Genomic DNA, 48,805 nt, shown 5'->3' with positions numbered 1-48,805 from the left:
GGCAGGGGCTGGCTCGGCGGCGGGCGCTGGCTGAGCGGGCGCCGTTGTGGCCGGTGCAGGCGCCGGTTCGGCCGGCGCGGCAGCGGCGACCTCGATGATGCGGCCGTCGAGCGCCGGCGTATAGGGGCGGTGCGCCGCGAGGTAGTCGGCAACGACCTGTTCGAGGCCCGGACCGTAGTCATAGGCGTTCTTGGCGTCGGTAGCGAAGATCTTGTAGCCGTCGCCGCCCTGGCGGACGTAGTTGTTGGTCGCGGCAATATACTCCTTGGCCGGATCGATCGGCGCCCAGGCGCCGTTCTCCATGACCTCGACCGACTTGACGCGGCTGCCAGCGGGCGCGGTTTTGTCGAAGGAATATTTCAGGCCGGCGACCTGCGGGAAGCGGCCGGCGCCGTCTTCGATCTGGCCGAGCCCGCTTTCAAGTGCCGCCGTTATGTCCTTGCCGGGAAGCTGGAAGGTGGCGAGCGTGTTCTGGAAGGGCAGGACCGTGAGCACTTCGCCCATAGTCACCACGCCCTGGTCGATCGAGGCCCGCAGGCCGCCGCCATTCTGGAAGACGATCTGCACGCCCTGGTCCTTGACGCGGTCGAGGATGGCGTCGGCGACGAGATTGCCCATCTCGCATTCGCGGGCGCGGCAGTTGTCGCGGCTGCCGTCGATCGCCTTGGTTGTCTCCGAGACTTCCTTGTTCTTCAGTTCCTCGATCGGCGCGGCGAGTTCGGCGATGCGCTTGAGCGTCGCCGCGTCAGGGGTGATCGACTTGTCGAGCCAGATCGGATCTCCCTTGGCTTCCTTGACGACGCCGGCATCGTCGAAGGTCACCTGCAGCTCGCCCAGCACCTTGGAATAAGAAGCAGCCTGGACGACGGGCACCTTGTAGCCCTGCGGGTTGTCGACCCAGGTCGGGTAGGGGCCTGCCGCCTTGTCCTCGGGCCGGTTCGACAGCAGCGTGTGTGAATGGCCGCCCACCACAACGTCGACACCCGGGATCTTGGCGATCATCTCCATCTCGCGGGGATAGCCGATGTGGGTGAGCGCAATGATCTTGTCGACGCCCTCGTCCGTCAGCTTCTTCACCTCTGCCGCGATGTTGGCGACGTCGTCCTCGATCTGGATGTTCGGGCCGGGCGAGGCGATCTCCGGCGTGTCGGTCGTCACCGCGCCGATGACGCCGATCTTCTGGCCGCCGACATCCAGCACCACGGAAGGCTTGATCTTGCCGTTTGCCTTCGACTGGTTGTTCGGCTTGATGTTGACGCCGAGGATCGGGAACTTTGCGTTGTCGATGAAGGGCACCAGCGCGTCCTCGCCATCGTCGAACTCGTGGTTGCCGAGCGCCATGGCGTCGAAGCCCATCTGGTTGAGGAACTCCTCCTCGGCCTTGCCCTTGTAGGTCGTGTAGAAAAGCGATCCCTGGAAATTGTCGCCGGCCGACAGCAGGACCACGTTCTGGTCCTTGAGTTTGTCGCGTTCCTGGGCGATCGCCGTGATCAGCCGCGCCGCGCCGCCGAGACACTCGCCTTTCGTCTCCTCCTCGGCAGAGCAGGTCGATTCGTATTTGTTGTTCGATTCGATGCGGCTGTGCCAGTCGTTGATGTGGAGGATGTTGAGTGTGTAGTCGGCAAAGGAGGCACTTGCGGACATCGCAAGCGTCGATGCCGACAACGCGGCGAGGGCGGCGAGTTTTTTCATTTTTGTCTCCCGATACGGCTGGTCGCATGCTTTTAGCGCCCCGCCTTGACCGTTTTCTGACACGGCCGACGCCGGGTATGTTTCCACCGGCGTCGGGCGGATGCAAGCGGAATCAGGGACCTGCGAGACATGGAGGTCGCCTGTTGCAGGATTGTCCCGCGCGCTGCGATTCGCAGCGGCTGAAAGCCTACTTCGCGTAGTCGCGCTCATCGGAAATCACCTTGCCGTCATTGGGCAAGGCGCCTGGCGCCACGATGACGACGCTGCCGCCGAGGCGTGTCGTCTCACGCAGGGCGGCGGTGATCGCGCCGGCGTCGAGCGCCTGTCCCGAATTAGGCTCCACATGCAGGGTCATCGCGTCCATCTCGCCGTCGCGCGTCACCACCAGCCGGGCGCGGGCGATGCCGGGCTGCCGGCGCGCCACCTCGGCGATTTGCGCGGGATCGACGAACATGCCTTTGACCTTGGTGCGCTGGTCGGCTCGGCCCATCCAGCCGCGGATGCGGGTGTTGGTCCGACCGCAGGGCGAGGGGCCGGCAAGGACGGCGGACAGGTCGCCGGTGCCGAGCCGCAGCAGCGGATAGGCCGAGTTGAAACTGGTCACTACGACTTCACCGACCTCGCCCTCAGGCACGGGATCGCCGGTGCCCGGTCGCACGATCTCGACGATGATGTGCTCGTTGACGACCATACCGGGATTGGACGTGCCGTCCGGGCCGGTGGTTTCGTAGGCGATGACGCCGAACTCGGCGGTGGCGTAGCATTGCATGACGGCGACGTCGCGCGACAGATATTGGCTGCGCAAGGAGGGAAAGAGCGCTCCGGCGGTCACCAGAGCCTTGCGGAACGAGGAGAGGTCGCGTCCCATCTCAACTGCCCTGTCGAGCAAAACCTTCAAAAAGTCCGGCGTGCCGCAATAGACCGAAGGCTTCAGCCCGGCCGCCGCCTCGACCTGCAGGTCGGTGCTGCCGACGCCCGCAGGGAAGACGGAACAGCCCAGCGCGCGGGCGCCGGCGTCGAGCAGGAAACCGCCCGGCGTCATGTGATGATTGAAGGTGTTGTGGACGATGTCGCCAGAGCGGATGTCGGCCGCGAAGAAGGCGCGCGCCGTGGCCCGCGCTGCTTCCGGGCGGTCGTCCTCCGGCACCCAGATCGGGCCGGGGGACTGGAAGACGCGCCGGCCGGTGAGCGCGGCCGGGTCGACGAGACCGCCGAAGGGCGGATTCTCGGCCTGGCTTGCCATAATCTCGGATTTGCGCAGGACCGGCAGTTTCGCCAGCGCGGCGCGGTCTGTGATGCTTGTGGGATTGATGCCGCCAAGCCTTGCGGCGAAGGAGGGGACGGCTTGCGCGGCCTTGGCAAGGAAGGCGGGGAGGGCGGAAAACAATGCCTCCTCGCGCTGTTCTGGGGAGCGGGTCTCGAGCGCGTCGAAAAATTCCGTCATCGGCCGTTCCTCCGGATCGGGCTTGTTATCGCAGCACCCTGATCCAGCGCGCAAGGTTGACCAGCGCGATCAGCGCGCCGGCGAGATAGGTGAAGGCGGCGGCGCGCAGTACGCCTTTCACCGCCGGCATGTCCTTCTCATCCACATAGCGGCCCTCCTTCAGGATCGGCAGCGCCTTGGAAAAGCTGGCGTCGATCTCGACGGGCAACGTCACCAGCGTGAAGACAATGCGGACGGCGAGCAGCCCGATGCCGATGCCGGCAATCGCCAGGAAGGCAACCGGCGTGCGGGCCAGCGCGCCGAGAAACGGCGAGGCGATGAAGAAGACGGCGGCGAGGCGGTCCGTGGTCATGGCGAGTTTCGCCAATTTCTGGCGCAGGCCGAGCCAGCGGTCGCCATGCGCGCGCTGGATGGCGTGGCCGACCTCATGTGCGGCGATGGCGACGGCCGCAAGCGAGCGGCCGTCATGATGGGTTTGCAACAGGCGGACGCTCCGGTTTTCGGGATCGTAGTGGTCGCCCCGATCGGTGGTCTCGACCTTGACGTCCTTCAGGCCGAAGCGGTCGAGCAGGTGACGGGCGAGTTCGCCGCCGGTGCCTTGCAGGTCGGGACGGTCCTTGCTGTGCCGATCTATGGTGAAACGCACCCAGATCTGCGGCAGCACGATGATGGCGACCAGCGCGACGAGGAGGAAAACCATCGCCGCGCTTCGCGCACTGGCGTCAGGCGGTGCCGGCGCCGCGACGCGTCAGGACGAACTGCTGGCCGGCCGAACTCGTGCAGTTGAGCTGGTTCGGCGCAACGAGGGCGCAATTGACATTGGTGGTGGTCTTGCGGATGAGCGAAACCACGGTGATCTCGACCGTATTGCCGTTCACCTTGTAGCTGCCGTCGGCGAGCTTGTTGCCGGTGTCGAGTGCGTTGGTGGTGAAGACGCCGCCGGACAGCCTCGACACGGCCACGCCGTCGCTGCTCAGCCATTCGCCCTCGACGGCCGATGCGGCTGCGGTCGGCCCGGAAGGGCCGCCGCTGACACAGCCGGAAATGCCGGCGGCCAGGATTGCGATGGCACCCGCTTGGATGAGCCTGCGCGTTTCGATCATCGTTTCGAATCCTCTCCTTGGGTCAGTCGCAAAGCAATCGCCCGATTTCCGGGCGATTGCAAGTTCGACACAAGTCATGTGGGAGTGCTGTCAGCGCACCAGGATGTTGCGGAACTGCCAGGGGTCCTTCTCGTCCAAATCCTCGGGAAACAGGCCGGGACGGTCCGCGAGTGGCGTCCAGTCGGTGTAATAACCCTCGACCGGCCCGAGATATTGCGACTGCACGTCGAGGCAGCGCCGGTAGTCCATCTCGTCGGTCTCGACGATGCCGGCGTTCGGATTTTCCAGCGCCCAGACCATGCCGGCGAGCACCGCCGAGGTGACCTGCAGGCCGGTGGCATTCTGGTAGGGCGCCAGCTTGCGCGCCTCGGCCAGCGACAGATGCGAGCCGTACCAGTAGGCGTTCTTCTTGTGGCCGAAGAGCAGGACGCCGAGCTCGTCGGTGCCGTCGACCAGCTCGGTCTCATCAAGCACATGCTGGACGGGCTGTGGCTTGCCAGCCGCGCCGAACATCTCGTCCAGCGACAGCATCGCGTCGTTGCAGGGATGGTAGGCGTAGTGGCAGGTCGGGCGGAACGTCACGTCGCCATGCTTGTCGCGCACGGTGAAATAGTCGGAGATCGAGATCGCCTCGTTGTGGGTGACGAGGAAGCCGTATTGCGGACCGAGCGTCGGGCACCAGGTGCGGATGCGGGTGTTGGCGCCTGGCTGTTCCAGAAAGATTGCCGCCTTCGACCCTTTCTTGTGTTTCTTGGCGTTCTTCGGCATCCAATTTTCATGGGTGCCCCAGCCGAGTTCCGCGGGCTGCAAACCCTCCGAGATGAAGCCTTCGACGGACCAGGTGTTCCAGAAGGTGTTAAACGGCTTCGGGTTCTTCGTGCGCTGGGTGTCGCGTTCGGCGATGTGGACGCCCTTGACGCCCGCCTTCTTCATCAGTTTCGCCCAGCCTTCGCGGTCGTTCGGGCCGGGTTCGTCGAAATCGAGGCCGAGGTCCTTCGCCAAGTTGACCAGCGCCTGCTTGACGAACCACGAGACCATGCCGGGATTGGCGCCGCAGCAGGAGACGGCGGTGGCGCCGCCCGGATTCTTGCGGACTTCCTCGCGCACGGTTTCGCGCAGCGCGTAGTTGGTGCGGGAGGCGTTGCTCGCCTCCTTGTCGAAATAGAAGCCGAGCCACGGCTCGACGACCGTGTCGATGTAGAGCACGCCGAGCTTTCGGCAGAGCTTCATCAGGTCCAGGGAGCCGGTATCGACCGACAGGTTGACGCAAAAACCCTGGCCACCGCCTTCGGTGAGCAGCGGCGTCAGCAATTCCTTGTAATTCTTCCTGGTGACAGCATCCTGGATGAATTTGATGCCGCGCTCGTCGAGCAGCTTTTTGTCCGTGTCGCGCGGGTCGATCACGGTCATGCGCGTGTGATCGAATTTGAAATGGCGCTCGATGAGAGGAAGCGTGCCGCGCCCGATCGAACCAAAGCCGATCATCACGACGGGGCCGGTGATCTCACCGTAAACAGGCCATTTTTCTTTCACCATTTTATGCTGGTCCCTCCATTGAACCTTGGGGTTGCCGGCCGGTTTTCGGGCGGTCCTTCCGGATGACCATAGAACACTGTCACAATAAAGCCGAATCCTGCAAATTGGACGGTTCAGCCGCCATTTCTTCCAGAATCCGGACAAGGCGGCCGCGATCGGCAGTCAGGCCCTTGTAATCGAGCTGCGCCTCGTCGAGCGCGGTGATCTGCTCGGCGAAGGACTTTGCCAGCGCGGCCCGGTCCGGGTGGCCGCGAAGCACTGACAGTGGATCGAGGTGGATGCGAATGGTGAAGAGGATGTCGCCGGATGCAGGCAGCTTGCGCAAGGTTTGGCGCTCGACGCGGATGAAGGCGCGGGCGGCGGCTTCGAGATCGGGGAATTTCGACGGGCGGTTGGTGGCGCGGTCGATGCGGGCGACATTCGACAGCGGGTGGTACAGGTCGGCGTTCGCCTGGATCGACCAGTTGAACCGCTGGACGCCCTGGCCCTGAAGATTGTCGAACATCCGGTAGATCAATTCCGCCATGCGCGAGCCCGGGCCGAAGGCCGGCACCGGCATATGGATTTCGTGCAATGGATGGCGGAATTTCTCGAGCAGCGACCATGAGGACGGGAAGCACAGCGATCCGGCCGCCAGGCGCCAGCCGTCTTCGCCGCGGCGCATCAGGATCAGGTCTTCCTGGATAAGCAGGGAGGCGGCACGCAACGGCGCGTCCGATCGATCCCGCGCGGCTGCAAGGTTCGCATCGAAGAGCGCTTTCTGCTCCGGCGTGGCGAACAGGCGAGAGGCGTGAGCGGTGAGATGCTCGGCAAGCCGGTCAAGCACCTCGACTTGCGCGGCGTGTGTATCGGCTTCCTCGACGAAGACTTTTTCCGGGATCGTTGCGTAGAGCCACTGCTTTTCGGCAACGTAGGCTTCGTAACGGTCGTCGACCTCGATCCAGTCGGCAAGGTCGAGCGGCTTGAGGCCGATCGTGAAGAGTTTGGATGAGCCGTCGTAGGGCGTGTGGGTGGGGAGCAAGTCTACCACTCAGTCGGTCGTTGGCGGCTGGTGTGCCAGATACGAATTATGTCGATGACGTCACCCGAAATTCGATAGGGAATGAGGTAGGGCAGGCCCGGAATCGACCACTCCCGCGAAGCGCCCCCCGAAGCAGGCCGTCCAATACCGGGACGCTCGCTAATCAATGTGATCGCCCTGTCAATTTTAGATTTAACTCCAAATGCCGCCCTTGGATTGTCCAATGCAATATAGGCTTCCACCTCGATAAGGTCGCGAATAGCGGCTTTTGTCAGCCGAATTTTCATTGGCGTTTCTTGGTGAAGATGTCTGGCTCGGGAGGTGGCAGCGGATTATCGGTGCCCCACGATTCCAGCCATTTCCGCGTTGCTTCCCACGAAACAAATTCGCCCGTCTCGTCGGCTTCCTTGATGGCCTCCTCGATCGCTGCCAGATAGGCGCGGCGCTCCGCCAGATGCGCCTCTACGGCCTCCTTGACGATAAAGGCGCTGGAGCGTTGTGTCGCCTTGGCGTATTCCTCGAGTTCCCTGCGGGTCTCGGGGGGAAGGCGTACGGAAAAGGTCTCGCTCGCGGCCATGGTGTGATCCTCGAACACGGGTGAACACAGGCAAACACATCGTAGATGGTGCAGCCCCTTCCGTCAAATTTTTGCGTCCAGGCCTGTCGCCGGCGCGGCCGAAATCCGCGCCTCGATCAATCCGCGCAGCGAATTGCCGACGTAGATTCTTCGTGCCGCCCAGAGATCGTGCAATGTCAGGGCGGCCTCTCGCGCCTTGCCAGACTCTAGCAACTCGCCGCGCAGGACGCCGGGCAGCAGCCCACACGCCAGTGCCGGGGTGAGCAACATTTCCTCGCCCATGTCGAGAAAGATGCTGGTGATGGTGCCTTCGCAGATTTCGCCGCGCTCATTGAGGAGCAGCATTTCGTCGGCCTGCTCGCGCGGACATTCCGCGCGGGCGGCTTCGTAGAGCGCCCGGCGTGTTGTCTTATGGCGCAGCAGCGGGTCGGACGAATCGAGCCGCGTGCCGGCGATGCGTAGCGTCCAAACCGTGTCTTCCGGGAGCGGTTCGAAAGGCTGTGTGATGTCGATCGCCGTACCGTCAGCGGCGAGCGCCAGCCGCACACGCAGCGGAACACGCTCACCCTCGCAATCGTGCAGCGCCTCGCCAATCTTTTGCGGATTGGCCAGGAAACCGAGGGCGGCGGCGGATGCATAAAGCCGCGCCAGGTGCCGTTCCAGCCGGATGAAGCCGGCGCCGGGCTCCCAGCGCAGCGTCTCGATCAGCTCGAAGCCGGGACCGTTCCCGTCGCGAATCGCGCCTTCAGCAGACATTCCTGATACTCCGACTCGGCAGTCGAATCGAAAACGATGCCGCCGCCGACATTGTAGACGGCCTCGCCGTCCGGAAAGAGCGAGATCGTGCGGATCGCCACGGAAAAGCGCATCGGTCCGCCGGGCGCGATCCAGCCGATTGCGCCGCAATAGACATCGCGCGGCGTGCCTTCCAGGTCGTGAAGAATCTCCATCGCCCGGATTTTGGGCGCGCCGGTGATCGAACCGCATGGGAAGAGCGCCGCAAACACATCGCGAATGGACAGATCGGGCAAGAGCTTCGCCCGAACCCGGCTAACCATTGTGTGCAGGGTCGGATAGGTCTCGACCTTGAAGAGTTCGGGGACATCCAGCGTGCCGACCTCGCTGACCAGCGACACGTCGTTGCGCAAGAGGTCGACGATCATGCGGTTTTCCGCCTGATTCTTCGGGTCGTTGCGCAGTTCTTCCCTGAGCCGTTTGTCCTCAGCCTTCGTCGTCCCGCGCGGGGCGGTGCCCTTCATCGGGTGGGTTTCGATCCAGCCGTCCTGGCCTATCTCGAAAAACAGTTCCGGCGAGCGCGACAGCACCACCGGGCCGCCGAGATCGACCAGCGCGCCGTATTTCACCGGCTGGCGCGCGGTCAGCGCCTCGAAAGCGGCAAGCGGCTCGCCGGTCCAGTGGGCGCGGATCGGGAAGGTGAGGTTGCCCTGATAGCAATCGCCGGCGCGCAGATGATTGTGCAGTTTCGCGAAGCGCTTTTCGTAGTCTGCGAACGTCCATGTGGCGCGGGCGTCGAAGATCGGGCCGTTGCTCGGTGCGCCATTCGTTTGCGCCGGCGGTATGTCGGACGGTCCGTCGAAGACGCCCAGGCAGACCAGCGGCGCGCGGCGGCCGTCCGGCAAAATGGGAACAAGCTTCGGCTCCAGCAGATAGCCGGCTTCATAGGAAAAATAGCCGGCCAGCCATTTTCCCTTGCGCCGCGCCGTCTCGGCCGCTTCGAGCGCGTTGTAGAAAGCGTCGGGCGTATCTGCCGAGATGATCGCGCGGGGGCGCTCGAACAGCACGGAACGGCCGGCCGGATCGTCGTGGAACAGGACGAAGGGGTCAGATGGCTTGGCCATTCAATCGGTCAATCGGAAATGAAGGTTTTCTTGGCGTTGGACGCCCGCGGGCTTCGTCCGCGACCGCATGTCGTTGCCGCATCGAAGGAAACTAGTCGCCACTCCGAGCCTTGCCTATTGCCAACTCGGAGGATGGAGGCTGCCTACCGAAATCCGAAATCCGACATCCGGCGCTGTCGTGGCGGCAGCGCCGTGTTTCAATCCAGCGCTTCCAGTTCGTCGATCAAGCCGGAAATCACCGAAAGCCCCTTGCCCCAGAAGGCCGGGTCCGAAGCGTCGAGGCCGAAGGGCGCCAGCAGTTCGGAATGATGTTTCGTGCCGCCGGCGCGCAGCATGTCGAAATATTTGTCCTGAAAGCCTTTTTCGGCGTTCTGGTAGACCGCGAACAGCGAGTTCACCAGGCAATCGCCGAAGGCGTAGGCGTAGACGTAGAAGGGCGAGTGGATGAAGTGCGGGATGTAGGTCCAGAAGCTCTCGTAGCCTTCGCGCAGTACGATTGCGTCGCCGAGGCTTTCCTTCTGCACCTCCAGCCAGAACTGCCCAAGCCGGTCGGCGGTCAGCTCGCCGTTGCGGCGCTCCGCATGCACCTTGCGCTCGAATTCGTAGAAGGCGATCTGGCGCACGACGGTGTTGATCATGTCCTCGACCTTCTGGGCGAGCATCGCCTTGCGTTCGCGCCGGTCGGTTGTCCGGTCGAGCAGCGAGCGGAAGGTCAGCATCTCGCCGAACACCGAGGCTGTCTCGGCCAGCGTAAGCGGTGTCGACGACATCAATGGCCCTTGCGCGCCCGCCAGTACCTGATGCACGCCGTGGCCGAGTTCGTGGGCGAGCGTCATCACGTCGCGCGGCTTGCCCATGTAGTTCAGCATCACATAGGGGTGCGCCGAAGGCACGGTCGGATGCGCAAAGGCACCGGGCGCCTTGCCGGGGCGCACCGGCGCATCGATCCATTTGCGGTCGAAGAAGGTGCGGGCGATGTCGGCCATGTCCGGCGAAAAGCGGTGATAGGCCGTCAGGACCGTGTTCTTGGCTTCGTCCCATCCGATCGTCGCCTGCGGGGTTTCGGGCAAGGGCGCGTTGCGGTCCCAGTGGTTCATCTTCTTCATGCCGAGCCACCGCGCCTTCATCCGATAGTATCGATGCGACAGGTCGGGGTAGGCTTTCTGGACGGCGGCGGAAAGCGCGTTGACGACATCCGGCTCTACGCGATTGGCGAGATGGCGGGAATCCGCGATGTCCTGAAAACCGCGCCAGCGATCGGAGATTTCCTTGTCCTTGGCCAGCGTGTTGGTGATCAGCGTGAAGACGCGCAGGTTTTCCTTGAAGGTTTTCGCCAGCGCCTCGGCCGCCTTCTGGCGGACTTTCGGATTTGGGTCCTGCAGCTTGTTCAGCGCTGGCTCCAGCGTCAGTTCCTCGCCGTCGACCTTGAAGCGCAGCGCCGTCATGGTCTCGTCGAACAGCCGGTTCCAGGCGCCTCGGCCGGTCACCGATTTTTCGTGGAACAATTGTTCGATGCGGTCTTCGAGCTGGTACGGCTTGTCCTTCCTGAGATCGAGCACCCAGGGCCTGTAGTGGCCAAAGATCGGGTCGGTATCGAGGGCCGAGGCGATCAGTTCATCATCGACCAGATTGAGTTCGAGTGCGAAGAACAGCAGATGCGCGCTGGCGTCCGTCATCTTCTCCTGCACGTCGCCATAAAACTTGGCGCGCTGCGGATCGGCGGTGTTGCCGGCGTAGACGAGGCCGGCATAGGAGGCGATGCGCCCCATCAGCTCTTCTAGCGCCTCGTATTCCTTGAGCGCCTGCCCGACCCGGCCGAACGCGCCCGCCGCAGCCTCGGACGACAGCGTTCCCTTCCAGCGCTTCTCGAAGGCAACCGCCTGTTCGGCGGCGAGCGCCAGGTCGCGCTTCAGTTCGGGAGCCTCCATGCCCGGATAGAGGTCGGCGAGGTCCCATTCCGGCAGGTCGCCGAGCGTTGCCGTGCCAAGCGCCGCGACAGCGGCATGGACTTTCCGTTCCGAGACAAAACGCATTGCAATCCCTTTCCGATCATTCAGGAACGGCCGCGGTTCGTAAGAAGTGTTCAGCCGGAACTTTAAACGCTTATTTAGGTCCGGCTGCCACTATCATCCAGACGGCATTCATGGCCAGATCGGTTTTGCGCTGATGTCGAAGGGTCCATGACGGCACGTATCCTCCTCGTTGACGACGATCCGGTGCAGCGGCGCCTGCTGGAGGCGGCCGTCACGCGGTTCGGCTATGTGGCGACGATCGCGACCGATGGCGAGGCGGCGCTTGCCGTGCTGGACGGCCCTGACGGCAAGGGTGTTTCCGTCGTCATCCTCGATCTCAACATGCCGGGCCTAGACGGCCTCGGCGTGCTCAAGGCGATGGCCGAGCGTGGCCTGGAACTGCCGGTGATCGTGCAGACCGCGCAAGGCGGCATCGAGACGGTGGTCAGCGCCATGCGCCATGGCGCTTTCGATTTCGTCGTCAAGCCGGCCTCGCCCGAGCGGCTGAAGGTTGCGCTCGCCAACGCGCTGAAGGTCGAGACACGCGGCGATGAGGTGAAACGCGCTGCGCGGCGCACCACCGGCACTATGAGTTTTGCCGACATCGTCACCCGCAGCCCGGCCATGGACAAGGCACTGCGGCTCGCCCGCAAGGCGGCCGGGTCGAACATCCCGATCCTGATCGAAGGCGAGTCCGGTGTCGGCAAGGAGATGGTGGCGCGCGCCATCCAGGGCACCAGCGACCGCGCCGGCAAGCCGTTCGTCACCGTGAACTGCGGCGCGATCCCGGAAAATCTTGTCGAATCGATTCTGTTCGGCCACGAGAAGGGTTCGTTCACAGGCGCGACCGAAAAACACGCCGGCAAATTCGTCGAGGCGAATGGCGGCACGCTGTTCCTCGACGAGATCGGTGACCTGCCGCTCGACGTGCAGGTCAAGCTTTTGCGCGCCGTGCAGGAAGGCGAGGTCGATCCGGTCGGCGGACGTGCGACGGTCAAGGTCGACATCCGTCTTGTCTCGGCCACCCATCGAGACCTGCTGCAGCAGGTAAAGGACGGCGGCTTCCGTGAGGACCTGTTCTACCGTCTCAACGTCTATCCGATCGTCGTGCCGCCACTGCGCAACCGGCGCGAGGACATCGAACCGCTGGCGCGGCATTTCCTGTCGCGGTTTTCCGCAAGTGAGACCAAGGGCCGGGTGCGGGCGATCTCGTCGCGTGCGCTTGCCATGCTGGAGGCGTATGACTGGCCCGGCAACATCCGCCAACTCGAGAATGCGATCTTCCGGGCGACGGTGCTTTGCGACGGCGACACGCTGAGCGAAGAGGAATTTCCCCAGATCAGGGCGCAGGTCGAGGGCACCGTCGATCTCGACCAGGGCAGCGGTCCGGACACCGATTCACCCGCCTATCTGGAGCCGGATCTGTTCTCCGACACGGCCGCTGCCGGGCGACCGCCCGCCGAAACGGCCCCGGTTGCCGGCGCCTTGCGGGCACTGGACGAAAGTGGCGAAATCCGGCCGCTTGCCGACGTCGAATACGACATGATTGTGATGGCGATCGATCATTACAGCGGACAGATGAGCGAGGTGGCGCGAAGGCTGGGCATCGGCCGCTCGACGCTCTACCGCAAGCTCAAGGAATACGGAATCGACCCGGAAACCGGGCGTTCCGAGCGTCCTGTCCCATAAAAGTCCAGTCTTCCGGCTAGGCGGCGGCGACAGCATCACGTAAGCTTCGCGTTGTAATCTTGTCGTTAACCACGTTATCGCTGGCGTGGATTTGGACAGGATATCGCCACGCTCTTACCGCATTTCGGCTTCAATAAGCTGGGATTAACCATTAGGATCGATAGTCGGGTGTCGAGAATCTTCGACTCTCGGGATTCAAATCCGGGGACAAACGGCAGTCTGCAAGGCCTTTTGATTTGATCAGCATCGAACGACACCAATCCCGGCGAGCCTACACGAACACCCGCTGGAAAAGCTGGCTTGTTGGTCTGATTGTCGCGCTGTGCGCGATGGCTTCAGGTCTTTCGGCGGCGAGCGCCGAAACCCGCACGCTGAAGCTCTATTTCATCCACACCAAGGAAAAGGCCGAGGTCACGTTCAAGCGCAACGGGCGCTACGATCAGGCCGGTCTCAAGAAGATCAACATGATCCTGCGCGACTGGCGCCGCAACGAACCGACCAAGATCGACCCGCGCCTGCTGGACCTGGTGTGGTCGGTGTATCAGTCCGTCGGCGCGCGCGACTACATCAACGTCGTGTCGGCCTATCGGTCGCCGGCGACCAATTCGATGCTGCGCAGCCGCAGCCGCGGCGTCGCCAAGAAAAGCCAGCATATGCTCGGCAAGGCCATGGATTTCTACATTCCGGGCGTTAGCCTCAAGAAACTCCGCGAGACCGGCATGAAGATGCAGGTCGGTGGCGTCGGCTACTATCCGCGCTCGGGCTCGCCGTTCGTCCATATGGATGTCGGCAGCGTGCGCCATTGGCCGCGCATGAGCCGCCGCGAACTCGTGGCGCTGTTCCCGAACGGCAAGACGCTGCACCTGCCGAGCGACGGCAAGCCGTTGCCCGGGTTTGAACAGGCTGTTGCCTCCTATGAGGCGCGCAAGAAGACCGGCGCGACCGCTCTGGCCCTGGCTTCCACCGGCAGCAGCAAGCCGTCGAAAGGCCTTCTGGCGATGCTGTTCAGCCGTGGCGCGGACGAGGACGAGGAAGGCGCCCCGGTCGAGGAAACGCCTGCTCCGGTCGTCGAGGAGAAGACGCCCGTAGTGGTCGCCAAGGCTGCGCCGGTAGCGGTCGCCAAGGCCGCGCCACCCGCGCCCGCCGCCAAGCCTGAAACGCTGCCGGGCATACAGATCGTATCGCCGGAGGAGGCCAATCGTACCGAACTGCCGGTTGCGGCTGCGCCGGAAACGGCGACCGAGCCCGAGGCTCCGGTTGCAGAGACGCCGGAAATGATCATCGCCGCCCTGCCTGCGCGTTCGGTGCCGTTGCCGATGCTCGCACCGCGTCCGAAGGCTGATATCGGGGTCACCGAGGTGGCCGCCGCCACAACAGTCTCGGAGGCAGCGGCCGCCGGCTACCCGCCAGCCGATATGCCGTTCGGCATGGCTGAGCAGATTCCCGCGGACGCAACTGCCGACCCGGCCGCTACGGGCGCAGTTGCCGAGCCTCCCGCACAGGTGGCGCTAGGCATTCCGCTGCCGACGCCGCGGCCAGCCCACGCGGCTGCGAAGCTGGCTGACGCCGCCGATCCCCAAACGCCGGACGATGTGCTGCTTGCGCTGGTTTCCGCCGAGCGCGATCCAACAACGGCAAGCGACGCTGCCGCAGTCCCGATGCCTGCCGGCCGTCCGGCCGACGAGGACGAATTGCAGATGACAGCGATTCCGTCCGAGCGTCCCGCTTTGCCAGGCGTATCGGCCGACGACCAGGCGGCCGTCGCGGCAGTCATCAAGGCCAACGACGCGCGTGTCGCGGCTCTGGCTTCGGTCACCGCCGGATCGTCGCAGCCGGCCGTAAGGGCTAACGTCGACCCCGGCACTGTGGCATCGCTCGGTGTGAAGACCACCCGCAAGGCGGCGCGCGCCACCGCTGGCGACGCCAAACCCGACCGCAAGAGCCAGGTGAAGGCGGCGGAGCCGACGGCTGCCCGCTGGGCGCTGAACAGCGACCAGATGGCGGAAGCCGCCGTTGCCAATACCACGGCGCCGTCATTCGCCTACAACGCAGTGGTGACCGCGCCGCGCGAGGTCTACACGATGGGCTTCCGCAAGGATGGCGAGGGGATACCCGATCCGAATCGCTTCACCGGCAAGTCGGTGGAATTCCTGTCGGTGGCGCGTTTCGAGTAATCGATCGGACCGGACGTGAAGGCTGAGATGAAAAAAGCGCCGGACCGCCGGCGCTTTTTTCGTTTCTGGAGAGGAGCAGATAATGAGGGGTTGGGAAGCTTGATCGTCGCAGCGCTATGGCCGCGATGATTTTCATCCCTTGCGGAGCGCGGAAGCCTCGTGGGCCAGTCCCTCGATCGCCGCCCAGTCCTTCGACTTGACCAGATCGTCGGGAGCCACCCAGGAGCCGCCGACGCAGACGACGTTGGGCAGCGAAAGATAATCCTTCACGTTCTTCTGCGAAACGCCACCGGTCGGGCAGAAGCGGATGCCGGCGAAGGGCGAGGCCAGCGACTTCAGGAAAGCCACGCCGCCGGCCTGCTCCGCCGGGAAGAATTTTAGGAAGTCTATGCCGGCTTCGCGGGCGGTCATCATCTCGCCAGGGGTGATCGCGCCGGGCAGCAGCGGCACCTCGCTGCCGGAAGCGGCCGTCAGTAAGTCGCGTGTGATGCCGGGGCTGACGATGAAACGCGAGCCGGCCTTGGCCGCCTCGTCGAACTGCGCGGCGTCGAGGATGGTGCCGGCGCCGACCACCGCTTCCGGCACCTCGGCAGAGGCACGGCGGATGCTTTCCAGCGCGCTCGGCGTGCGCAGCGTGATCTCGATCACCTTTAGCCCGCCGCGCGCCAGCGCCCTTGCCAGCGGCACGGCATCGGCCGCGTCGTCGATCTTGATGACGGGGATGACGGGCTGGCCGTCAAGCAGGGACAATAGCTTTTCGGTCTTGCTTGGCATCGGTGCGGTCCGGGGAGAGTTGGATTTTCAACCGATTTAGCAGAGCAGGTGGGGCAAGTCCACGAAGCGGCCAGGGATTTGGCGGCCGTGCGGGCGACCAATCCGCGCAGTCGGGCCGGATGCAATGCAGATGTGTCTGCCGCATTTGCAGTACAGGGCAACACTGGACACCGATCCCGCCCCGCCTTGAAAATGCGCCGGTGAACCGATACGGCCTGCGGCCATGACTTCATCCTCGCCAGAAAAGGCTTTTCGCGTCGCGGCGCTCTACCGGTTCTGCCGGCTGGATCGATTCGAGGACCTGCGGGCGCCGCTTGCCGCCTTCTGTTGCGGCAAGGGCATCAAGGGCACCCTCCTGCTGGCGCATGAGGGGATCAACGGCACGGTCGCCGGTCGTCCCGAGGCCATCGCCGCGCTGATGAAATGGCTGGAGGCTGTTCCCGAATTTGCGGGCCTCGACATCAAATACAGCTTTGCAAGCGACATGCCGTTCCACCGCATGAAGGTGCGGCTGAAACGCGAGATCGTCACCATGGGTGTCGAGGACATCGATCCGACCGCCAGCGCCGGAACCTATGTCGAGCCCACCGACTGGAACGCGCTGATCACCGATCCCGACACGGTCGTCATCGATACACGCAACGACTACGAGGTTCGGCTCGGCACTTTTCAGGGCGCGGTCGATCCGCAAACAAGGAGCTTTCGCGATTTTCCCGGCTGGGCGCAGGCGAATCGCGAGGAACTCGCGGGCCGCAAGGTCGCGATGTTCTGCACCGGCGGCATCCGCTGCGAGAAGGCGACGGCCTATGTGAAGTCGCTGGGTGTCGCGGACGTGTTCCATCTCAAGGGCGGTATCCTGAAATATCTGGAAGAGGTGCCAAGCGAGCAGAGCTGCTGGCAGGGCGAATGCTTCGTGTTCGACGAGCGCGTTTCGGTGACGCACGGGCTGGCGGAAGGCGAGGCCGAGCTTTGCCGCGCCTGCCGCGCGCCGCTGACGCCGGCTGACCGGTTTTCGCCGAAATACCGGCCCGGCATCTCCTGCGAACGCTGCCACGATCAGCGCAGCGACGACGACCGCGCCCGCTACGCCGAGCGCCAGCGGCAGGTGGAGCGCGCCGAGGCGTTGGGGTTGCCGCTGCCGATCGGCAGTTGAGCGCGGCGTTCGCCGACGCCGCGCCGGTCATTGCATTGTCTTGGTGGTCTGCCTAATTCTGATGGACCTGTGACCGTCCCGCGTGCCGGGACCAGCAAGCGGAGGACACGATGTTCGATCCCAAGAAACTGCTCGACGATCTGCTCGGCTCCAATGTGCCCGGCACGGGCGGCACGGTCCGCGATGGCGCCGGCAAGGCGGTGCAGATGGCCAAGGACAATCCGCTGGCGGCTGGTGCCCTGGTCGCCGTGCTGCTCGGCACGAGCACCGGCCGTTCTGTCACCGGTTCGGCCGCGAAGCTCGGTGGTCTGGCGGCGATCGGCGGGCTTGCCTATCATGCCTACAAGAACTGGCAGGCCGGCAAGGAGCCTGCCGAAACGGCCGAGGCCCAGCCGCAGATGCTGCCCCCGCCCTCGGACACTGGCTTCCATCCCGATAATGCGCCGCAGGGCGACAGCGAATTTGCGCTGACTCTGATCCGCGCCATGATCGCCGCCGCAAAGGCCGACGGTCATATCGACGACGAGGAGCGCAAGAAGATTTCCGACAAGCTTGGCCTGGCCGGCATAGGTGGCGACGCGGAAAAATTCCTGATGGCCGAGTTGGAAGCGCCGCTGGACCTCGATGCGCTTGCCGCGGCGGCGAAGACGGAGGAGCAGAAGGTCGAACTCTATGCCGCCTCGCGATTGGCAATCGAGCCGGATTCGCGTGCCGAACGCGGCTATCTCGACCTGCTCGCCGGCCGCCTCGGCCTTCCCGACGCACTGATCGACCATGTCGAGGCGACGGTGACGGCCGCCAAGGCCTCGGTACCGGCGGAGCCCGCCTCGGCACCGGCCGCGCCCGAAACGACCGCCACGGCAAACCCCAACGTCAATCCGCGCTGGTAACCGATACTATCCGGGCTCGCGCCGGCGGGCCCGGCCGAAGAGTCGGTTCATCCCCGCCGATCGCCCGGGACCACCCGTTCGAGCGCCCGCAGGATCGTGCCGTCGCGATCGGCCTTGAGATCGGCTTCGAGGAATCTCAGACGCCCGGCGATCAGAAGGTTCGCCAGGCCGTGCACCAGCGACCATGCGGTCAGGATGTCGGCGCGGCCCTCGACGTGATCGAGGGCGTTGTCGCCGCGCAGGTCGGCAACATCCTTGACCAGCACCATGAACGACTCGAAAGACGGCCTTGAAAACTCCTCGGATGAAAAATCCGGCCGGCGGGAGCCGAACATCAGCCCGAACAGCGCCGGATTGTCGAGCGCGAATTCGATATAGCCCTGGCCCGACGCGATGAACTGCGAGCGTGCGTCGCCCGGCGACTTGGCCTGGCGCTGTTTCATCGTGTCGCGGAAGCGGGTGGCAGCCACAGCCGCCAGCGCCGTCAGCAGGTCGCTGGTGTCGCGGAAATGATGGGCCGGCGCGGCATGCGACACGCCGGCGCGCTTGGCGACGCCGCGCAGCGTGAACCCCTCAATGCCTTTCTCGATCAGTTCCTGCTCGGCCGCAAGCAGCAGCGCCTCGCGCAGGCCGCCGTGGTGATAACCCGATCTAACCCGCTGCCCGGTCTCTTCAGTCATGAACCCAGATCCTTTGCCGCCTGTGCTTAGCACCACGGATTTCCGGGCTCAATCTTGACGGCGTAAAAATGAAGTTGACATCGTAAAGATCGTCTGCGATCGTCATCTTGTCGCTGTCAAGATAGGGCTGTCACGATGACCCCCGATGCCGTGTTCCAGATTGCCAACACGACGGCGCTGGTTGGATGGGCGGTGCTGCTCGGCAGTCCGCTGTTTCCGATCATCGCCGACCGCATCGCGGCATATGCAATTCCGCTGCTCCTGTCGGTCGTCTATGCCGGCCTGATCCTTGCCTTCTGGGCGCGAGGCGAGGGCGGGTTCGACAGCCTCGACAATGTCGCCCGCCTCTTCCAGACACGCGAACTGCTGCTCGCGGGCTGGATACACTATCTGGCCTTCGACCTGTTCGTCGGCGCTTGGATCGTACGCAAGGGCCGCGGCGAGTCCGTGCCGTTCCTGCTGGTCGTCCCTTGTCTGGCTCTGACATTCCTGTTCGGGCCGGCCGGTTTCCTGACTTTCGCCGCCATCCGCGCGGCGCGGGCCGGCCGCGCTGCAATCGCCTGAACCTGCCGCAACCGAGGAGCAAAATCCGATGTCCGCGATCCAGACGTTGCAATGGCCCATTCCCGAGGCCGGAATTTCCCGCTTCCTGAAAATACTGCACCTGTCCGAGCCAAGCTTCTTCGGCGCGGCGATCTTGATGCTCGTTGCCATCGCGCCGACGGCCTTCGCGTCGCTGACGGATCAGCGCAGTTTCCTCGGCATCGACGTCTGGACGAAGCCGCTGAAGTTCGAGGCGGCGCTGGCCGTCTATTTGCTGACGTTGGCCTTCTTCGCGCGCTTCCTGCCAGCCGGTACAGGCGAACGACGCTGGTACCGCGTCTACAGTTCCGTCGTGGTCGTGGCGATCGTCGCCGAAATGGTCTGGATCGGCGGGGCGGCGGTTCTCGGCACGGCGTCGCATTTCAACCGGGGGCCGATCGGCGGCATCCTCTATTCGGTCATGGGGCTTGGCGCCGTGATCCTGACCACGCCGCCTGCGGTCTATGCCTGGCTGATTGCCCGCGATCCGGCGAGCGGTCTTTCGCCCGTCGTCCGAGAGGCGTTGATCACCGGCCTTGCCTTGACCCTGCCGCTCACGCTGCTCACCGCCGGCACGATGGCCAGCATGGAGGGGCACGCTGTAGGCGGTTCCGGTCTCGACACGGGCGGTTTTCCGCTGATGGGCTGGGTTCGCGACGGCGGCGATCTTCGGGTCGCGCATTTCTTCGCCACCCATTCGCTGCACTTCATCCCACTGTTCGGACTGCTGTCGCTGGTGCTGTTCGGCCCGTCAAACCGCTGGCCTGTGAGGCTGTTTGCCGCTCTGTTCGTCGGTTTCGTGACGTGGACCTTTGTCGAAGCCCTGAGCGGTCGGCCCTTCCTGCCAGGCATCGGCTGAAGCTTAAAAAGCCGTGCAAATTGCGTTAACCTTTGGTTAACCCTTTAGGCGCATGATTCTCATCAGTCGGATCCGCTTTCCTCCTCCCAAGTGCGGTTCAGATCAGGGCGGTCGCCAATGACCGCCCTTTTTGTCGGACGGCTTGCCTCGCGCAACACGATCTGCAATGCGTCCGCCGACACGGAGGAAAATCATGAGCAACGGCAAGACGGCGGTGGTCACGGGTGCGGGCACCGGCATCGGCAAGGCGGTGGCGGCAACGCTGCTCGCCAACGGCTGGAACACGGTTTTTGTCGGACGGCGGCAGGCGATCCTCGATGAGGCGGTTGCCGCGGCGGGCGCCTCGGAGGCACGCGCGCTGGCTGTTTCCTGCGACATCTCGCAGGAGGCCGATGTCGAAAAGCTGTTCAAGACTGTCACCGGTACTCTCGGCCGCGTCGACCTGCTCTTCAACAATGCCGGCATGAGCTACAAGTCGACGCCGATCGACGAGATCCCGGTGTCGGTCTGGAACGACATGGTCGGCGTCAACCTGACGGGCTCGTTCCTGTGCGCCCGAGCCGCCTTCGGCGCGATGCGCCGGCAGTCGCCGCAAGGCGGGCGCATCATCAACAACGGATCGGTGTCGGCCTACGCGCCGCGCCCGGGTTCGGTGCCTTACACCGCGACCAAGCACGCCATCACCGGCCTCACCAAGACGCTGGCGCTCGACGGCCGGCCCTTCGACATCGCCTGCGGCCAGATCGACATCGGCAATGCGCTGACCGACATGGCGCGAGCGATGACGGTTGGCGTGCCGCAGGCCAACGGCACGATGGCGGTGGAAGCGGTCATGGACGTGCAGCGTGTGGCGGACGCAGTGCTGCATATGGCCAGCCTGCCGCTCGACACCAACGTGCTGTTCATGACCGTGATGGCGACCAAAATGCCGTTCGTCGGGCGCGGCTAGGTTTTTGGCCGTCCGCGTCACTCCGCTACGTCAGGCTGCTTCCGACCCGCTTCCCGCAAGCTGCGCGCCGGGGATATAGAGCTTGACCGGCCGGATTTCGTAGACAGCCGTCGGGTTGACGCGGCGCAGGCTGCGGGCGATCTCGACCGCAGCGTCGCGGTCTTCGGCCTCGATCATGTAAAGGCCGAGCAGTTGCTCCTTCGTCTCGGCGAAGGGACCGTCGATGACCATACCGGCGCCCGGCCCGCGCAGCGTAAATGCGTCCGTGGTCGAGCCGAGCCGAGCCGCAGGGCCGAACGTGCCCTGATCGACATAGCGCGCATGGACGGCAAGAAGGTCCGTCATCAGCGCCGTGGCCTTGTCCGGCGTCATCGCGTCGATGGTCTCTTCGACATGATAGGCAAGCATTGCATAAAGCATCGGTACCCTCTTCTGTTGGTCGGACGGTTGCCTGGCGGGCGGAACAGAGCCGGTTCCGGCCTTTTCCGCAAGCCTTCCATCGTTCGCTCCTGACATCGACGCCGGCTTGTCAGGCAGTCGAGGTTTTCTCTCGGAAGGGAGGAGAGCCTTGCGCGGAAAAAGATACCTGACTAAAGTCAGATAATGCAAATCGAGCAGATCAAACGAATTCGCAGTTTCAACCGGCTGGTCTCGCAGCGCATCGGCGCGCTTGATGAGAGCTATCTTTCGCGCGGGCGGCCGCTCGGCGAGGCACGGCTGATCTTCGAGACGGGGCCGGGAGAGGGCAGGGACGTGCGGATACTGCGCCGCCGGCTCGGCCTCGACGCAGGTTATCTCAGCCGGCTGCTGCGCTCGCTGGAGGGCCAGCAGCTCGTCGAGGTCGGCAGGGCGGAGGCCGACGGTCGGGTGCGCCAGGCGCGGCTTACCGAACGAGGATGCACGGAATTCAAGGCTTATGATGCGCTGTCGGACGAGCTTGCCGCGTCGATGCTGGCGCCGCTCGGCCAAGCGCAGCGCGAGCGGCTGGTGGCGGCGATGGCTGAGGTGGAACGGCTGCTGCGCATCGCGGCACTCGAGGTCACGGTCGAGGCGCCGGACAGCGACGAGGCGCGGTTCTGCCTCGGCGAATATTTTGCCGAACTGGCGCGGCGCTTTGAGGAAGGTTTTGATCTCGAACTCGGCAAGGCGGCCGACGTGGCCGAGATGATCCCTCCGAAAGGCTGGTTCGTGATGGCGCGCATCGACGGCGAGCCCGCCGGCTGCGGCGTGCTGAAGCGGCTGGAGGAAAATATCGGCGAGATCAAGCGCGTGTGGGTGGCGCCGTCGGCGCGCGGGCTGGGCGTCGCCTCGCGGCTGATGGAAAAGCTCGAAACCATCGCGCTGGAGGCCGGGATGACGATCGTGCGGCTCGACACCAACCGGGCGCTCTCGGAGGCTCAGGCGATGTACCGAAAACTCGGCTATTATGAGATCGAGCGCTACAACGACAATTTTTACGCCAACCACTGGTTCGAGAAGCGGCTATAGGCGCTGGGGCCAGCCGTTGTTATATTTCACCCACTTGGGGCGGAATCGATGCTTGACGCGCTTTGGCATGTTCGTGGTGGCGTCCTGATTATTGGAGACCGCAAGGAAGAGAGAATACTGCAGGAACTCAGTCACAAGCTTGCCGCGCAAGGCAAGGCTGTTGGGCAACTATCCGAGCGCTCAATCGAATTCAACGATTCACTTTGGAACATGATCTTTCCCAAGTGGCCCTACGATCCGTTGCAGATGATCAAAAAAGGGAGGGGTGCATTGGCGATTTTTGACCGAGGAAAAATCGCGGTAAGCAATTCCGCCCGGGGTCGTGTTCTTAGCTATGACGTCCGAATGCTGGACGCGGCGATATTCTGTTTTCTTGGAGCGATTCTTCTCGGCGGCTTCGCAGGCGTGGCCGAGGCGTCGATTTCAACCGCGATCTCGATATCCGCAGCTTCCTTCGCATGGCTTTATGGAATGAACTTCTTGGTGTCCTCATTTCGTGCGCGAACTTTCTTCCACAAGATAGTGGCCGATACGCCGTAGCCGTTAGAGCGCGACGAACCCCTGCGCGGCCGAAATCAGCGCCAGCAGGCCGAGCAGCGCGAGCACGCCCTTGCGGAACACGGCTGGGTCGGCGCCCCTGAAGCCGCGCGAACCGACCCAGACGCCGATGAGCAGCGCCGGCAGGAACATCAGGGCGCGGATCACGCTGTCCCAGGTGAGCAGGCCCTCTTGCGCCATCATCGGTAGCGCCATCGTGTCGGTGCCGAGGAAATAGGCGATGACCGAGGCGCGGCCAGCGATGTTGCCGGCGGGCGAGGCGAAATAGAACAGGATCACCGGGGGGCCGCCGGTGCCGAAGGCGCCGTTGAGCAGGCCCGACGCACCGCCGGTCGTCACCGAGGCCAGCGTGCCCGGCATGGTCTTCAGCGCAAAGCCGCGCCACAGCAGGATGGTGAAGATCAGCACGACGATGCCCAGCGCCACCTGCATGGGTGCTGCCGGCACGTTGGCGAGGAACCAGACGCCGAACGGCGTTCCAATGAGGCAACCGATCAGCAGCGGCAGGATCGAGCGCCAGTGGACGTCCTTCCATATGCCCGGCAGCAGATGGATGCTCGCGGCGATCTCCAGCATGAAGAGCGAAGGCACGACCTGAGCGGTCGGCAGGACCAACGACAGCGCCGTCACGGTCAGGAGCGAAAAGCCGAATCCCGAATAACCCCGCACGATTGCCGCGAGGAAAACGCACACGATCGAAAAGGCGATGATGCCGGCAGACATGCGCCACTATGACGTGGCGGCCGCCGGTTTCGCGGTCCAGATGGCGGTCGGCTTGAGGGCCAGAGAGCTTAGAAATCGGCAATGGGCAACTGCAAGCGCTGTCTCGGTGCTTGGACGGCATCCCTTGGAAAGTAGCGCTCCCAGTGGTATGTTCGTCAAATCGCAAATTTGTTGAACAGTGACAGCCATGACCAAGGCAGCGGCCAGACAAGATTCATCTTCAGCGGAGGAGGCGCAGTTTCATGCGGTGATGCAGGCTGCTGAAGATTCCGGACTGCTGGGCGAAAAGAGCGCGCGTATCGGTGGACGCATCAGCGCCGCCTTGATCGAGCGGGCCAAGCAGCGGACCGGCATAAAGACGAATACCGATCTTATAGAATTCGCTCTCGCCAATGTCGCTCTCGACGACGATTTCGCCAAGACCCTTAGGAAGGTCGCCGGATCGATCGACCCCAGCCTGAAACTCGGCTTCTGAATTGGCTGCATTCGACTTCGATGCCGCGGTCCGATGGGCAAGGCTCGCGCCGCTCAAGACACTTGCTCGGCGCGGCGACGAGCAGTTGCCGTTCCTAGAGGGCGCGGGGGCAGGCCAGGGACTGCTTCTCGATACCTGCGTCTATATCAATGCCCTTCAGGGACATCTCCCGGACCTCGTCCACGACCTGCTTGGCTTGCGTGTGAACAACCATTCCACGATCGCCGTCCAGGAACTGATGCATACGGTTGGGGTACTGGATCCCCGGCACGCCGGAACCCGTACTGCGGTCCGCCAGATCGGCCTGCTCGTCAAGACGATGCCGCCGCATCGGGTTTTCACGCCCGACCCCGATGTCCTGGGAAGGGCGGCGCTGCTGTCGGGCATTCTCTGCCGGCTGCAAGGCTATAGGAGCGACGACCGGCTTCGCGCCATGGCCGACTGCACGCTCTTCCTGCAAGCGCAGAAGCTGGGCCTCAGTGTGCTTACCGCCAATCTGAGCGACTTCGATTTCCTACTCCAATTGATCCCGGCCGGCAGGATTCTGTTCTACCGGCCGGCCTGATCCACCTGCGAATTCAAGCTTACTCAGGCCGCCTTCTCGCCAGCCTCCAGGAATTTGCCCACCCGCTCCAGCGCCCGCAAAATATTCTCCTCCGAGTTGGCGTAGGAAAGCCGGATATAGCCTTCGCCGAGAATGCCGAAATCCGGCCCGCCTATCAGCGCCACGCCGGTTTCCTCCAGCAACGTCGAAGCCAGCTTCTTGGCCTTCCAGCCGGTGCCGGAAATGTTCGGGAAAGCGTAGAAGGCGCCCTTCGGCGTGATGCAGGAGACGCCGGGCAGCGTGTTCAGCCCCTCGACCACAATTTTCCGGCGGCGGTCGAACGCCTTCATCATTGCATCCACCGCGTCCTGCGGTCCGTCAATGGCGGCGACGCCGGCATATTGCGACGGCGCGTTGACGCAGGACCAGCAATTGACCGCCAGCTTTCGCACCTTGTCGTAGAGGTGGCTGCTGGCGTCCGAATTCGGCCAGATCGACCAGCCCATGCGCCAGCCGGTCATCGCCCAGGTCTTCGACCAGCCGTTGAGCACGATCAGGCGCTCGCGCAGTTCCGGGAACTGCAGCAGCGAGCAATGCTCTTCGCCGTCATAGGTCATGACGTCGTAGATCTCGTCGGACAGGATGGCGACGTTCGGATGCTTCTCCAGACCCTTCGCTAGTTTCTCGATCTCGGCGCGCGGCGTCACCCCGCCGGTCGGGTTGGCGGGAGAGTTGAGGATCAAGAGCCGCGTCTTCGGCGTGATCAGCGCCAGCGTTTCCTCGGCGGAGAAGGCAAAACCGTTCTGTTCGCGGATCGGCACCGGCACAGGCTTCGCGCCGGTGAATTCGATCATCGAGCGGTAGATGGGGAAGCCGGGATCGGGATAGAGGATTTCCGCGCCGGGCTCGCCGAACATGACGATCGCGGCATACATGGTCGGCTTGCCGCCGGGCAGGATCATGACGTTTTCCGGCGAGACCTCGACGCCGGTGGTCGTCAGCGTGCGCCGCGCTACCGCCTCTCGGGTCGCCAGCAGGCCGGTCGCCGGCGTATAGCCATGATGGCCGTCGCGCAGCGCCTTGATGGCGGCCTCGACGATGTGCTCGGGCGTGCGGAAATCCGGCTGGCCGATGCCGAGATTGATGATGTCCTTGCCCTGCGCGGCAAGCGCCGTGGCGCGGGCGAGCACGGCGAAGGCGTTTTCCTCGCCGATGCGGTCGAAGGCGGCAATCGTTTGGAGCACTTTTCCTCCCCATCTGGTTCTAGCGCATGGTCCCGAAAACCCAACGACTGCCGGGGGAGATCATGCGCGACTTAAATAGTATGGTGCGCGTTTCTGTGAGCCTCTTGCCGCAAAGTCAATCGGAGCAAGGCCGACCTTGGATCAAGATCTGAAAAACTGGACGGCGAGGCCACGGCCCGAGCGCAAGGTTCTGGAGGGCCACTATGCCCGGCTGGAGCCGTTGTCCGCGGCGTGGCATGGCGACGGGCTGTTCGAGGCGGCGACCATTGCCAATGCCGACGAGCGTTTCCGCTGGCTCGGCGAATATCCGCCGGAGAACCGCGCCGCGCTGCAGCCCTGGCTGGAAAAGGCCGAGGCCAGCGAGGACCCGCTGTATTTCACGGTGATCGACAAGGCGTCGGGCAAGATCGCCGGCCGCCAGACTTTCTTGCGCATCGACACGGCAAACGGTTCGATCGAGATCGGCCATATCCATTGGGGGCCGCTGATGCAGCGCAAACCGGCGGCGACCGAGGCGCATTTCCTGTTCATGCGCTACATCTTCGACGAACTCGGCTACCGCCGCTGGGAATGGAAATGCAACAACCGCAATGAGCCGTCGAAACGCGCCGCGCTGCGCTTCGGTTTTCAGCCGGAAGGCGTTTTCCGCCAGGCCATGGTGATCAAGGGTGAAAACCGTGACACGGCGTGGTTTTCGATCATCGACAAGGAATGGCCTGCTCTCAAGTCGGCCTATGAAGCGTGGCTCGACCCGGCGAATTTCGACGCTTCGGGCCAGCAGAAGAAACGGCTGGAAGAGTTTCGCGCCGGCGGGGCCTGACAGCCGATGAGCCATTCGCACGACCATCCGGACACGGTCGATGAGGCCCACGCGGCGGGAAATGCGCATGGGCATGACCATGACCTACGCGGCGCCGACAAGAATCGCGTTCTTCTCGTCGCGCTGCTGACCGGCGGCTTCATGGTGATCGAAGCGCTGGGCGGCGTGCTGACCGGCTCGCTGGCGCTGCTGGCGGATGCCGGGCACATGCTCACCGATTCGATCGCGCTGTGGCTGGCCTGGTGGGCGTTCCGGCTGGCCGAGCGGCCGGCGACAGGACGCCACACCTATGGCTACGGCCGCGTCAAGACCCTGGTCGCCTACACCAACGGCGTCGGCATCTTCGTCATCGCGCTGTGGATCGTCTACGAGGCGGTAACGCGTTTCTTTTCGCCCGGCCCCGTGCTTGGCGGCCCTATGCTGCTGGTGGCGCTGGCCGGGCTTGCCGTCAACATCGGCGGTTTTCTCATCCTGCGCGGGGGGAATCGCGAAAGCCTGAACATGCGCGGCGCGATCCTGCATGTGCTGGGCGATTTGCTCGGCTCGGTGGCGGCGATCGTTGCTGCCCTCGTTATCCTGGCGACGGGGTGGACGCCGATCGATCCGATCCTGTCGGTGCTGGTCGCCGTGCTGATCCTCTCCACCGCCTGGTCGCTGATGCGCGAGGCGGCGCACCTGCTGCTGGAAGGCGCGCCCGCCAATATCGACCGCGACGGCATCGCCGCCGATCTTGCGGCCAATGTCGAAGGTGTCAAGGAAATCAACCACATGCATGTCTGGTCGCTCGACGGAGAAAAGACCCTGGCGACTTTGAACGCCCGTCTCGCCGAAGGCGCGAATCCCATTGCCGCCGTCACTGCGATCAAATCGAGGCTTGCGGCAAAGCACGGAATAGACCATGCGACGGTCGAGCCGGAATTTTCGACAGGCGCCGGCGGCGAAAACGAACATCGGCACTAAAGGGGGAAAAATGGCCGGAAGACTGAAGGGCAAGGTCGCGGTGGTCACCGCCGCGGGGCAGGGCATCGGCCGGGCAATCGCCGAGATGTTCGTCGCCGAGGGCGCCACCGTCTACGCGTCGGACGTGTCGCGCGACAAGCTGGAAGGCTTGGCGCGCGCCAAGAAGGCCAAGCTCGACGTGCTGTCGACCAGGGCGGTGGAGGCCTATGCGCAAAAAGTCGGAAAGATCGACATACTGGTCAATGTCGCGGGTTTCGTGCATCACGGCACGGTTCTGACAACCTCCGAGAAAGATTGGGATTTCTCCTTCGACCTCAACGTGAAGTCGATGCACCGCACGATCCGTGCCTTCCTGCCCGGCATGCTGGAAAGGGCGAAGGAAACGGGCAAGACCTGCTCCATCGTCAACATTTCCTCGGGGGCTTCGTCGGTAAGGGGGATACCCAATCGATATGCCTATGGCGCGAGCAAGGCGGCGGTGATCGGGCTGACCAAGTCGGTGGCGGCGGACTATATTCGCGACGGCATCCGCTGCAACGCGATCGCGCCGGGAACGTTTCGGTCGCCGTCGTGGGAGGACCGGGTCGAGGAACTCGGCAAGACCGTCGGCAGCAAGGACAAGGCATTGGAAATGTTCGTCAATCGCCAACCGATGGGACGTGTCGCCGACGCCGCCGAGATCGCGCCGATCGTAGTCTACCTGGCGGCCGACGAGGCTGCCTTCACCACCGGAACGGTGATGCTGGTCGACGGCGGATTCGCGCTTTGAGGACTTCGCACGCCGATGGATTTTGCGCCCTGATGACTCCTGACAACCGCAACGCCGCGATCGCGGCGCTGGTGATCGTGCTGGCCTTCGGCTTCGGCGCCTTCTACCTGCCGACGATCATGCTGGCGATCGGCAGCTATTCGCCTGTTATCGCTGGGATTTTCGCCGTCCTGTTCGTCGCGGCGTTCTTTCTTGTGTTCTGGCTACGCGGCCGCCAGCAGCGACGTCGCGGTCGCTGAGGGTCGTTCAAAAGAACTGATGTCATGCTTGGAATATCAAGCGTTTTCAATGAGCTGATCGGCATGTCAGGAGCCATGAAGCCCCACAAGCATGACATGAACTCTGTAGAAGCCTGACGGACCGTCCGTTCGGCGGCTCTCACGTCGACGGAACCAGCATTTCATGCACCGTGCGTTCGTCGCTATCCGGCACCGGAAAAATGTTTGCTGGCGTTCGTCCGGAAACTTACGCGTTGAGGCTGGCTCCGAGCAGCGCCAAGCCCAGTAAGAAAACCAGCGCCGCCCCGCCGATCTCGATCGTGGCATGCACCCGATTGCCGGTGCGGCCGTCGCCGGCAAAGGTGACCGCCCAGTTCTTGGCGGTGACGGCGAGCGTCGCGAGGATCGAAACGGTGATGGCGGTGCCGACCGACATGGCGACGACCGACAGAATGCCGCCGGCGAACAGGCCGTTGAGGAAGGCGAAGGAGAGCACGATCAGCGCGCCGGTGCAGGGGCGCAGGCCGACGGCGGCAACCGCCGACCAGGCGGTGCGCCAGTCGAAGCGGTCGCCGGAAATCATCGACGGGTCGGGCGCATGGCTGTGGCCGCAGGTTTCGCAGACCATGGTCTTGCCGGGCGCGCTGGCGTCGGCGGCCACAAAGGCATGGTCGAAGCGAAGGGCGGGGCGCGCTTCGATCGGTCCGAACAGGTTGCCGACGGGACTGTCGGCCTGCGCGGCTGACAGGCTGTAGGCTGGGCTGAGGCCGAACAGGCCGGAGAGCCGCGGCCAGGCCTTCGTCCACAACAGCCAGGCGCCGAACAAAGTGATCAGCGCGTAGCTGGCGATCTCCAGGAACCAGGTGGCGTCGGTCATCGAGATGGCGGTGCCGCGCAGCACCAGGAACACCAGCGTCATGACGACGATCGCCGTCAGCGCCTGGAGGAAAGCCGAGACGAAGGACAGCATGATGCCGCGCCTGAGCGCCACCTCGTTGGCCAGCATGTAGGAGGAGATGACCGCCTTGCCGTGACCGGGGCCTGCGGCGTGGAAGACGCCGTAGGCGAAGGACAGGCCGACCAGCACCCAGAGCTGGCTGCCGTCCTGGCGCATATTTTTCAGCGCGCCGGTCAGCGAGCGATAAAACCCCTGTTGCTGGACGTTGACCCAGTTCATGAAGCCGGAGAACAGGCCGGTAGAGGGCACCATCGCCTCGTTGGTGCCGATGCCCAGCGAACTCTGGGCGTGGGCGTGGCCGATGAAATACGTCGAGACGCAGGCGACCACGATCAGGGCGAGTGCGACAGGGAACATCAGCTTCGTCATGCCGTGCTGTCCGTCATCCATTCGCCTGGCAGTTGAGCTCGAGTTTAGTCGCAAAAATCTTGCTCATGTCGGTGCCGGTGGGGTCGTTGAAGAAGGCTTCGGTGAGCGTCGACTGGTTCTGGGCAAGGGCCTCGTCGGGATCGGGACGGATCACGCTCTTCTTGCAGTCGGCCGGCATGTCGACCACGGCCAGGTTGGCGTCGTCGGTGAAGTCGATCGCCGTATAGAAGGTCGGGTCGTAGACGCCGAAATCCACTTTTCCCGATAGCTTCAGCGGCGCTTTCGGCGTCGATTCAAACAGGATGATGAGCTGCTGGTCCTCGAAATTGGCGATCAGCTTCGGTGGCGGCTGCATCGCCACGTCCTTGCCGTCCTCGGTGACGATCTGGAAATAATTGTATTCGGCGAGCGAGGAATGGACGGTGTTGGCGACCTCCTGCAGCTCGGCGTCGTCGAGCTTCAGGTCGGAATTCTTGTCGAACTCCATCAGCACGGTGGAGGAGAACAGGTCGTCGAAGCGCCAGAGATGGCGCAGCGACTTCACCGTTCGGTCGGGATTGACCACCACGTCGAGCCGCGCCTCGGCGAAGACATGCGGATGCACTAGCGCCGGCGTGGCCGAGCCGAGAAGCATCGCGGCGGCCGCCGCCGCCTTCGTTAGCTGATGGGGAAAATGCATCCTCGGGCCTAGCTGATTTGCGAGGCCCGAGGATTACCAGAAAGCGGGCGAAAATGGGACCGGCCCGTGCGGCGAGAGTGACGCAGGCTGAAGCGGGGGGCCGTTCAGACCACGACGAAGTCTGCGGCGGTCAGCAGGGGCGATCCTGTGATGGTTGCGAAGCGGATATTGGTGAAGGCAGTGCCGGAACCGTCGGCGTCGTAGGCCAGCGCGCCGGTGTCGGAATTGTAGATGATGCGGTCGTCGACGTCCTTGGCGCCGGTCGCGGTGTCCTTGAAGGCGGCGGCATCGAGGGCGCCGAGCGCGCCAAGCGCCGTGAAGATCGCGTCGTCGAGATGGATCTTGTCGGTTCCCGCCTGATAGTCGGCGATGACGGCGACGTTGGTCGGGCCGAGCGCCGTCGAGAAGCGGAAATTGTCCACTCCGCCCATGCCGAACAGCACGTCCTCGCCGCCGCCGCCGTCGATCGTGTTGGCGCCGTCATTGCCGCGTACAAGCTGCACAAATTCGTTGCCAGTCAGGTTCACTGCATAGGTCGAGGCCAGCGCGGTGGTGTTCAGATATTCGATATGAGCACCGGCGGTCAGCACGAAGTCGACGGCCGCACTCACCCGGTCGGCGCCCTCGCCGTCGAGTTCGACGATCACGTCGCCGGAATTGTAGACCTGGAAATCGTCGTTGCCCTTGCCGCCAATCAGCGTGTCGGCCGCGCCCGTGCCGCCATCGCTCAGCACATTGTCGCCGGCATTGCCGCGGATCGTCTGGGCAAAGGCGTTGCCGGTCAGGTTGACCGCATAGGTGGCGTCGGCGGCGGTGGTGTTGAGCAGTTCGACATGCACGCCCTTGGCGAGCGCATAGTCGACGCCGGCCGAGACGCGGTCGATGCCTTCGCCGGCCTTCTCGACGATGACGTCGGCGGAATTGTAGACGATGTAGGTGTCGTTGCCGTCGCGGCCGACCATCTTGTCGGCGCCGCCGACGCCGCCGTCATGCAGCACATTCTTGCCATCATTGCCGACGATCGCCTGCGACAGCGCATTGCCCCTGAGATCGATCGCCGCCTTGCCGGTCGACGAACCGGTCGTCAGAATCTCGACATCGTCGTCGGCCGCCAGCGCGAAGCTGACAAAGGCCGAGACGCGGTCGGCGGCGCCGTTGCCGGCGGTCTCGATGATGGTGTCGGTGGCGCTGTAGACGAAATAGAGGTCGTCGCCCGTTCCCCCGGCAAGCGTGTCGTTCCCGCCAAGCCCATACAGCTTATCATTAAGAATGCCGCCGATGAGAATATCAGGCCCGGCCGTGCCGAGTAGTACATCACCGTCGCCGTCGAGGCCGGCGACGGTGATGGTCACTGTGGCGGTGTCGCCGTCGGAAAGCGTGTAGGTGAAGGTGTCGTCGCGCAAAAGGTTGCTTGCGCCCGAGAGCGAACCCGGCAGGTCGTCGAAGGCGCCGTTGGGGTCGTAGTCGAAGGTGCCATTGGCGTTCAGCGTCAAGAGCGCCCCCGACGCCAGCGTCACCTGCGTGCCGACATCGGCGCCGACACCGTTCACCTTGGTCACGGTCAGCGTCGAGTCCGGATCGTTGTCGGCGCCTGCCCCGTTGTTGGCAAACACATTGCCCGCGGTGATCGCTGTCGCCTCGTCCGTCGCGAACGTGTCGTCCTGGGCAACGCCGGCGTCGTCCACCGGCGTCACGGTGATCGTAAAGGTCTGACCGGCGATCGAACCGCCCGCGCCGTCCGAGACCGAGAAGCCGAATGAGGCGGAGGTCGTCTCGCCGCCATTGTGAGTGTAGGAAATCAGATTGGCGTTGACGTCGGCCTGGGTGAAGGTCGCATTCAACCCAAGCGCCACGCCATTGCGAAACAGCGTGCCGTTGGTCGCGACCGAGGTGACCGTATAGGTGATCGCCGCATCGCTCTGTTCGGTGTCGTTGAAGTCCAGCAGGCCGGCGCCGATCGTCCCCGAGGCGCCTTCCGCAAGTGTCAGCTCAAGATTGGCCCCAACGGTAGGTGCGGTATTGGCTGCCGCCGTAGTAAAGTTCAGAAACTGCGAATCGGTGATGCCGACACGCTGGACCCCGTCCAGCCGACCGAAGGTCATGCCGTCGGCGTCTCGGATCGCCCCGGTTGCGAACTGCAGGTAGTAGCCGGTGCTGCCGGCAAGCGTGGTGGCGAAGTCGATGGTGAGCGCGGCCGTGCCCGACCCCGTCACCCGCGCATCGTTGCCGGCAAAAGTCTCGACGATTGCGTTGTCGGACGCCCTGCGAAGCGTGATGTTGCCAGCCCCTGTGAAAACATTTTCGTTGAAGGTGAGGGTGACGTTGGCGCTGGTCGAGACGGAGCCGGCATTGTCGGCGGGCGTCGAGGAGACGAGGCGCGGCGGCGCGCCATTCTGCGTGTAGGTGGAATGGTCGCCCGCGCGGTAGAGCAGGATGTCGATGTCGCCATCAGCGTCGAAGTCGGCGATCTCCATATTATCCGGACCGAAGGCCGGAGGAACGGCAAGTCCGGCGAATGGCGTCGTGGAGAGGTCGGTCGTCAACGTGTAGCTGCCGCCGCCATTGTTGCGATAATAGGCTTCGGCACTGCCGTTCCAGAACAGCACATCGACGTCGCCGTCGCTGTCGAAATCGCCGACGACGGTCGTGTTGGGGTCTGTGCCGTTGGTCGACAATGCAGGGAAAGGCGAAGCCTGCTGGCTGTAGTTTCCCCCATTGTTTCGCAGATAGACGAACTGATCGGTATCGCCCCTGAAGAAAAGGATGTCCTGGTCGTTATCGCCATCGAAATCCGCGACCCGTGTGCTCTGCGGTCCCCAGGCGGGGACGGGGACGCCCGCGAACGGCGTCAGGGACATGTCGGTGATGCTGGTAAACGCGCCTGAGCCGTTGTTGCGGTAGTAGATTTCCTGGGTGCCGGTCCAGGCCACGAGGTCGACGTCGCCGTCATTGTCGAAATCCCCAGGCAGGAAAATATTCTGGGTCGCGCTCGTGAGCCCCGCGAAGGGTGACGTTCCCGTAACGTAGTGTGTACCGTCATAGGTGAGATACGTGTGGGTTCCGTTGGCGAAGTAAAGAATGTCGCGGTCGCCATCGTTGTCGAAGTCGGCGAGGACCGTATTGGACGGTCCGTAGTTCGGCGCGACAGCGAGACCCTCGAAAGGCGTCCCGGTCAAATTGGCGAAGTAGGTGAGCGTGCCATTGCCGTTATTGCGGTAGTAGGCGTCGCCCGAGCCGGTCCAGAAGGAAAGATCGTCATCGCCATCGTGGTCGAAATCGCCGGCCAGGAACTGGAAGGTGGTGTTGATCGAACCATTGCTTCCGGGGACGAGGTTCGTGAAGAGATCGCCGACGGTGTAGGTTATCATTGTGCCCTGCTCCCCAAAGCCGACAGTCTCCGGCCTTCCCGGCCGGTCGATCCGCACGACGTTTAACTGCGATGCCGAAGCGGCATCCCGATCCGATTCAGTCTTCACATATCTCGGGATGATGCCTGGCTCGGCCGCCTTCGGAACGGCACCCTGTTCCAGCGGCATATATGCCGCCGTTCCAGGTTTTCGCCCGAGGCGCTGGCGCCTGCAATCGTCCCCCCAAGCACAGGGTAGAGCATCCGCAGGGCTTGGAGAAGTGCTATTTCGCCAACGAGAAGCAATGGACTCAAGGCGTTAAGCCTCTACCGCGTTGCCGTCAGGGCCTTTGCCGATGCCACCCGGGCGGCTCCTTGATTGGCCGGTCGCAGACGCAAGCCGGTCAGCTCGAGTTCACCCCGCCCCGTTCTTCCGGAACCACTGCACCAGGAAATCGACGAAGACGCGGACTTTTGCCGGCAGGTAACGCCGGTGGGGGTAGACGGCGAAGATGCCGCCGCCGCGCGGGATGCGGTCGTCGAAGATCGGGATGAGCTTGCCGCTGGCGATGTCGGGTTCGGCGATGAAGTCGGGCAGCACCGCCCAGCCGAGGCCGGAAACGGCGGCGGCGCGCGCTGCCATCGGGCTGTTCACCTCGATGCGGCCGGTGACCGAGACGGTGGTCATCTCGCCGTCCTCGCCAACGAACGGCCAGTTGGACAGCCAGCGGCCGTTGGTGTCGATGACGCAGGGTTTGTTGGCGAGATCCTGCGGGCGGGCGGGCAGGCCGTATTTTTCGATGACGTCCGGCGAGGCGCAGAGCCGCACCGAGAAGGGCGACAGGCGCCGCGCGATGAGGGAAGAACTTTCCAGCCGGGTGATGCGGATGGCGAGGTCGAATCCCTCCTCGACGAGATCGACGAAACGGTCGTCGAGCTGGATCTCCAGCACGATCTCGGGGTGTTCCCTGGCGAAGTCGATGAGGGCCTGGCCGATCGGCGCGTCGGCGAAGGTGCGCGGGGCGGAGAGCTTTATGCGGCCGCGCACGTCGCCGGAGGATTCGCGCACATCGTCGGCGAGGCTGTCGATCTCGCGCACGATCTCGGTGGCACGGCGAAAATAGGTGTGGCCGGCCTCTGTCAGCGAGAATTGTCGCGTCGTGCGGTTGAGCAGGAGGGCGCCGAGCTCGTCCTCAAGCTCGCGCACATATTTGGAGAGCAGCGCCTTGGAGCGGCCGATCTTTCGCGCCGCGGCGGAAAAACCCTCGGCCTCGACCACGTCGATGAAGGCCCGCATGCGGGTGAGGGTGTCCATTCCGGTCAGCCCACTCCGGCATTGGCAAGTATCTTCCTGCCCAGCCGGATCAGCGCCACGTCGCTGTCGGGCGGTCCGACGATGGAGAGGCCGAAAGGCGCGCCGTGGACCGTGCCGAGCGGCAAAGTGATCTGCGGACAACCGGAAAGGCCGGCGAGGCAAAGCAGGTGCAGAGCCCGCTCACGATAGTTTTGCAATTCCTCGGGCGGCGCGCTTTTCATCGGCGAGGCGCCGGGCACGGTGGGCAGCACCAGCACCGCGCCGTCCTTCAACAGTTCCAGCATCTCGCCGCGAAAGGTGAGGCGGCGGACGCGCTCGGCATGGACGGTTTTTTCGTCGACGGTCTTGCCATAGCGGAAACGCTCGAGCGTGGCGGGCGCGACCGTATCGCCGTGCGCCTCCAGCCACGCGCCATGCGCGCCCCAGGCTTCAAACGCCTGGATGTTGCGGAAGCAGAAATAGAGTTCGTCGGGCGATGACGTGAAGGGCGGGATGGCGCGGCGCTCGATTGGCAGATCGACAAGACCCTTCATGCGTTCGTATTCGGCCGCTTCCTCCGGTCCGGCGAGAAATCCTTCCATGGTGTCCAGCGTGACGGCGCGGGTCAGTAGGGCGCGATGCGTGTCGCGGCCGAGCAGAATCTTGCCGACAGCCTCGTAGATCTCGATGTCGGCGGCAAACCAGCCAACGGTGTCGAGCGAGGAAGCGAGCGGCATCGTGCCGTCGATCGGGATGCGGCCCTGCGTGGTGCGCAGGCCGATCAGGCCGCAGAAACTGGCCGGCGCGCGAACCGAGCCGCCCGTGTCGGAACCGAGCGCGATGTCGGCCAGCCCGCCGGCCACCGCCGCCGCCGATCCGCAGGACGAGCCGCCGGTGTAGCGGCCGGGCGCTTTGGGATTGATGGGCAATGGAAAATGCACGTTCTGGCCGAACAGCGAGAAGACCAGTTCGTCGGTCACCGTCTTGCCCGCGAAACGCGCACCCGAATCGAGCAGAGCCTTGACGCATGAGGCGCTCTGCGCGGCCGGAACCGCTTCCGCGAACTTTTGCGGGTTGCCGCAGCCGGTGCGATAGCCCTCGACGTCGAATATGTCCTTGACGCCCAGCCTCAAGCCGTCGAGCAGGCCGGATTCCGCATGAGAAACAGCCACTTGCGGCAGGTCGAGGAAAGCGTTGAGGGCGTCGCGCGTACCAAGCATCGTTCACCGTTTCCTGTCTATCGCGGCAGAATTGTTCACGTCTCGAAGAATTGCAAGCGGGGTGCATTTTTTCGTTGATTGTGACAGCCAAGATTCCTATATCGCGCTTGCCCAAAGTCGCACGTGCCTGTGGGCGTCCCCCGATCCTCGGAATGGCGAGATGTCGGGACGGTACCCGGGAAGTAACGAGCCCGGTCGGTTCAGCGGCCAACCGCCGATCCGAGGACGTCTTGAAGCAACGACGGTGCGGGCCTTTCTGGTCTCTGTCGGCAGTCCAACGCCGACAATTACTGAAGAGGCACACCTTCATTGCCGGCAGTGCGGACGGGTCTCCCATCCAAGCCAAGGCAGACAAAGCGAGCGCGGACCGCAAGGTCTCAGCAAGCCGACGCGCGTGACGCGTTTTCGTGGTTCCGGGGTCTCCACCGGCTGGCGCCACGAGAAGCCGTCTCGCCCCTTTGTCCACCGCGGATGAACGCCCAGAGGGCGGTCCGCACCTTGCAATGAAGCGCGGGACAGTTTCCGCGCATCTGGAGAGACCCGATGGCCACGCAGCGCATCCTCGACTTCCTCGCCACCCGACGTCCGAACGGCCCTTGCCTGGTCGTCGACCTCGACGTGGTCCGCGACAATTTCCGCGCCTTCGAGAAGGCGCTTCCGGACAGCAAGATCTATTACGCGGTGAAGGCAAACCCGGCGCCGGAGATCCTGCGCCTGCTTGCCACGATGGGCTCGTCCTTCGACACCGCGTCGGTTGCCGAGGTCGAGATGGCCATGGACGCGGGGGCTCCAGCGGAGCGCATCTCCTTCGGCAACACCATCAAGAAGGAGCGCGACATTCTGCGCGCCTATAATCTCGGCATCCGGCTGTTCGCCGTCGACTGCGTCGAGGAGGTCGAGAAGATTTCCCGCGTCGCCCCCGGCAGCCGCGTGTTCTGCCGCGTGCTGACCGATGGCGAAGGCGCCGAGTGGCCGCTGTCGCGGAAATTCGGCTGCGTGCCGGCGATGGCCGTCGACGTGCTGCGCCGCGCCAAGTCCCTCGGGCTGGACGCCTATGGCGTATCCTTCCATGTCGGCTCGCAGCAGTGCGACCTGACGGCGTGGGACCGCGCACTGGGCGATGCGAAGAAGGTGTTTTCGACACTGGCCGAGGAAGGCATCGTCTTGAAGATGGTCAATATGGGCGGCGGTTTCCCGACCCGTTATCTGAAGGACGTGCCGGTGGCGCAGGCCTATGGCCAGGCGATCTTCTCGGCGCTGCGCAAGCATTTTGGCAACGACATCCCCGAGACCATCATCGAGCCGGGCCGCGGCATGGTCGGCAATGCCGGCGTCATCAAGTCGGAAGTCGTGCTGATCTCCAGGAAAGCCGACAATGACAATGTGCGCTGGGTGTTCCTGGACATCGGCAAGTTCGGCGGTCTCGCCGAGACGATGGACGAGGCGATCCGCTATCCGATCGTGACCGCGCGGGATCAGGACGAAAAGTCCCCGTGCGTGCTCGCCGGCCCGACCTGCGATTCGGCCGACGTGATGTACGAGAAGACGCCGTACCCGCTGCCGCTGTCGCTGACCATCGGCGACGAGGTGCTGATCGAGGGCACCGGCGCTTACACGACCACCTACTCGGCGGTCGCCTTCAACGGCTTCGAGCCGCTCCGATCCTACGTGATCTGACGGGCTCACCGTCCCTCGGATCACTTCCCGGCCGCCGGCGGCCTTCTTGGCGCATGGTCCTTTCCGAAACCGAAGTGGTTTCGGGGCCATGCGCAGGCCGGCGACGGGTTCGCTTGTGGAACAGACCTCTGCGGGTGAAGGATTTTTTTGAAATGAACGCAGTCGAAATCAATACCCTGGACTACACCATCCTTGCCGAGACCGCCGCCGATGTCGGTGAGCGCGAGGCTTTGCTCGACCGCGCCATGGGGGCCGGCCGCAAGCGCAAGTCGTCGGAGAAGCTGCGGCGCGGCCGCCGGCCTTCCGAGGGGCTGGCGTTCGTCGCCCGCGATGCGGACGGGCGTGTCGTCGGGACGGTGCGGCTGTGGGATGTCCACGCCGGCGGCGACCGCAGGGCGCTCCTGCTCGGCCCGCTTGCTGTCGATCCGTCAGTGAAGAGCGGCGGCATCGGCTCGGCGCTGATGCAACACGCCATCGCGGAAGCGAAGCGCTTGGGCCATGCCGCAATCCTGCTCGTCGGCGACGCGCCTTACTATTCGCGCTTCGGCTTCTCCGTGGAGAAGACTGGCCGGCTCGCCATGCCTGGCCCCTACGAGCGTCACCGCTTGCTGGCGCTGGAACTGGCCGACGGCGCGCTGGACGCGGTGCACGGCGTGCTCAGGCCCGCGGGGCGCAAAGTAAGGCCGCGGGTGGAACTCGCGCGCGCCGCGTAAGTTACAATCTCATGAGAAAAGGACCGGGCTGGTATAGCTCGGTCCGACGGCCATCTCCGGCGGGGTTGGGTGGAGATGGCCGTACCTGTATTCAGTCGCTGCCAGATTTAGAGCAACTGGCTCAACGCCATGGCGACGGTCATATCGCCGGTGACCTTGATCTTGCCGGTCATGAACGCCATGGTCGGGCTGATGTCGCCTGACATCAGGCCTTCCAGATTGTCCAGCGACAGCGAGATCGTGCAATCCGTCTCGGCATCCGTCGTGGAAATACTGGTTCCGTTGACGACGATCACGCCGTCCTTGCCCAGATCGAACTTCACCGACTTCTCGAAATCCGACTTCTCGACGCGTGGCCGCAGCCGGTCGACGATGTCCTGAGCGCTCATTTTAGTCTCCTGGTTGGCGTGGCCGGCAGATGGATTTGCCGTCCAAAATAGCGTGGCCGATCCCCTCGGCAATCGTGCCTTAGGTGAACCGGGCGGATGCAAATCAGACCGGCAGAGGGTTACGTCAGGCTGATATCGGCGGTCAACCGGTCCTTGCCGGCCTGCGACAATTCGTGGGGAAGCGAGCCGGCGGAAAGGGCTCAGTGCGCAGGGGCGGCATCGTGCCCAGCCTCTCCGGCATCAGCGGCGTCGGCGGGCTTTTCGGGGGCCGGCTTCCGGCGCTTGGCCGCGTTGTCGCGGATCTCGTCCTTGGTGAGATAGTCGACCTGCTCGACCAGAACCTCCTCGACGAGATCCTGCTTGACGCGCTTGTTGATGCCGTCGCGGATGCCGTTGCGAAACGCGTCGAGATCCAGCGCCGGCGTCTTGGTGAAATCCAGCGCCGGCATCGAATAGATGTAGGAATAGACGACGTCGGTGATCAGCGCGTCCGCCGGCACGGTTAGCTTGCGCAGTTCCGAGGGATCGACCGTGTAGACCAGGCGGGCGAGGAAATAGCCCTCGACCGAGGAATTGCGGATCAGCGGAACCGAGATCACGTCGGTCTTCACATAGTCGAGCCCGCCCATCAGCGACGGCGGCACGACTTCCGCACCGGATTTCGCACCGGCCGACTGGAAGGAATAGAAGACGGCGCCCAGTGTGGCGGCGCAGATCCAGATGGCGGCCAGGACGAACTTGATCAAGCGCCCCACCCGAACTCGCCAGCCGAATAGGTGCCGTCCGCCTCGGCATGGCGGATGGCGTTGCGCATCAAGGTGGCAACCTCGCTGACCGCGTTGAGATGGGCGCGGATGGCGGATTCGTTCCTGGCGAGCGTCTCGCGCAGCCGTTTCAGGCCGTCGCGATGTTCGTTGAGCATGTCGGCCTCGCCAATGCCCTTCATGGCGCGGGTGAGTTCATAGAGGTGGCGGCTTTTTCGCGCATTGGACGACTGCAGGTCGAAGTCGCGGTCATGTTTCAGCCCGTGGGTTTCCGCCTCCACAGCCTCCTCGATGCGGCCGATGATGATCGACAGGCTCGCCGGGCGGGCGGCGGGCGCGGTGTCGAAGGTCACTGGGCGGCCGGCCGGAATCTCCGCGGTGTACTCGGTCATGAGACGCTCCTGTACGGCTTCGGGCTTTCGGCGGCATCGCCGCCGCTGTCGCGCAGCGTGTTCGCCGCCTTGCGCTGAAGCTCCTGCACCAGCGCGTCGGAAAGGGCGGCCTGGCGATCCTCCTCGGTCTGTTCGGGACCGCGCGAGATCGGGCCGATGGACTTTACGGTCTTGCCTTCGACATAATGGTCGGCGAGCAGATGCGAGGCGATGCCGATGCCGCCACGCTCGGTCATCACATCGGCGATCTTTCCGGCCATCATGGATTTCCACATGTCGCCGGCGAGGCCTTTTCCATAGACCTGCTCGGCGTCCTTCGGCAGCATGTTCTGGACGAAAGTCTGCAGCACGACGGATTCGAATTTCTTGAAGGCGTCGGCCTGGCCGGTCGGGTCGGGGCTGCGCCTGGCGCCCGTACCGGAGGGAGAGCCGACGCTGAAGGCTGCGTCCGTGCCGGCCGGCACCGTCGCACCGACGCGTCGCGCCAAGGCGGCGCGCGCCGCATCCAGCCCGGACGGCTCGACGGCGCGGGCGACATCCAGCACGATATCGCTGGGTGGGGAAATGGCCAAGGAGAACGCTCCTCCGGTTTTGATGCCGGCATTGTGGACGCGAAAGCTTGCGGGAGCCTTGCCTGGGGAGCGCCGGCTAACCCTCCCCCTTGAGGGGAGGGTCGGTGAGCGGTCGGAGCGAAGCGGAGATCGCGAGACGGGGAGGGGTCGCTTCAGGATGGAGCACTGCCGCAGCGACCCCTCCCGGCCGCTTCGCGGCCACCCTCCCCTCAAGGGGGAGGGTCAGGGCGGCGCTGCCTTTCTTGCCAGCAGTTCCAGCAACTCGCGCTCGGTGCGGCTGCGCTCATCGGCCCGGCGTTCCTCGCGCCAGGCGCGTTCGACCATGTTGGCGCGGGCGGTGGCGATCGCAACGCGTTGCGCCTCGGTCTCGGCCAGCCGCAGATTGGCGCGCTCCTTGCCGAGCGCTGTCGCGATGCCGCGGTTGTAGACGTCCGGGAAAGTCATCGCCATGGAGCCTTCGGCGTCGAAGCGGGCGGCGAGATCTTCCGCGTCAGCGCGCGCCGCCGCCGCCGCCGCGACATGGCCGGCATGGCGCGTCTCGTGCAGCGCCTTCAGCTTTTCCTGCACGGCTAGCAGTTTTCGCAGGCGTTTTTCGCGCTCCGCCATGTCATCCGCCTCCGAAACTTGCCGCGAGAAACCCGTCGGCGAACAGGTTGAGCATGGTGGCGATGCCGAAGTAGAAAAGAATCAGGCCGCCGGCGATGACCATCGGCAGCGAGATGAAATAGACCGGAATCTGCGGCGTCAGCTTGTTGACGAAGCCGACGGTCAGGTTGACCAGGATGGCGTAGGCGATGAACGGGCTGCCGAGGCGAAGCGCGATCATGAAGGATTCGCCCATCGTATCGGCGACGTTGACGAGTGCTGCACGCGGATTGAACAGCGTGTTGAGCGGCGCGACCTCGTAGGACCGCACCAGCGCCTTGACGATCTCGTGGTGGAAATCGAAGACGAACAGCAGGAGTAGCGCCGAGAATGAGATGATCTCGCCGAGCGGCGCCTGCGGTTCGCCGTTCTCGATGCCTGGGCCGGCGACCCCGCCATAGCCGACCAGCATGGCGATGGCCGAGCCCATGAACGACAGCGCCATCATGTAGAGCCGCGCCAGAAGGCCGATCAGGCTGCCGGTGAGCAGTTCGGACACCACCATCGGCGCCAGCACCGCCGGCTCGCGGCTGACCGAGGGCAATATCTGGTCCCACAGATGGACGAGCAGCGCCCCCGACGCGGCGACCGCCACGAACAGCCGCACCTGCATCGGCACGCGGGCGCTGGACAGGCCCGGCATGATCATGAAGCAGCCGCCGATGCGGCAGAAGGCGAGAAAGGCCGCGATGACGACGCTTTCGGGCAGCGCGGTCACGAAATCGTGCCGAGGATGCGGATCTCCACGCCCTTGGCGATCTCGACATGGCTGAGCACGGGCAGCGTCGTGTAGAGCCGCTCGATGATCATGCGCACATAGGGGCGGGCGTCCGGCGCGGTGACGATGACAAAGCGCTCGCCGGCTTCCATATGGGCGCGGATCGCCTTCGCGGCGTCCTGGCCGAATTCCTCCAACTGGCGCGGGTCGATGTCGAACTCGCGGATCTCGCCCTTGGCGTCGCGCTTCAGGCTCTGGTGGAAGGCGAGGTCCCAGCGGTTGCCGAGGCGCAGCACTTTCAGCACGCCGCCTTCCGAAAGGTCGCCGCAGATCTGCTGGGCCATGCGCACCCGCACATGCTCGACGATCTGCTCGGTGCGGCGCACATGCGGCGCGATCTCGGCGATGGCCTCGATGATCAAATGCAGGTTGCGGATCGACACGCGCTCGGCCAGCAGCAGCTTCAGCACCGCCTGCAGGCCGGGATAGGAAATGTGCGAGGTGCAGATCTCGTCGGCGAGTTTCTTGTACTCCGCGTCCTGGCGGTCGAGCAGCGCCTTCATGTCCTTGTAGGAGAGGAGCTGAGGCAGGTTGTTGCGGATGACTTCCGAGAGGTGCGTGAGCAGCACCGACATGTTGTCGGCGTATGTGTACTGCTCGCGCTTCAGGTCTTCCGCGAACATTTCGGGCACCGAATAGGCGCGCATGCCGAAGGCTGGCTCGCGCACTTCCTCACCGGGGATGTCGGGCGTGTCGCGTTTGCCCAGCAGCACCATCAACTCGCCGACGCGCACCTGATGCTCGGCCACCACCGTGCCGTGGATCTTGATCTGGTAGCTCTTGCTCTGCAAAGCGAGGTCGTCGGTGAGTTTCACTTCGGGCACGACGAAGCCGTATTGCGAGGCGAATTTCTTGCGCATCTTGGCCATGCGGAAGGCCAGTTCCTGGTGCGAGACCAGCAGTTTTGTCGAGAGCTGCTTGCCGATCAGCAATTCGATCTCGGCGGTCTTGAGCGACGCCTTGACCGAGTTCTTCTCCTCGTCCTCCTTCGTCGCCGTAGCCTCGCGGGCGACGGCGGCCTGAGCCTCGGCCTCGCGACGTTGGCGCAGCGGGATGATGTAGCCGATCGCCGCCATGGCCAGCGCCAGCGAAACGAAGGGGAACATCGGCAGGCCGGGCATCAGCGCCAGCAGCACCAGCAGGCCGGCGGCGACATAGAGCGCGCGCGGATAGGCGCCGAGCTGGCCGAATACGGCCTGGTTGGTGGAGCCGCGGGTGCCGCCCTTGGAGACCAGCAGGCCGGCGGCGAGCGAGACGACGAGCGCCGGGATCTGGGTGACGAGACCGTCGCCGACCGACAGTTTTATGAACACGTCGGAGGCCTCGGCCATGCCCATGTCGTGGCGGAAATAGCCGATGGCGATGCCGCCGACGATGTTGATGGCGGTGATGATCAGGCCGGCGATGGCGTCGCCGCGCACGAATTTCGAAGCGCCGTCCATGGAGCCGAAGAACGAGCTTTCCTCCTCCAGTTCGCGGCGCCGAAGCTGCGCGGTCTTGTCGTCGATGACGCCGGCCGACAGGTCGGCGTCGATCGACATCTGCTTGCCGGGAATGGCGTCCAGCGTGAAGCGGGCGCCGACTTCGGCGATGCGGGTGGCGCCCTTGGTGATGACGATGAAATTGACGATGATCAGGATCAGGAAGACGATCAGGCCGATGACGAAATCACCGCTCATGACGAGCTGCGAGAAGCCGCTGATGATGTAGCCCGCCGCATGCGTGCCCTCGCTGCCATGCGACAGGATCATGCGTGTCGTCGCGATGTTCAGCGACAGCCTGAGCATGGTGGCGATCAGCAGGATGGTCGGGAAGGACGAGAAGTCCAGCGGCCGCTGGATCCAAAGCGCCACCATCAGGATCAGCACCGACAGCGCGATCGAGAAGGCCAGCCCGATGTCGATCATGAAGGCCGGAATCGGCAGGAACAGCACCGCCAGGATGACGACGATGCCCAGCGCGAAGAAGATGTCGCGGGCGTTGCGGGCGGGCGGCGCGGGGGAGAGGGTTTCTGAAATCGCCATAGGGACGGACCAACCATGTCCGGACGCCCATCGCGCCCACGCCAAGGCTAGCGGCGCAAGCTTGTGCGAGGGTGGCAGGTCTGGGCGGGTCCCAGAGCGCCGCTCAGGGCAATCGATCGAGCGACACCTGCTGCCCCTCATCCGCCTGTCGGGCACTTCTCCCCGTTGTTCCCAAGGCAATCGCATATCAGTCGGTTGTCAATGATCCTCCGCACCTCGCCTGCGGCGAGACGCGGAGGCATCACCCCCTCACCGCCTCGCTTCGCTCGGCACCTCTCCCCCTGCCCGGGGGAGAGGACTGCCGGCCGCGAGTTTGGCGCCAATCGTCGACGCAGCGATCCTCTCCCCCGGGCAGGGGGAGAGGTGGCCCGAAGGGCCGGTGAGGGGGTGATGCCGAACCGAGCCGGCGAAGCCGGTTCGGAGCGGATAATGTCCATATGCGATTGCCCTGCCGTTCTTACGGGGAGAAGGTGCCGGCAGGCGGGACCGAAGGACGGGCAGTGCGGACGGTCAAGGTAAAAACCCCCGGTATAACAAGGTTGGTTCAATCGATCGCCTTGACGCCCCGCCCGACGGCAATTGCCGAATGGTGGCGGGCCTGTTAATTTTTCCGTGTCAGGCGGTGAGATAGCGTTCCTGGCCTCCTCAAGATGAAAACAAGGTCCATGGCGTCTTCTCCGATCCGTTTCTCCAATCTCAAGATGGAATATTCCCCCTATCCGTTCGGGGTGATCGCGCCGGTGTTCGACGAAGCGCTCTATTCGGAACTGCTCGACACGTTTCCGCCGATGGAGCTTTTTCAGTTCCATTCCAAATTCGGGAACAAATATTCCCTGTCGGAGAAGAGCAATCGCCCGCAGTACGAGAAGTTCATCGCGTCGCATCCGGCGTGGCGGCAGGTGCATTCCTATGTGAAGAGCGACGATTTCGTGTTTTCGGTTCTCGATGCCTTGCGCAACCGCAACGTCGATCTCGGCCTCTCGCGCGCCGGGCAGTCGCGGGCCAAAAGAGTCCGCAAGACGCTGAAGAGCCTGATGCAGGGCAAGCTGCCCACGGTGGAAAGGCCGCTTTATTCCCGCTTCGAATTCTCGGCGCTGCCGGCCGACGGCGGCATCGTCATCCCGCACACCGATTCGCCCGGAAAATTCGTCACGATCGTCTTCTCCATGGTCAAGCCGGGCGATTGGACGGACAATTGGGGCGGCGGCACCGACCTGCTCGTAGCGAAGGACGTGACCAGGAGCTACAATTTCATGAACGCCCAGGTGCCTTACGAGGAAACCGACACCGTCGCCACGGTGCCCTACAAGACCAACCAGGCGATGATCTTCGTAAAAACCCACAACTCGCTTCACGGCGTCCGCAAGATGGTCGGGCCGGAGGGTGCGGTGCGCCGCACGCTGACCGTGGTCATCGAGCGCGGCTAGGGCTTTTCGCGAAAAAGGTGGTGACTTGGGTTTCTCCTTAAGCAAGCTTTTCCGCAAGAAGCCTCGCGAAAAACGCTCGACCGCGTCGCTCAAGGCAATCGCGGCCGCCGACGGAACGATCGCGTTCTACGCCGGAAAGTCGGCGGGCCGGCCGCGCTTCGTCTATCGCCGCCTTGCCCAGGCGCTCGACACGGCGGCTGGCCCGACGGAGCGTGCGTCCGCCATCCAGTCGTTTCGCGACGAGCTCAAGACGAACGGCAGCCGGGGCGAGGGGCTGAAGCTGCGCATGGTCCTGCCGCCCTTCCTGGAAAGGCGGCTGCGACCCGGCGAGCGCGCCGAGCTCGAGCCCTGGCTCGCGGCGCTGCGGGCCAGGCGCAGCCGCCTGCGCGATGCCTTCCCCGACTGCGCCGACGAGTTCAGCCTCGCGCCGGCGTTTCTCGACAGTGTGCTCGGTGTCGAAAAAAGTCCGGCGATCGAGCAGCGGACCCGCATCTTCACGATGGGCTCCTGCTTCGCGCGCAACATCGCGGTCTTCCTTCAGGCGAACGGTTTTACGGCCGAAGCCTTCATGCAGACCGAGGACCTGAACTCGCCGTTCTCCAACGCCCGCATGTTGAGTGTCGCCTCGGCCCCGCCCGGCGAGCGCCAGGCCTTCGTCGCGGACTGGATCGAGACGCTCTATCCCGAGGAGAGTTCCGAGCGCCGCGCGGCCCGGCGCGACGAGGCGCTCGGGCGGCTTTCCGGGCTGGCCGATTCGATTGCGTCGGCCGAGGTCGTCATCGTCACGATCGGCAGCGCGCTCGATTTTTTCCTTCCCGCCGGCGCATCGGCAGGCGGCGCGACGGGGGAAGGCGAGGTTGCGCCAAAATTCCTGCTGCTCGCCGACACCGAGGACGCGGACAAGCGGGCGGGCCTCGCGCAGCGCCTCAAGGCGCAGGGTGCGTCGTTCCGGCTGGGGACTTTCGCGGAGTCGAAAACCGCGATCGGCCGCTTCTACAGCGCGGTGCGCGCGCTCAACCCGCATGCGCTCTGCCTGTTCACGCTTTCGCCCGTGCCGATGGACAGCGCGATCGGCCTGCAGAAGATGGCTCCCGGCGGCGCGGCCGAAATCGACTGCGTCAGCAAGTCGACGCTGCGGGCCGCCCTGTATGAGGCGATGGCCGAATGGATCGCAGCCGATCCGAAGGTGCACTATTTTCCTTCCTACGAGATCGTCCGCTGGATTGCCCCCAACCTGCCGATCCAGACGTTCGGCGCCGAGGACGCCTCCGCCCGCCATGTCTCGGAGCAGGTGCTGAACGGCGTCTGCGACTATTTCCTCGACCGCTTCGGAATGGACCGAGTTGCCGCAAACCAGGATCCAAAAACAATGCCGTCGAAACACCCGGTGGGGGCTGACTAGGCAATATCTGGGCGATTTGCCTTGACCGCCCCTGCGGCCTCACTGTCCTGCCGGACATCTTCCCCCGTTTTCGGCTGGGCAAGCGCATACGTCGAAGACTAGCCGAGGCAATCCAAGACTGTCGTCATTCCCGACCTCGTGAGTGAAGCGAAGCGGAGCGGAGAGTGTCGGGAATCCATGCCTCGGATTCGAAATCACAAAGCCGATGCAGAACCGGTTCTATTCTACGATACAAAACCCCGGTCAAAGCAGATGCCACGCAATATCGTGCCAGTGCGGATTGTTTTCTTCAATCAACTTGACCTTCCATTGGCGCGGCCATTTCTTGATCGCCTTCTCGCGTTTGATGGCGTCAATCACCCAGTCATGTTCCTCGAACCACACCAGGCGCATGACGCCGTACCGGGCTGCGAATTTCGAACCCGTTCCGGTTCGATGTTGAAGAAGACGGCCCGCAAGATCGGAGGTCACGCCGGTGTAGAGCGTTCCATTCTTTTGCGACGCCAGGATGTAGACATAGCCCCGCCTGCCCATTGAAGAAGCTTAGCATGGTTTTGGTCTGCCTTCTCATCGAATGGCCAATTCTTTATAGGCTGCCGACGGATGAGCCGGCCCATGCAGTTCGATGTCATCCGGCGGTCGAGATGCGACGGCCCGTTGCCGGACCTGTTGGGCAGGGGCTCGCGCCGGACGTTGCTGAAGGGGCGCGGGGCTTGGCCGGACACAGACCGTTCTTCGTCGACTTTGGCTTCGCCACCTCCGAGGCATGGATTCCCGACACTCTCCGCTCCGCTTCGCTCGCTCACGAGGTCGGGAATGACGACATCGTTGATGCTTCAGGCTAATCGCCACCGTCTTCGTTTCAGCAAACCGCCACCTTCGTCGCTTCAGCCCATCGCCAACGTCGGAGATTAGCGGAAACGCCCCACGCTTCGTCATCCTGGGGCGGAGCACGAGCGAAGCGAGTGCGGAGACCCTGGGAACCATGCCGTACCGGTGACGAAACGTTCCGGCGGTCCCGATAACAGCGAGCAGAACATGCCGAAAACGGGGATGAAAAATCACCGCCAGACAGAAAATTTTCTTGGACACACGCCGACAGTCACCACCAAGCCATTGTTTTTGCTGATTGCGCTTTCTCCCGCCTGACACGCGAAACACCGCCAAACAAGATTCTCATCCCCCTCCCCAGAACCTGCCTCATACTTGTCGCCGGTTCGGCTGCGGGAACGGAAGGGAGGCGGCAGTGGAGTTTGGAGACGCGAGTACGACGATCGAGCGATACCGGCAGGCGCTGAAACATATCCTGCTGATGCTCATCGGCATGGCCGAGATGGGTTTTGGCAGGCCGCTGTCGCTGGTG

49 protein-coding genes are annotated in these 48,805 nt (G+C 64.0%); 20 read left to right on the top strand and 29 right to left on the bottom strand.

Annotated elements, in window-relative coordinates; translation table 11 throughout:
• From ACH196_RS29965 to ACH196_RS29915, 11 genes are all read right to left on the bottom strand, one after another.
• Positions 1 to 1,692: bifunctional metallophosphatase/5'-nucleotidase (locus tag ACH196_RS29965; protein ID WP_396650505.1), on the bottom strand; the 1,692-nt coding region annotated here is incomplete at its 3' end.
• A 187-nt stretch (positions 1,693 to 1,879) separates the two neighbouring features.
• Positions 1,880 to 3,136 carry a phenylacetate--CoA ligase family protein gene (locus ACH196_RS29960; protein WP_396650504.1) on the bottom strand — a complete coding sequence of 419 codons (1,257 nt, stop codon included), beginning with the start codon at positions 3,134 to 3,136 and terminating at the stop codon, positions 1,880 to 1,882.
• Between the two features lie 25 nt (positions 3,137 to 3,161).
• Entirely contained in the window at positions 3,162 to 3,836 is a 675-nt protein-coding gene (locus ACH196_RS29955; protein WP_396650503.1) for a zinc metallopeptidase, read from the bottom strand.
• A gap of 22 nt (positions 3,837 to 3,858) precedes the next feature.
• Positions 3,859 to 4,239 carry a hypothetical protein gene (locus tag ACH196_RS29950; protein ID WP_396650502.1) on the bottom strand — a complete coding sequence of 127 codons (381 nt, stop codon included), beginning with the start codon at positions 4,237 to 4,239 and terminating at the stop codon, positions 3,859 to 3,861.
• A 90-nt stretch (positions 4,240 to 4,329) separates the two neighbouring features.
• The gene (locus tag ACH196_RS29945; protein WP_396650501.1) at positions 4,330 to 5,775 is read right to left on the bottom strand and encodes a homospermidine synthase; all 1,446 of its coding nucleotides are present in this window, start codon (positions 5,773 to 5,775) and stop codon (positions 4,330 to 4,332) included.
• 79 nt (positions 5,776 to 5,854) lie between these two features.
• Positions 5,855 to 6,796 (bottom strand): heme-dependent oxidative N-demethylase family protein, encoded by a 942-nt coding sequence (locus ACH196_RS29940; RefSeq protein WP_396650508.1) that lies wholly within the window; start codon positions 6,794 to 6,796, stop codon positions 5,855 to 5,857.
• 2 nt (positions 6,797 to 6,798) lie between these two features.
• Positions 6,799 to 7,083, bottom strand: a complete 285-nt coding sequence (locus ACH196_RS29935; protein ID WP_396650500.1) for a type II toxin-antitoxin system RelE/ParE family toxin — start codon at positions 7,081 to 7,083, stop codon at positions 6,799 to 6,801.
• A complete protein-coding gene (locus ACH196_RS29930) occupies positions 7,080 to 7,373 on the bottom strand; it encodes a CopG family ribbon-helix-helix protein (RefSeq protein ID WP_396650499.1) in 294 nt (97 codons plus the stop codon). Before ACH196_RS29930 ends, ACH196_RS29935 begins: the two co-directional genes overlap by 4 nt.
• Positions 7,374 to 7,436: 63 nt before the next feature.
• Entirely contained in the window at positions 7,437 to 8,129 is a 693-nt protein-coding gene (locus ACH196_RS29925; protein ID WP_396650498.1) for an aminotransferase class IV family protein, read from the bottom strand.
• Entirely contained in the window at positions 8,078 to 9,232 is a 1,155-nt protein-coding gene (locus tag ACH196_RS29920; RefSeq protein WP_396650497.1) for an aminodeoxychorismate synthase component I, read from the bottom strand. Before ACH196_RS29920 ends, ACH196_RS29925 begins: the two co-directional genes overlap by 52 nt.
• A gap of 197 nt (positions 9,233 to 9,429) precedes the next feature.
• Positions 9,430 to 11,265 (bottom strand): M3 family oligoendopeptidase, encoded by a 1,836-nt coding sequence (locus ACH196_RS29915; RefSeq protein ID WP_396650496.1) that lies wholly within the window; start codon positions 11,263 to 11,265, stop codon positions 9,430 to 9,432.
• A 147-nt stretch (positions 11,266 to 11,412) separates the two neighbouring features.
• On the opposite strand from ACH196_RS29915, the gene ACH196_RS29910 reads away from it, so the two are divergent.
• Together ACH196_RS29910 and ACH196_RS29905 are read left to right on the top strand one after the other, a co-directional pair.
• Positions 11,413 to 12,933: a sigma-54-dependent transcriptional regulator gene (locus ACH196_RS29910; protein WP_396650495.1), complete on the top strand. Its 1,521-nt coding sequence runs from the start codon at positions 11,413 to 11,415 to the stop codon at positions 12,931 to 12,933.
• Positions 12,934 to 13,262: 329 nt separating this feature from the next.
• Positions 13,263 to 15,107, top strand: a complete 1,845-nt coding sequence (locus tag ACH196_RS29905; protein WP_396650494.1) for a DUF882 domain-containing protein — start codon at positions 13,263 to 13,265, stop codon at positions 15,105 to 15,107.
• 132 nt (positions 15,108 to 15,239) lie between these two features.
• On the opposite strand, the gene ACH196_RS29900 is transcribed toward ACH196_RS29905, so the two are convergent.
• Positions 15,240 to 15,881, bottom strand: a complete 642-nt coding sequence (locus tag ACH196_RS29900) for a 2-dehydro-3-deoxy-phosphogluconate aldolase (RefSeq protein ID WP_396650493.1) — start codon at positions 15,879 to 15,881, stop codon at positions 15,240 to 15,242.
• A 223-nt stretch (positions 15,882 to 16,104) separates the two neighbouring features.
• On the opposite strand from ACH196_RS29900, the gene ACH196_RS29895 reads away from it, so the two are divergent.
• Both ACH196_RS29895 and ACH196_RS29890 read left to right on the top strand, forming a co-directional pair.
• Positions 16,105 to 17,034 (top strand): rhodanese-related sulfurtransferase, encoded by a 930-nt coding sequence (locus ACH196_RS29895; RefSeq protein WP_396650492.1) that lies wholly within the window; start codon positions 16,105 to 16,107, stop codon positions 17,032 to 17,034.
• A 110-nt stretch (positions 17,035 to 17,144) separates the two neighbouring features.
• The gene (locus ACH196_RS29890) at positions 17,145 to 17,924 is read left to right on the top strand and encodes a tellurite resistance TerB family protein (RefSeq protein ID WP_396650491.1); all 780 of its coding nucleotides are present in this window, start codon (positions 17,145 to 17,147) and stop codon (positions 17,922 to 17,924) included.
• A 47-nt stretch (positions 17,925 to 17,971) separates the two neighbouring features.
• Here the strand turns inward: ACH196_RS29890 and ACH196_RS29885 are convergent, their stop codons facing one another.
• A complete protein-coding gene (locus tag ACH196_RS29885; protein ID WP_396650490.1) occupies positions 17,972 to 18,604 on the bottom strand; it encodes a TetR/AcrR family transcriptional regulator in 633 nt (210 codons plus the stop codon).
• A gap of 135 nt (positions 18,605 to 18,739) precedes the next feature.
• Here ACH196_RS29885 and ACH196_RS29880 point away from each other — a divergent pair, with 135 nt between their 5' ends.
• From ACH196_RS29880 to ACH196_RS29870, 3 genes are all read left to right on the top strand, one after another.
• On the top strand, positions 18,740 to 19,168 hold the full coding sequence (locus ACH196_RS29880; RefSeq protein WP_396650489.1) for an ABA4-like family protein: 429 nt from the start codon (positions 18,740 to 18,742) through the stop codon (positions 19,166 to 19,168).
• 28 nt (positions 19,169 to 19,196) lie between these two features.
• Positions 19,197 to 20,045 carry a hypothetical protein gene (locus tag ACH196_RS29875; protein WP_396650488.1) on the top strand — a complete coding sequence of 283 codons (849 nt, stop codon included), beginning with the start codon at positions 19,197 to 19,199 and terminating at the stop codon, positions 20,043 to 20,045.
• Between the two features lie 193 nt (positions 20,046 to 20,238).
• Positions 20,239 to 20,994, top strand: coding sequence for an SDR family oxidoreductase (locus tag ACH196_RS29870; protein ID WP_396650487.1), 756 nt, complete (start codon positions 20,239 to 20,241; stop codon positions 20,992 to 20,994).
• 30 nt (positions 20,995 to 21,024) lie between these two features.
• Here ACH196_RS29870 and ACH196_RS29865 read toward each other — a convergent pair whose 3' ends face one another.
• Complete coding sequence (locus ACH196_RS29865) at positions 21,025 to 21,414, bottom strand: YciI family protein (protein WP_396650486.1); 390 nt, start codon at positions 21,412 to 21,414, stop codon at positions 21,025 to 21,027.
• 183 nt (positions 21,415 to 21,597) lie between these two features.
• Between ACH196_RS29865 and ACH196_RS29860 the strand changes: the two genes are divergently transcribed.
• Both ACH196_RS29860 and ACH196_RS29855 read left to right on the top strand, forming a co-directional pair.
• The gene (locus ACH196_RS29860) at positions 21,598 to 22,482 is read left to right on the top strand and encodes a GNAT family N-acetyltransferase (protein WP_396650485.1); all 885 of its coding nucleotides are present in this window, start codon (positions 21,598 to 21,600) and stop codon (positions 22,480 to 22,482) included.
• A 48-nt stretch (positions 22,483 to 22,530) separates the two neighbouring features.
• Entirely contained in the window at positions 22,531 to 23,022 is a 492-nt protein-coding gene (locus ACH196_RS29855; RefSeq protein WP_396650484.1) for a hypothetical protein, read from the top strand.
• A 3-nt stretch (positions 23,023 to 23,025) separates the two neighbouring features.
• On the opposite strand, the gene ACH196_RS29850 is transcribed toward ACH196_RS29855, so the two are convergent.
• Positions 23,026 to 23,763: a sulfite exporter TauE/SafE family protein gene (locus ACH196_RS29850; RefSeq protein WP_396650483.1), complete on the bottom strand. Its 738-nt coding sequence runs from the start codon at positions 23,761 to 23,763 to the stop codon at positions 23,026 to 23,028.
• A 187-nt stretch (positions 23,764 to 23,950) separates the two neighbouring features.
• Between ACH196_RS29850 and ACH196_RS29845 the strand changes: the two genes are divergently transcribed.
• A complete protein-coding gene (locus ACH196_RS29845) occupies positions 23,951 to 24,238 on the top strand; it encodes a hypothetical protein (protein WP_396650482.1) in 288 nt (95 codons plus the stop codon).
• A gap of 1 nt (position 24,239) precedes the next feature.
• On the top strand, positions 24,240 to 24,803 hold the full coding sequence (locus ACH196_RS29840) for a type II toxin-antitoxin system VapC family toxin (RefSeq protein WP_396650481.1): 564 nt from the start codon (positions 24,240 to 24,242) through the stop codon (positions 24,801 to 24,803).
• A gap of 23 nt (positions 24,804 to 24,826) precedes the next feature.
• Here the strand turns inward: ACH196_RS29840 and ACH196_RS29835 are convergent, their stop codons facing one another.
• Positions 24,827 to 26,026: a pyridoxal phosphate-dependent aminotransferase gene (locus ACH196_RS29835; RefSeq protein WP_396650480.1), complete on the bottom strand. Its 1,200-nt coding sequence runs from the start codon at positions 26,024 to 26,026 to the stop codon at positions 24,827 to 24,829.
• A 136-nt stretch (positions 26,027 to 26,162) separates the two neighbouring features.
• Here ACH196_RS29835 and ACH196_RS29830 point away from each other — a divergent pair, with 136 nt between their 5' ends.
• The 4 genes from ACH196_RS29830 to ACH196_RS29815 are packed head-to-tail and all read left to right on the top strand — an operon-like array spanning position 26,163 to position 28,814.
• Complete coding sequence (locus tag ACH196_RS29830; protein WP_396650479.1) at positions 26,163 to 26,846, top strand: GNAT family N-acetyltransferase; 684 nt, start codon at positions 26,163 to 26,165, stop codon at positions 26,844 to 26,846.
• Between the two features lie 6 nt (positions 26,847 to 26,852).
• Positions 26,853 to 27,806: a cation diffusion facilitator family transporter gene (locus ACH196_RS29825; RefSeq protein ID WP_396650478.1), complete on the top strand. Its 954-nt coding sequence runs from the start codon at positions 26,853 to 26,855 to the stop codon at positions 27,804 to 27,806.
• A 10-nt stretch (positions 27,807 to 27,816) separates the two neighbouring features.
• Positions 27,817 to 28,575, top strand: coding sequence for an SDR family oxidoreductase (locus ACH196_RS29820; RefSeq protein WP_396650477.1), 759 nt, complete (start codon positions 27,817 to 27,819; stop codon positions 28,573 to 28,575).
• A gap of 29 nt (positions 28,576 to 28,604) precedes the next feature.
• On the top strand, positions 28,605 to 28,814 hold the full coding sequence (locus ACH196_RS29815; protein ID WP_396650507.1) for a hypothetical protein: 210 nt from the start codon (positions 28,605 to 28,607) through the stop codon (positions 28,812 to 28,814).
• A 226-nt stretch (positions 28,815 to 29,040) separates the two neighbouring features.
• Here ACH196_RS29815 and ACH196_RS29810 read toward each other — a convergent pair whose 3' ends face one another.
• The 5 genes from ACH196_RS29810 to ACH196_RS29790 form a co-directional block, all read right to left on the bottom strand.
• Entirely contained in the window at positions 29,041 to 30,120 is a 1,080-nt protein-coding gene (locus ACH196_RS29810) for a nickel/cobalt transporter (RefSeq protein WP_396650476.1), read from the bottom strand.
• A 13-nt stretch (positions 30,121 to 30,133) separates the two neighbouring features.
• A complete protein-coding gene (locus tag ACH196_RS29805; protein ID WP_396650506.1) occupies positions 30,134 to 30,754 on the bottom strand; it encodes a DUF1007 family protein in 621 nt (206 codons plus the stop codon).
• A gap of 149 nt (positions 30,755 to 30,903) precedes the next feature.
• Complete coding sequence (locus ACH196_RS29800) at positions 30,904 to 34,167, bottom strand: FG-GAP-like repeat-containing protein (protein WP_396650475.1); 3,264 nt, start codon at positions 34,165 to 34,167, stop codon at positions 30,904 to 30,906.
• Positions 34,168 to 34,560: 393 nt separating this feature from the next.
• Positions 34,561 to 35,460: a LysR family transcriptional regulator gene (locus ACH196_RS29795; RefSeq protein WP_396650474.1), complete on the bottom strand. Its 900-nt coding sequence runs from the start codon at positions 35,458 to 35,460 to the stop codon at positions 34,561 to 34,563.
• A 5-nt stretch (positions 35,461 to 35,465) separates the two neighbouring features.
• Positions 35,466 to 36,659: an amidase gene (locus ACH196_RS29790; protein WP_396650473.1), complete on the bottom strand. Its 1,194-nt coding sequence runs from the start codon at positions 36,657 to 36,659 to the stop codon at positions 35,466 to 35,468.
• A 543-nt stretch (positions 36,660 to 37,202) separates the two neighbouring features.
• Between ACH196_RS29790 and odc2 the strand changes: the two genes are divergently transcribed.
• A complete protein-coding gene (odc2, locus tag ACH196_RS29785) occupies positions 37,203 to 38,336 on the top strand; it encodes an ornithine/lysine decarboxylase (RefSeq protein ID WP_396650472.1) in 1,134 nt (377 codons plus the stop codon).
• A gap of 152 nt (positions 38,337 to 38,488) precedes the next feature.
• Positions 38,489 to 39,049 (top strand): GNAT family N-acetyltransferase, encoded by a 561-nt coding sequence (locus ACH196_RS29780; protein ID WP_396650471.1) that lies wholly within the window; start codon positions 38,489 to 38,491, stop codon positions 39,047 to 39,049.
• Between the two features lie 107 nt (positions 39,050 to 39,156).
• On the opposite strand, the gene ACH196_RS29775 is transcribed toward ACH196_RS29780, so the two are convergent.
• The 7 genes from ACH196_RS29775 to flhA form a co-directional block, all read right to left on the bottom strand.
• Positions 39,157 to 39,438, bottom strand: coding sequence for an SCP2 sterol-binding domain-containing protein (locus ACH196_RS29775; RefSeq protein WP_396650470.1), 282 nt, complete (start codon positions 39,436 to 39,438; stop codon positions 39,157 to 39,159).
• Positions 39,439 to 39,638: 200 nt separating this feature from the next.
• Positions 39,639 to 40,184, bottom strand: a complete 546-nt coding sequence (locus ACH196_RS29770; protein WP_396650469.1) for a hypothetical protein — start codon at positions 40,182 to 40,184, stop codon at positions 39,639 to 39,641.
• Positions 40,181 to 40,594 carry a hypothetical protein gene (locus ACH196_RS29765; protein WP_396650468.1) on the bottom strand — a complete coding sequence of 138 codons (414 nt, stop codon included), beginning with the start codon at positions 40,592 to 40,594 and terminating at the stop codon, positions 40,181 to 40,183. The genes ACH196_RS29770 and ACH196_RS29765 overlap by 4 nt, the downstream gene beginning before the upstream one ends.
• Positions 40,591 to 41,166: a rod-binding protein gene (locus ACH196_RS29760; RefSeq protein WP_396650467.1), complete on the bottom strand. Its 576-nt coding sequence runs from the start codon at positions 41,164 to 41,166 to the stop codon at positions 40,591 to 40,593. The genes ACH196_RS29765 and ACH196_RS29760 overlap by 4 nt, the downstream gene beginning before the upstream one ends.
• 222 nt (positions 41,167 to 41,388) lie before the next feature.
• Positions 41,389 to 41,772: a hypothetical protein gene (locus tag ACH196_RS29755; RefSeq protein WP_396650466.1), complete on the bottom strand. Its 384-nt coding sequence runs from the start codon at positions 41,770 to 41,772 to the stop codon at positions 41,389 to 41,391.
• Position 41,773: 1 nt separating this feature from the next.
• On the bottom strand, positions 41,774 to 42,529 hold the full coding sequence (gene fliR, locus ACH196_RS29750; protein ID WP_396650465.1) for a flagellar biosynthetic protein FliR: 756 nt from the start codon (positions 42,527 to 42,529) through the stop codon (positions 41,774 to 41,776).
• Complete coding sequence (gene flhA, locus ACH196_RS29745) at positions 42,526 to 44,613, bottom strand: flagellar biosynthesis protein FlhA (protein ID WP_396650464.1); 2,088 nt, start codon at positions 44,611 to 44,613, stop codon at positions 42,526 to 42,528. Before flhA ends, fliR begins: the two co-directional genes overlap by 4 nt.
• A gap of 665 nt (positions 44,614 to 45,278) precedes the next feature.
• Here flhA and ACH196_RS29740 point away from each other — a divergent pair.
• Together ACH196_RS29740 and ACH196_RS29735 are read left to right on the top strand one after the other, a co-directional pair.
• On the top strand, positions 45,279 to 46,040 hold the full coding sequence (locus ACH196_RS29740; RefSeq protein ID WP_396648102.1) for a hypothetical protein: 762 nt from the start codon (positions 45,279 to 45,281) through the stop codon (positions 46,038 to 46,040).
• Positions 46,041 to 46,065: 25 nt separating this feature from the next.
• Complete coding sequence (locus ACH196_RS29735) at positions 46,066 to 47,442, top strand: GSCFA domain-containing protein (protein ID WP_396648101.1); 1,377 nt, start codon at positions 46,066 to 46,068, stop codon at positions 47,440 to 47,442.
• A 243-nt stretch (positions 47,443 to 47,685) separates the two neighbouring features.
• On the opposite strand, the gene ACH196_RS29730 is transcribed toward ACH196_RS29735, so the two are convergent.
• Entirely contained in the window at positions 47,686 to 47,976 is a 291-nt protein-coding gene (locus tag ACH196_RS29730; RefSeq protein ID WP_396648100.1) for a GIY-YIG nuclease family protein, read from the bottom strand.
• Between the two features lie 462 nt (positions 47,977 to 48,438).
• On the opposite strand from ACH196_RS29730, the gene ACH196_RS29725 reads away from it, so the two are divergent.
• Positions 48,439 to 48,591 (top strand): hypothetical protein, encoded by a 153-nt coding sequence (locus tag ACH196_RS29725; protein ID WP_396648099.1) that lies wholly within the window; start codon positions 48,439 to 48,441, stop codon positions 48,589 to 48,591.
• Positions 48,592 to 48,805 lie beyond the last annotated feature (214 nt).

Source organism: Mesorhizobium sp. IMUNJ 23232 (assembly GCF_044326205.1).
In the GTDB taxonomy this organism is placed as follows: domain Bacteria; phylum Pseudomonadota; class Alphaproteobacteria; order Rhizobiales; family Rhizobiaceae; genus Kumtagia.
Note: the sequence above shows the minus strand (reverse complement) of the source record. Positions and strands in the feature narration are given on the sequence as shown.

Coding starts and splice junctions, on each gene's coding strand:
- ACH196_RS29960 (WP_396650504.1), bottom strand. CDS start 3,136: ATGACGGAATTTTTCGACGCGCTCGAGACCCGCTCCCCAGAACAGCGC.
- ACH196_RS29955 (WP_396650503.1), bottom strand. CDS start 3,836: ATGGTTTTCCTCCTCGTCGCGCTGGTCGCCATCATCGTGCTGCCGCAG.
- ACH196_RS29950 (WP_396650502.1), bottom strand. CDS start 4,239: ATGATCGAAACGCGCAGGCTCATCCAAGCGGGTGCCATCGCAATCCTG.
- ACH196_RS29945 (WP_396650501.1), bottom strand. CDS start 5,775: ATGGTGAAAGAAAAATGGCCTGTTTACGGTGAGATCACCGGCCCCGTC.
- ACH196_RS29935 (WP_396650500.1), bottom strand. CDS start 7,083: ATGAAAATTCGGCTGACAAAAGCCGCTATTCGCGACCTTATCGAGGTG.
- ACH196_RS29930 (WP_396650499.1), bottom strand. CDS start 7,373: ATGGCCGCGAGCGAGACCTTTTCCGTACGCCTTCCCCCCGAGACCCGC.
- ACH196_RS29925 (WP_396650498.1), bottom strand. CDS start 8,129: ATGTCTGCTGAAGGCGCGATTCGCGACGGGAACGGTCCCGGCTTCGAG.
- ACH196_RS29920 (WP_396650497.1), bottom strand. CDS start 9,232: ATGGCCAAGCCATCTGACCCCTTCGTCCTGTTCCACGACGATCCGGCC.
- ACH196_RS29915 (WP_396650496.1), bottom strand. CDS start 11,265: ATGCGTTTTGTCTCGGAACGGAAAGTCCATGCCGCTGTCGCGGCGCTT.
- ACH196_RS29910 (WP_396650495.1), top strand. CDS start 11,413: ATGACGGCACGTATCCTCCTCGTTGACGACGATCCGGTGCAGCGGCGC.
- ACH196_RS29905 (WP_396650494.1), top strand. CDS start 13,263: ATGGCTTCAGGTCTTTCGGCGGCGAGCGCCGAAACCCGCACGCTGAAG.
- ACH196_RS29900 (WP_396650493.1), bottom strand. CDS start 15,881: ATGCCAAGCAAGACCGAAAAGCTATTGTCCCTGCTTGACGGCCAGCCC.
- ACH196_RS29895 (WP_396650492.1), top strand. CDS start 16,105: ATGACTTCATCCTCGCCAGAAAAGGCTTTTCGCGTCGCGGCGCTCTAC.
- ACH196_RS29890 (WP_396650491.1), top strand. CDS start 17,145: ATGTTCGATCCCAAGAAACTGCTCGACGATCTGCTCGGCTCCAATGTG.
- ACH196_RS29885 (WP_396650490.1), bottom strand. CDS start 18,604: ATGACTGAAGAGACCGGGCAGCGGGTTAGATCGGGTTATCACCACGGC.
- ACH196_RS29880 (WP_396650489.1), top strand. CDS start 18,740: ATGACCCCCGATGCCGTGTTCCAGATTGCCAACACGACGGCGCTGGTT.
- ACH196_RS29875 (WP_396650488.1), top strand. CDS start 19,197: ATGTCCGCGATCCAGACGTTGCAATGGCCCATTCCCGAGGCCGGAATT.
- ACH196_RS29870 (WP_396650487.1), top strand. CDS start 20,239: ATGAGCAACGGCAAGACGGCGGTGGTCACGGGTGCGGGCACCGGCATC.
- ACH196_RS29865 (WP_396650486.1), bottom strand. CDS start 21,414: ATGCTTTATGCAATGCTTGCCTATCATGTCGAAGAGACCATCGACGCG.
- ACH196_RS29860 (WP_396650485.1), top strand. CDS start 21,598: ATGCAAATCGAGCAGATCAAACGAATTCGCAGTTTCAACCGGCTGGTC.
- ACH196_RS29855 (WP_396650484.1), top strand. CDS start 22,531: ATGCTTGACGCGCTTTGGCATGTTCGTGGTGGCGTCCTGATTATTGGA.
- ACH196_RS29850 (WP_396650483.1), bottom strand. CDS start 23,763: ATGTCTGCCGGCATCATCGCCTTTTCGATCGTGTGCGTTTTCCTCGCG.
- ACH196_RS29845 (WP_396650482.1), top strand. CDS start 23,951: ATGACCAAGGCAGCGGCCAGACAAGATTCATCTTCAGCGGAGGAGGCG.
- ACH196_RS29825 (WP_396650478.1), top strand. CDS start 26,853: ATGAGCCATTCGCACGACCATCCGGACACGGTCGATGAGGCCCACGCG.
- ACH196_RS29820 (WP_396650477.1), top strand. CDS start 27,817: ATGGCCGGAAGACTGAAGGGCAAGGTCGCGGTGGTCACCGCCGCGGGG.
- ACH196_RS29810 (WP_396650476.1), bottom strand. CDS start 30,120: ATGACGAAGCTGATGTTCCCTGTCGCACTCGCCCTGATCGTGGTCGCC.
- ACH196_RS29805 (WP_396650506.1), bottom strand. CDS start 30,754: ATGCTTCTCGGCTCGGCCACGCCGGCGCTAGTGCATCCGCATGTCTTC.
- ACH196_RS29800 (WP_396650475.1), bottom strand. CDS start 34,167: ATGATAACCTACACCGTCGGCGATCTCTTCACGAACCTCGTCCCCGGA.
- ACH196_RS29795 (WP_396650474.1), bottom strand. CDS start 35,460: ATGGACACCCTCACCCGCATGCGGGCCTTCATCGACGTGGTCGAGGCC.
- ACH196_RS29790 (WP_396650473.1), bottom strand. CDS start 36,659: ATGCTTGGTACGCGCGACGCCCTCAACGCTTTCCTCGACCTGCCGCAA.
- odc2 (WP_396650472.1), top strand. CDS start 37,203: ATGGCCACGCAGCGCATCCTCGACTTCCTCGCCACCCGACGTCCGAAC.
- ACH196_RS29780 (WP_396650471.1), top strand. CDS start 38,489: ATGAACGCAGTCGAAATCAATACCCTGGACTACACCATCCTTGCCGAG.
- ACH196_RS29775 (WP_396650470.1), bottom strand. CDS start 39,438: ATGAGCGCTCAGGACATCGTCGACCGGCTGCGGCCACGCGTCGAGAAG.
- ACH196_RS29765 (WP_396650468.1), bottom strand. CDS start 40,594: ATGACCGAGTACACCGCGGAGATTCCGGCCGGCCGCCCAGTGACCTTC.
- ACH196_RS29755 (WP_396650466.1), bottom strand. CDS start 41,772: ATGGCGGAGCGCGAAAAACGCCTGCGAAAACTGCTAGCCGTGCAGGAA.
- flhA (WP_396650464.1), bottom strand. CDS start 44,613: ATGGCGATTTCAGAAACCCTCTCCCCCGCGCCGCCCGCCCGCAACGCC.
- ACH196_RS29740 (WP_396648102.1), top strand. CDS start 45,279: ATGGCGTCTTCTCCGATCCGTTTCTCCAATCTCAAGATGGAATATTCC.
- ACH196_RS29730 (WP_396648100.1), bottom strand. CDS start 47,976: ATGGGCAGGCGGGGCTATGTCTACATCCTGGCGTCGCAAAAGAATGGA.